The 57,671-nt window shown below is 42.4% G+C and carries 52 protein-coding genes, 2 tRNA genes and 1 riboswitch (1 of these 55 running past the window's edge); of the genes, 27 read left to right on the forward strand and 27 right to left on the reverse strand.

What is annotated here, in order from left to right; translation table 11 throughout:
- Together JMX75_RS00760 and thiC are read left to right on the forward strand one after the other, a co-directional pair.
- A protein-coding gene (locus JMX75_RS00760; protein ID WP_011512469.1) for an oxidative damage protection protein crosses the window boundary here: on the forward strand, positions 1-64 show its final stretch. It extends 227 nt beyond the left edge of the window; 64 of the gene's 291 nt are visible here — the last part of the coding sequence; its start codon lies off the left edge, out of view; its stop codon occupies positions 62-64.
- Positions 65-143: 79 nt separating this feature from the next.
- Positions 144-267: riboswitch (TPP riboswitch) on the forward strand.
- A gap of 241 nt (positions 268-508) precedes the next feature.
- Entirely contained in the window at positions 509-2,395 is a 1,887-nt protein-coding gene (gene thiC, locus JMX75_RS00765) for a phosphomethylpyrimidine synthase ThiC (RefSeq protein WP_133103960.1), read from the forward strand.
- Between the two features lie 171 nt (positions 2,396-2,566).
- Here the strand turns inward: thiC and JMX75_RS00770 are convergent, their stop codons facing one another.
- Together JMX75_RS00770 and JMX75_RS00775 are read right to left on the reverse strand one after the other, a co-directional pair.
- Entirely contained in the window at positions 2,567-3,469 is a 903-nt protein-coding gene (locus JMX75_RS00770; protein WP_133103961.1) for a fructose bisphosphate aldolase, read from the reverse strand.
- Positions 3,470-3,642: 173 nt separating this feature from the next.
- On the reverse strand, positions 3,643-4,491 hold the full coding sequence (locus tag JMX75_RS00775) for an EamA/RhaT family transporter (RefSeq protein WP_201530572.1): 849 nt from the start codon (positions 4,489-4,491) through the stop codon (positions 3,643-3,645).
- 277 nt (positions 4,492-4,768) lie between these two features.
- On the opposite strand from JMX75_RS00775, the gene JMX75_RS00780 reads away from it, so the two are divergent.
- The 3 genes from JMX75_RS00780 to JMX75_RS00790 are packed head-to-tail and all read left to right on the forward strand — an operon-like array spanning position 4,769 to position 8,251.
- Positions 4,769-6,679, forward strand: coding sequence for an ABC transporter ATP-binding protein (locus tag JMX75_RS00780; protein WP_201530668.1), 1,911 nt, complete (start codon positions 4,769-4,771; stop codon positions 6,677-6,679).
- 49 nt (positions 6,680-6,728) lie between these two features.
- A complete protein-coding gene (locus JMX75_RS00785) occupies positions 6,729-7,616 on the forward strand; it encodes an alpha/beta fold hydrolase (RefSeq protein WP_201530573.1) in 888 nt (295 codons plus the stop codon).
- 8 nt (positions 7,617-7,624) lie between these two features.
- Positions 7,625-8,251 (forward strand): alpha-ketoglutarate-dependent dioxygenase AlkB family protein, encoded by a 627-nt coding sequence (locus JMX75_RS00790; protein ID WP_201530574.1) that lies wholly within the window; start codon positions 7,625-7,627, stop codon positions 8,249-8,251.
- Positions 8,252-8,286: 35 nt separating this feature from the next.
- Here JMX75_RS00790 and JMX75_RS00795 read toward each other — a convergent pair whose 3' ends face one another.
- The 3 genes from JMX75_RS00795 to JMX75_RS00805 all read right to left on the reverse strand — a co-directional run bounded on the left by JMX75_RS00795 (position 8,287) and on the right by JMX75_RS00805 (position 11,430).
- On the reverse strand, positions 8,287-9,282 hold the full coding sequence (locus JMX75_RS00795) for an NADP-dependent oxidoreductase (protein ID WP_201530575.1): 996 nt from the start codon (positions 9,280-9,282) through the stop codon (positions 8,287-8,289).
- Between the two features lie 59 nt (positions 9,283-9,341).
- Entirely contained in the window at positions 9,342-10,100 is a 759-nt protein-coding gene (locus JMX75_RS00800; RefSeq protein WP_041752899.1) for an endonuclease/exonuclease/phosphatase family protein, read from the reverse strand.
- 217 nt (positions 10,101-10,317) lie between these two features.
- The gene (locus tag JMX75_RS00805; RefSeq protein ID WP_201530576.1) at positions 10,318-11,430 is read right to left on the reverse strand and encodes a hypothetical protein; all 1,113 of its coding nucleotides are present in this window, start codon (positions 11,428-11,430) and stop codon (positions 10,318-10,320) included.
- Between the two features lie 561 nt (positions 11,431-11,991).
- Here JMX75_RS00805 and JMX75_RS00810 point away from each other — a divergent pair.
- From JMX75_RS00810 to JMX75_RS00825, 4 genes are all read left to right on the forward strand, one after another.
- Entirely contained in the window at positions 11,992-14,187 is a 2,196-nt protein-coding gene (locus JMX75_RS00810; RefSeq protein ID WP_201530577.1) for a M3 family metallopeptidase, read from the forward strand.
- Positions 14,188-14,445, forward strand: coding sequence for a YheV family putative metal-binding protein (locus tag JMX75_RS00815; RefSeq protein ID WP_133103969.1), 258 nt, complete (start codon positions 14,188-14,190; stop codon positions 14,443-14,445). It abuts the gene before it with no gap.
- A 147-nt stretch (positions 14,446-14,592) separates the two neighbouring features.
- Positions 14,593-15,123, forward strand: coding sequence for a hypothetical protein (locus tag JMX75_RS00820; RefSeq protein WP_201530578.1), 531 nt, complete (start codon positions 14,593-14,595; stop codon positions 15,121-15,123).
- Between the two features lie 43 nt (positions 15,124-15,166).
- Positions 15,167-15,739 (forward strand): hypothetical protein, encoded by a 573-nt coding sequence (locus JMX75_RS00825; protein ID WP_201530579.1) that lies wholly within the window; start codon positions 15,167-15,169, stop codon positions 15,737-15,739.
- A gap of 111 nt (positions 15,740-15,850) precedes the next feature.
- Here JMX75_RS00825 and pnp read toward each other — a convergent pair whose 3' ends face one another.
- The 14 genes from pnp to tpiA all read right to left on the reverse strand — a co-directional run bounded on the left by pnp (position 15,851) and on the right by tpiA (position 29,484).
- A complete protein-coding gene (pnp, locus tag JMX75_RS00830) occupies positions 15,851-17,953 on the reverse strand; it encodes a polyribonucleotide nucleotidyltransferase (protein ID WP_201530580.1) in 2,103 nt (700 codons plus the stop codon).
- A gap of 602 nt (positions 17,954-18,555) precedes the next feature.
- On the reverse strand, positions 18,556-18,822 hold the full coding sequence (gene rpsO, locus JMX75_RS00835) for a 30S ribosomal protein S15 (RefSeq protein WP_011512454.1): 267 nt from the start codon (positions 18,820-18,822) through the stop codon (positions 18,556-18,558).
- Positions 18,823-19,179: 357 nt separating this feature from the next.
- Positions 19,180-19,359, reverse strand: coding sequence for a hypothetical protein (locus JMX75_RS00840; protein ID WP_133103973.1), 180 nt, complete (start codon positions 19,357-19,359; stop codon positions 19,180-19,182).
- A gap of 45 nt (positions 19,360-19,404) precedes the next feature.
- The gene (locus tag JMX75_RS00845; protein ID WP_188004066.1) at positions 19,405-19,563 is read right to left on the reverse strand and encodes a hypothetical protein; all 159 of its coding nucleotides are present in this window, start codon (positions 19,561-19,563) and stop codon (positions 19,405-19,407) included.
- Between the two features lie 58 nt (positions 19,564-19,621).
- Positions 19,622-20,146, reverse strand: a complete 525-nt coding sequence (locus JMX75_RS00850; protein WP_201530581.1) for a type 1 glutamine amidotransferase domain-containing protein — start codon at positions 20,144-20,146, stop codon at positions 19,622-19,624.
- Between the two features lie 382 nt (positions 20,147-20,528).
- Complete coding sequence (truB, locus tag JMX75_RS00855; RefSeq protein ID WP_201530582.1) at positions 20,529-21,620, reverse strand: tRNA pseudouridine(55) synthase TruB; 1,092 nt, start codon at positions 21,618-21,620, stop codon at positions 20,529-20,531.
- Positions 21,621-21,636: 16 nt separating this feature from the next.
- Positions 21,637-22,041, reverse strand: a complete 405-nt coding sequence (locus JMX75_RS00860; protein WP_011279383.1) for a ribosome-binding factor A — start codon at positions 22,039-22,041, stop codon at positions 21,637-21,639.
- Between the two features lie 198 nt (positions 22,042-22,239).
- Complete coding sequence (infB, locus tag JMX75_RS00865; protein WP_201530583.1) at positions 22,240-24,966, reverse strand: translation initiation factor IF-2; 2,727 nt, start codon at positions 24,964-24,966, stop codon at positions 22,240-22,242.
- A 149-nt stretch (positions 24,967-25,115) separates the two neighbouring features.
- Complete coding sequence (gene nusA, locus JMX75_RS00870) at positions 25,116-26,600, reverse strand: transcription termination factor NusA (protein ID WP_011512448.1); 1,485 nt, start codon at positions 26,598-26,600, stop codon at positions 25,116-25,118.
- A 133-nt stretch (positions 26,601-26,733) separates the two neighbouring features.
- The gene (gene rimP, locus JMX75_RS00875) at positions 26,734-27,234 is read right to left on the reverse strand and encodes a ribosome maturation factor RimP (RefSeq protein ID WP_201530584.1); all 501 of its coding nucleotides are present in this window, start codon (positions 27,232-27,234) and stop codon (positions 26,734-26,736) included.
- 458 nt (positions 27,235-27,692) lie between these two features.
- Positions 27,693-27,769, reverse strand: a tRNA-Met gene (locus JMX75_RS00880).
- Between the two features lie 124 nt (positions 27,770-27,893).
- Positions 27,894-27,978, reverse strand: a tRNA-Leu gene (locus JMX75_RS00885).
- Positions 27,979-28,137: 159 nt separating this feature from the next.
- A complete protein-coding gene (gene secG / locus JMX75_RS00890) occupies positions 28,138-28,446 on the reverse strand; it encodes a preprotein translocase subunit SecG (protein WP_011512446.1) in 309 nt (102 codons plus the stop codon).
- 228 nt (positions 28,447-28,674) lie between these two features.
- Entirely contained in the window at positions 28,675-29,484 is an 810-nt protein-coding gene (gene tpiA, locus JMX75_RS00895; protein WP_201530585.1) for a triose-phosphate isomerase, read from the reverse strand.
- A 397-nt stretch (positions 29,485-29,881) separates the two neighbouring features.
- Between tpiA and pilB the strand changes: the two genes are divergently transcribed.
- The 4 genes from pilB to coaE all read left to right on the forward strand — a co-directional run bounded on the left by pilB (position 29,882) and on the right by coaE (position 34,756).
- Positions 29,882-31,594: a type IV-A pilus assembly ATPase PilB gene (gene pilB, locus JMX75_RS00900; RefSeq protein ID WP_133103978.1), complete on the forward strand. Its 1,713-nt coding sequence runs from the start codon at positions 29,882-29,884 to the stop codon at positions 31,592-31,594.
- 237 nt (positions 31,595-31,831) lie between these two features.
- Complete coding sequence (locus JMX75_RS00905) at positions 31,832-33,055, forward strand: type II secretion system F family protein (RefSeq protein ID WP_181209343.1); 1,224 nt, start codon at positions 31,832-31,834, stop codon at positions 33,053-33,055.
- 25 nt (positions 33,056-33,080) lie between these two features.
- Positions 33,081-33,980: a prepilin peptidase gene (locus JMX75_RS00910; protein ID WP_201530586.1), complete on the forward strand. Its 900-nt coding sequence runs from the start codon at positions 33,081-33,083 to the stop codon at positions 33,978-33,980.
- 83 nt (positions 33,981-34,063) lie between these two features.
- Positions 34,064-34,756, forward strand: a complete 693-nt coding sequence (gene coaE / locus JMX75_RS00915) for a dephospho-CoA kinase (protein WP_201530587.1) — start codon at positions 34,064-34,066, stop codon at positions 34,754-34,756.
- On the opposite strand, the gene rlmB is transcribed toward coaE, so the two are convergent.
- Together rlmB and JMX75_RS00925 are read right to left on the reverse strand one after the other, a co-directional pair.
- Positions 34,719-35,489: a 23S rRNA (guanosine(2251)-2'-O)-methyltransferase RlmB gene (rlmB, locus tag JMX75_RS00920; RefSeq protein WP_201530588.1), complete on the reverse strand. Its 771-nt coding sequence runs from the start codon at positions 35,487-35,489 to the stop codon at positions 34,719-34,721. The two genes, coaE and rlmB, sit on opposite strands and share 38 nt — an antisense overlap.
- 205 nt (positions 35,490-35,694) lie before the next feature.
- Complete coding sequence (locus JMX75_RS00925) at positions 35,695-36,030, reverse strand: pyrimidine/purine nucleoside phosphorylase (protein WP_201530589.1); 336 nt, start codon at positions 36,028-36,030, stop codon at positions 35,695-35,697.
- A gap of 549 nt (positions 36,031-36,579) precedes the next feature.
- Here JMX75_RS00925 and recN point away from each other — a divergent pair.
- From recN to xerD, 7 genes are all read left to right on the forward strand, one after another.
- Entirely contained in the window at positions 36,580-38,259 is a 1,680-nt protein-coding gene (gene recN, locus JMX75_RS00930; protein ID WP_201530590.1) for a DNA repair protein RecN, read from the forward strand.
- Positions 38,260-38,389: 130 nt separating this feature from the next.
- Positions 38,390-38,953 (forward strand): YqgE/AlgH family protein, encoded by a 564-nt coding sequence (locus JMX75_RS00935; RefSeq protein ID WP_201530591.1) that lies wholly within the window; start codon positions 38,390-38,392, stop codon positions 38,951-38,953.
- A gap of 50 nt (positions 38,954-39,003) precedes the next feature.
- The gene (gene ruvX, locus JMX75_RS00940) at positions 39,004-39,525 is read left to right on the forward strand and encodes a Holliday junction resolvase RuvX (RefSeq protein WP_020442455.1); all 522 of its coding nucleotides are present in this window, start codon (positions 39,004-39,006) and stop codon (positions 39,523-39,525) included.
- Positions 39,526-39,746: 221 nt separating this feature from the next.
- A complete protein-coding gene (locus tag JMX75_RS00945; protein ID WP_201530592.1) occupies positions 39,747-40,286 on the forward strand; it encodes a hypothetical protein in 540 nt (179 codons plus the stop codon).
- Positions 40,287-40,346: 60 nt separating this feature from the next.
- Complete coding sequence (gene tusA, locus JMX75_RS00950) at positions 40,347-40,607, forward strand: sulfurtransferase TusA (RefSeq protein WP_020442453.1); 261 nt, start codon at positions 40,347-40,349, stop codon at positions 40,605-40,607.
- Between the two features lie 70 nt (positions 40,608-40,677).
- Positions 40,678-41,892 (forward strand): methyltransferase, encoded by a 1,215-nt coding sequence (locus tag JMX75_RS00955; RefSeq protein WP_201530593.1) that lies wholly within the window; start codon positions 40,678-40,680, stop codon positions 41,890-41,892.
- Positions 41,893-41,999: 107 nt separating this feature from the next.
- The gene (gene xerD / locus JMX75_RS00960; RefSeq protein ID WP_201530594.1) at positions 42,000-42,938 is read left to right on the forward strand and encodes a site-specific tyrosine recombinase XerD; all 939 of its coding nucleotides are present in this window, start codon (positions 42,000-42,002) and stop codon (positions 42,936-42,938) included.
- A gap of 123 nt (positions 42,939-43,061) precedes the next feature.
- Here the strand turns inward: xerD and JMX75_RS00965 are convergent, their stop codons facing one another.
- Positions 43,062-43,505 carry a hypothetical protein gene (locus tag JMX75_RS00965; RefSeq protein ID WP_011512431.1) on the reverse strand — a complete coding sequence of 148 codons (444 nt, stop codon included), beginning with the start codon at positions 43,503-43,505 and terminating at the stop codon, positions 43,062-43,064.
- Positions 43,506-43,886: 381 nt separating this feature from the next.
- On the opposite strand from JMX75_RS00965, the gene JMX75_RS00970 reads away from it, so the two are divergent.
- The gene (locus JMX75_RS00970; protein ID WP_020442451.1) at positions 43,887-44,495 is read left to right on the forward strand and encodes a class I SAM-dependent methyltransferase; all 609 of its coding nucleotides are present in this window, start codon (positions 43,887-43,889) and stop codon (positions 44,493-44,495) included.
- A gap of 73 nt (positions 44,496-44,568) precedes the next feature.
- On the opposite strand, the gene lptG is transcribed toward JMX75_RS00970, so the two are convergent.
- Together lptG and JMX75_RS00980 are read right to left on the reverse strand one after the other, a co-directional pair.
- Positions 44,569-45,795, reverse strand: a complete 1,227-nt coding sequence (lptG, locus tag JMX75_RS00975; protein WP_201530595.1) for an LPS export ABC transporter permease LptG — start codon at positions 45,793-45,795, stop codon at positions 44,569-44,571.
- Positions 45,795-47,081 (reverse strand): LPS export ABC transporter permease LptF, encoded by a 1,287-nt coding sequence (locus tag JMX75_RS00980; RefSeq protein WP_201530596.1) that lies wholly within the window; start codon positions 47,079-47,081, stop codon positions 45,795-45,797. The genes lptG and JMX75_RS00980 overlap by 1 nt, the downstream gene beginning before the upstream one ends.
- 463 nt (positions 47,082-47,544) lie before the next feature.
- Here JMX75_RS00980 and JMX75_RS00985 point away from each other — a divergent pair, with 463 nt between their 5' ends.
- The 4 genes from JMX75_RS00985 to sstT all read left to right on the forward strand — a co-directional run bounded on the left by JMX75_RS00985 (position 47,545) and on the right by sstT (position 51,969).
- Positions 47,545-48,150: a cysteine hydrolase family protein gene (locus tag JMX75_RS00985; RefSeq protein ID WP_201530597.1), complete on the forward strand. Its 606-nt coding sequence runs from the start codon at positions 47,545-47,547 to the stop codon at positions 48,148-48,150.
- A gap of 251 nt (positions 48,151-48,401) precedes the next feature.
- The gene (locus JMX75_RS00990; RefSeq protein ID WP_201530598.1) at positions 48,402-50,081 is read left to right on the forward strand and encodes a leucyl aminopeptidase; all 1,680 of its coding nucleotides are present in this window, start codon (positions 48,402-48,404) and stop codon (positions 50,079-50,081) included.
- A gap of 35 nt (positions 50,082-50,116) precedes the next feature.
- Positions 50,117-50,572: a DNA polymerase III subunit chi gene (locus tag JMX75_RS00995; protein WP_201530599.1), complete on the forward strand. Its 456-nt coding sequence runs from the start codon at positions 50,117-50,119 to the stop codon at positions 50,570-50,572.
- A 194-nt stretch (positions 50,573-50,766) separates the two neighbouring features.
- Positions 50,767-51,969: a serine/threonine transporter SstT gene (gene sstT, locus JMX75_RS01000; RefSeq protein WP_011512424.1), complete on the forward strand. Its 1,203-nt coding sequence runs from the start codon at positions 50,767-50,769 to the stop codon at positions 51,967-51,969.
- An 87-nt stretch (positions 51,970-52,056) separates the two neighbouring features.
- Here sstT and JMX75_RS01005 read toward each other — a convergent pair whose 3' ends face one another.
- Both JMX75_RS01005 and JMX75_RS01010 read right to left on the reverse strand, forming a co-directional pair.
- Positions 52,057-52,380 (reverse strand): chaperone modulator CbpM, encoded by a 324-nt coding sequence (locus tag JMX75_RS01005; RefSeq protein WP_020442445.1) that lies wholly within the window; start codon positions 52,378-52,380, stop codon positions 52,057-52,059.
- An 85-nt stretch (positions 52,381-52,465) separates the two neighbouring features.
- Entirely contained in the window at positions 52,466-53,446 is a 981-nt protein-coding gene (locus tag JMX75_RS01010) for a DnaJ C-terminal domain-containing protein (protein ID WP_201530600.1), read from the reverse strand.
- Between the two features lie 543 nt (positions 53,447-53,989).
- On the opposite strand from JMX75_RS01010, the gene JMX75_RS01015 reads away from it, so the two are divergent.
- Positions 53,990-54,352, forward strand: a complete 363-nt coding sequence (locus JMX75_RS01015; RefSeq protein WP_011512421.1) for a septal ring lytic transglycosylase RlpA family protein — start codon at positions 53,990-53,992, stop codon at positions 54,350-54,352.
- Between the two features lie 104 nt (positions 54,353-54,456).
- Here JMX75_RS01015 and JMX75_RS01020 read toward each other — a convergent pair whose 3' ends face one another.
- Positions 54,457-56,448 carry an ATP-binding cassette domain-containing protein gene (locus tag JMX75_RS01020; protein ID WP_201530601.1) on the reverse strand — a complete coding sequence of 664 codons (1,992 nt, stop codon included), beginning with the start codon at positions 56,446-56,448 and terminating at the stop codon, positions 54,457-54,459.
- 503 nt (positions 56,449-56,951) lie between these two features.
- On the opposite strand from JMX75_RS01020, the gene erpA reads away from it, so the two are divergent.
- Entirely contained in the window at positions 56,952-57,332 is a 381-nt protein-coding gene (gene erpA / locus JMX75_RS01025; protein WP_011279349.1) for an iron-sulfur cluster insertion protein ErpA, read from the forward strand.
- Positions 57,333-57,671: the final 339 nt, after the last annotated feature.

A 57,671-nucleotide genomic window follows, 5' to 3' on the forward strand; every position in this document is an offset into this window, starting at 1 on the left:
GCGCGATAAATTTTTAGATAATGAAGATTATGAGCGTGCTCAGGGATGGACACCAGAAAGTTAATATTGAAACGGTACTAACAAATCGGTAAATGACTAGGACTTGTCGTCGAAGTTTGATAGTATTAAGAAGATTCACAACACTGACAGACTCGGGGTGCGATATATATTGACTGCTTAATATGCAGTTGACGTATGGTCGCTGAGAAACCACCCGCCGAACCTGATGCGGTTAGTACCGACGCAGGGAAGTCTTAAGCTTATGTTATATCTGTATAAAGGGCGCGCAGAAATGCCTTCTTATTATTGTTCATATCTAGCAGCGCTTTATATTGCTGTATGCCAATAAATAAAATGATGCCCGACCAATCCTTTATAGATAATGCTATTAAAATTTATTTTGATAGCATTATTGTTTCGTGATTGAATTTATCGATATGGGATAGGCTTGCCCCGCAGATACTGGCGGTGTTGATTTTATTCAAAAACCAACACGCTAGGACAGCATATGACTATTTCAGATATTGGCTCGCAAGCCACCACACATACCCCTGTAAAAGCAAGCAAAGCAGACGCACTAAAAACTCCCGCCCATCGCAGCGAAACTGACGCCCGTTTTGAAGAAGACGCACGCGACCTACATCGCATTTTGCCTGCCTCTCGCAAAGTCTATATCGAAGGCTCACGCCCTGATATTCAAGTGCCGATGCGCGAGATTACCCTTGACCCTACTCCTATCCAAGGCGTGTCCGAGTCCGAGTGGGAGCAAAATCCACCGTTTTATGTCTATGACACCTCAGGCGTCTATACCGACCCCAATGCCGCAATTGACTTGACCAAAGGTCTGCCAAAACTACGCGAAGGTTGGATAGATGAGCGCGGTGATACCGAACAGCTAGCTGGTTTATCAAGCTCATACGGTCTGGCGCGCGCACGTGATATCAGTACTGCAAACTTACGCTTTGCTCATATTGACAAGCCTCGCCGTGCTAAAGCTGTTGATGGGAAAGTAGGTAACGTTACTCAATTGCACTATGCTCGCCGTGGCATTATTACCCCAGAAATGGAATATATAGCTATCCGCGAAACCCAAAAACAGCATGAGCTGACTGATATGCGCCAGCACGAAGGCGAGACTTTTGGTGCGCACACGCCAGCGATTATCACCCCAGAATTTGTACGCAGTGAAGTTGCCGCGGGTCGCGCTATTATCCCGAACAATATCAATCATCCTGAATCTGAGCCGATGATCATCGGGCGTAACTTTTTGGTGAAAATTAATGCCAATATCGGTAACTCAGCGCTGGGTTCTTCTATCGATGAAGAAGTCTCGAAAATGACATGGGCGACGCGTTGGGGTGCGGATAACATCATGGATCTGTCTACTGGTAACCATATTCATGAAACCCGTGAATGGCTGATTCGTAATTCACCTGTACCGATTGGTACGGTGCCGATTTATCAAGCATTAGAAAAAGTCGATGGCGTAGCCGAAGATTTAACGTGGGAGATATTTCGCGATACCCTTATCGAGCAAGCCGAGCAAGGCGTTGATTACTTCACTATTCACGCTGGCGTATTGCTTGAATACGTTCCGCTAACTGCTGGACGCTTAACCGGTATCGTCTCGCGTGGTGGCTCTATCATGGCACAGTGGTGCATGTTTCATAATAAAGAAAGCTTTTTATATACTCATTTTGAAGACATCTGCGAGATTATGAAACAGTATGATGTGGCATTTAGTTTGGGCGATGGCTTACGTCCGGGCTGCTTGCAAGATGCCAATGATGAAGCGCAGTTTGGTGAGCTGCGTACCCTTGGCGAGCTGACGCAAGTGGCATGGAAGCATGACGTACAGGTCATGATTGAAGGTCCGGGACACGTAGCGATGAACCGTATTAAAGAGAATATGGATTTGCAGCTTGAAGTTTGTGCTGATGCGCCCTTTTATACACTAGGACCCTTAACCACCGATATCGCACCGGGTTATGACCATATCACTAGTGCGATAGGCGCGGCGATGATTGGCTGGTTTGGCACCGCCATGCTGTGTTATGTCACCCCAAAAGAGCATTTGGGTCTGCCGAATAAAAAGGATGTCAAAGACGGCATCATCACTTATAAAATCGCAGCCCATGCCGCCGACCTTGCCAAAGGTCATCCGGGCGCACAAGCTCGTGATAACGCCTTATCAAAAGCCCGTTTTGAATTCCGCTGGGATGATCAATTTAATCTGGCGCTCGACCCTGATACCGCGCGCGAATTTCATGATGAAACCTTACCCAAAGATGCACACAAGACGGCACACTTTTGCTCCATGTGTGGTCCAAAGTTTTGTTCAATGAAAATCACTCAGAATGTCCGTGAGTATGCCAAAGGACTAAATGCCAAATAAACTGACAGAAAAATCTCACAAAGAAGCTCGGCAGTTATATAAAAAAGTATAGAAATACAACGCTAACAACTATTGTTCAAGTATAAAAAAAGCCCCTGCACATAACAGGGGCTTTTTTTATACTAATAGATGAATGCTTTAAACTTAAAATTTCAAATTAGACTCTAAAAGTTAAATTTTAGAAGCCTGATAAATCTCATCAATCGAAGTATTAATAGTATCAGCAAACTCTTGATCGCTTTGCTGCTTGCTCAAGCCTTCAGTAAAGGCACGCGAGAAGCTAGCAATCATACCCGGATTTTGCTTCAATTTTGCGCAGGCATCCGTGCGACTATAACCACCCGATAATGCCACGACTTTCAATACTTTCGGATGATCAATCAGTTCTTGATAAAATCCGGCTTCTTCAGGTAAGGTTAATTTGAGCATCACTTGTTGCTCATCATTTAAGCGCTCAAGATTATGCAAAATACTGGTTTTAAGAATCAGCTCACAATCATGCTTTTTCTCACTATTGATATCAATTTCTGGCTCAACGATCGGCATTAGACCCTTTGATAGGATTTGCTTTGCTACGTCAAACTGCTGTTGGACAACTAACTCAATGCCATCAACACTTGGCTCATAAATCACGGAGCGCATTTTAGTACCAAATACTGGATAGTTTTTTGCTTTGTCCAATAATAGATCTAGATTTGGCATCGGGCGCATGACTTGCACGCCATTCATACGCTCTGCTAAGCCTTTATCCACCTTTAAAAACGGGACGATTTGCTTGTCTTCCCATAAATAGTTGGCAGTGGGCTTACCATTGACCGCGCGCTCCATAGTATCTTCAAACAAAATCGCGCCAAGTACCCGCTCATTATCAAAGCAGTCGCACGTCATGATACGCGCTCGCATCTCATGCACTTGGTCAAACATGGCTTCGTCATTGTCATAGGCATCGCCCATAACTCCATAATTCTCTAACGCTTTTGGCGTGCTGCCACCACTTTGGTCAAGGGCTGCGATAAATCCTGAACCATTTTTGATACGTTGTAGCTGTTTGTTATATTGGTTTTGATATTCCATGGAAAGAGCATCCTATTTTATTTATTGAGGTCAAGTGTCACAAATGATATTTTTAGCTGATATTAGTTTAACTGTTCGTAGATAACCTTACCATAGGATGCTATATGTGCCTATAACTGAACGGCAAAAGCATTTATAAAATTGTTGTTATACCTATATTACGCCAAAAATATCTACGCCAAAAACAAGACTGCGACACAGAAAATCGCCAATAATAAACCCAATATATTAATACGGTTGAGTGATTCTTTAAATACTCCAACGCCTATAAGAGTAGCAACAGCAATCACACCAACGTTCATCCCAGTAAAGACGATACTTGGCGATTCTGACAATACTTGATGAGCGCGAATATAAGCATAAATATTACCCATATTTAGCGCACCAAGTAATATCCCTGCTGCAAGTGCATTGCCCTGCCAGCGTACGCGCATGATGAGCAGATAAATCAACAATAGCAGACCTGCCAACCCAAAACTGACAAAGAGTGTCAGTGGAAAGGCAGCACCTTGCTTGGCAACTTGTTTAAATAGAATATCAATAACGCCATAGCCTGCCCAGACGCCAAACAACCATAGCGGTGTATGTTTGGCTTGTTTGCTAATCTCACCCTGCTGCGGACGATAAATCAGCGCCCCGAGCGCCAAAAACCCGAGCAATAAGCCAAAAACGCGTATGCCTGTCAATACTTCACCAAATAATAAAAAAGCGGCGACAATAGGAATGATCAAGGACAGTCGCTGAGCGGCATCAGTAGCTACCATACCGATTGCTTCAATCGCGCGCCCGAGTATAATAAATACCGCAGGCAGTAGTACACCAAGGCCGATAATAATTGCCCATGCTCCACCAAGGTTACTCATGCCACTGACGTCTGGCTTGAGTAAAAACCAAGTCAATAAAAAGGCGACCGGATAGCCGGCAACGATGGTTTGACGAATATCAATATCACGTTGGCGCAATATTTTAAGTAACACAGAGACGGCAACGCTACACAGCACTGCTATCGTTAAATACATCATAACGCTTTACCTTAGTCATCCATCATATCGAGGGTATATATCAGTGTTAATTTAAAAGGAGAAAAAACCATAGAATGTAACAATATATTTCTTATGCAGCAAGCTATTTATGCCCATGTATCATCAGATGGTCCTATGAGTGTCTGATGCGTTCAAATTACAATTAGCCTGTAAGCGTGTTGGTCAAGATTTGCTAAAATAGATGCCTACTTACTCACTTATATAATGGCTCAAGATGGCGTCTACTTACGCTTATCTTGACGTATTGCTATTGCCTATGAACACTCTATTTCGCTTTTTTGAAAGTCGCCTACCTGCCTTCCCTGAAACACCGATGCCACTACCCTTACCTCGTGATGGCATGCTGAAATTTTTGTGGGCGTGCACCAATGGTTTACGCGGCTGGCTACTGCTGTTTATGATTTTGTCAGCCGGTATTGGTATTTACGAAGCCATGCTCTTTGCTTGGATTGGAAATATCGTTGACTGGCTTGGGGTTTATACCCCGCAAAATCTGTGGCTAGAAAAAGGCGACATGCTGCTGCTTATGCTGGCGGTGATGATTGTCAGCCCATTATGGATTGCCTTATCCTCATTTATCCATTTTCAAACCTTGCAAGGGGTATTCCCGATGCAGATGCGCTGGCGTTTTCATCAGCGTATGCTTGGTCAATCGATGCAGTTTTATCAAGATGAATTCTCCGGTCGCGTTTCTGCTAAAGTGATGCAAACGGCATTGGCAGTGCGTGATACCGTTATGACAGTTACTGACATGTTTATGTATGTCGCGGTCTATTTTATTACTTCAGGTATCATTCTCTTCAATCTTGATAGCTTGCTACTGATCCCCTTTATCGCGTGGTTTGTATTAGTTTGGCTTGCGATGTGGTATTTCATACCTAAACTCAAACAAACGGCTATCGTACAAGCAGATGCTCGCGCCTTGATGACGGGGCGCATTACTGATGCCTACGCCAATATTATGACCGTCAAGCTGTTTAGTCACTCGCGCCGTGAGCTCAGTTACGCCAAAAACGCCATGGGGCAGTTTTTGGGTACCGTCCATGCACAAATGCGCTGGGTCAGCTATCTTGAGTTTTCAACGCATTTGATTAGTGTTGTTTTGGTCAGTAGTACTGCCGGTATTGGCTTGTATTTATGGCAACAAGAAGCCATTGGTGTCGGTGCTATTGCTGCTGCAACTGCCATGGCGCTACGCTTGAATGGTTTAACGCGCTGGATTATGTGGCAGACGGCAAGTTTGTTTGAAAGTATCGGTACGGTACAGGACGGTATGCGTACCTTATCTGCACCGCAAACCATCATTGACAAACCCGATGCACCAGCTTTAAAAGTGACAGAAGGTCGTATCGTCTTCGATCATGTTGATTTTAGTTATGAGAATGATAACGATGATGCAGACAATAATGATGGTGGAAATTTAAACGACGGCAACCTATCAGCCACGTCTACTATCAAACTTCTCGATAATTTTTACTTGGACATCAAACCCGGCGAAAAAATCGGTCTGGTTGGACGTTCAGGTGCTGGCAAATCCACCTTGGTCAATCTACTCTTACGCTTCTTTGATGTCGATAAAGGTAAAATCCTCATTGATGGTCAAGCGATTGATGAGGTGACCCAAGAGTCCTTACGTCAGCAAATCGGCATGGTGACCCAAGATACCTCTTTATTACATCGTACCGTACGCGAAAATATTGCTTATGGTCGTCCTGATGCTACTGACGAGCAGATTATCATCGCAGCAAAACAAGCTCAGGCATGGGACTTTATCAAAGATTTATATGATGATAAGGGCAACATGGGGCTTGATACTCAAGTTGGCGAACGCGGCGTCAAACTTTCGGGTGGGCAGCGTCAACGTATTGCCATCTCACGCGTTATGCTAAAAAACGCGCCTATTCTACTGTTAGATGAAGCCACCAGTGCGCTCGATTCTGAGATCGAATTTGCAATTACTGAAAGCCTGAACGATATTATGACTGGCAAGACAGTTATTGCCATCGCCCATCGCTTATCAACCATTGCCGCTCTTGATAGACTGGTTGTGATGGATAAAGGTCAAATTATTGAGCAGGGCAGCCATGATGAACTATTGAATCTACATGGTATCTATGCACGATTATGGCATCGCCAAAGCGGCGGCTTCTTAGGTGAAGACAGTTAATTAAAAGCGTTTTACTAAGAGCAACTTCTCACAGGGACGTGTTTATTTTATGGAAGCTTATACAAATCGCATCAACCTTGCTGGCAGACAGGCTCGCTATTATGACTTACAGCAACTAGGCTCAGCCAATCAAACTGATTATAAACGTGCGCCTGCCCATTTTTATGGGGGTAACAGCTTTACCGTTGGTACCTATGCACCATTGTTAAATGAGCTGGCAGCCAGCTTTGAGCTGAGCTCATTGGCATTACGCGGCTATTGGTATGATAAGCCGCAAGCACGCCGCCTAACGCGTGAGCAAGATGCTGAGATGCTGATTGATTTTTTAGAAAAAACCCAAGATAAACCAGTTGTTGGTATTGGACATTCGCAGGGCGCAACTGCTACTGCAATAGCGGCAGCAAAGCGTCCAGAGCTTTTCTCAGAGCTCTACCTTATCGAGCCTGTTACCTTTACCAAAAAACAAGCAAGAATATATAATCTGTTGCCGCGGCAGTTTTTATTAAGCCAAGAACCCTTTAAAAGCACATTAACTAAGCAAACCACTTGGGCAAGTATTCAGGAATACTTCGATTACTTGAGGGAGCAGCGGGCATATCAACGTATTAGTGATATAAACCTAAAAACCTTTGCTACACAAAGCCTGAGCGCTAATAATGACGGTAGCTATACTCTGCTATTCTCACCAGAACAAGAGTTAGCTAATTATTTTGGTGCCCCTCATATTGATGCGGCGCTTAAAAAGCTAAGCTGCCCTTACACTTTGATTACTGGCAAACCCACCTTATTTATCAATCCAAAAGTGCGTAAACAATGGCACAAATTTGTTCCTGATAGCAGTATTATTTCCTTACCAGAGTATGGACATTTATTACCCATGGAGGCGCCAGAAATCTGCGCTCAAATTATCAATGAGCATTATCAGAGCAATAAATAAGCTGACCTATGACTGACCTTTTTGCGCCCAAACCGACTGACAACCTGTTGCCTTATGACGGTCAGGTAAATGACTTAGGAATTGTGATCGATTATCCCAGCCCCTTATTTTATAACTTGGTGACTGAGTTACCTTGGCAAGAAGATATCGTTACTTTATTTGGCAAGACACATGTCACAACGCGTCAAATCGTTTGGATGGGTGATAGCGATATTGACTATCAGTACTCTGGTCATACGCGTCAAACCATACCTTGGACAGAGACTGTGTTTCATGTGAAACATCATATCGAACAGAAATTATTAGATCTTGGCATTGATGCCAATTTTAATTCCTGTTTACTTAACTATTACCCTTCTGGTGAGGATGGTATGGGCTATCATGCCGATGATGAACGAGAGCTTGGTGAGCAACCAGTTATTGCTTCATTATCTCTTGGTGCTACGCGTAAATTTGTCTTTAAGCATAAAAAAACTCAAGATAAAGTTGAGCTTTATCTTGAGTCAGGTCAGCTAATTGTCATGCATGGTGATACTCAGAGCTTTTGGAAGCACAGTATTACCAAGACTAAAAAGGTAACCACAGGACGCATTAGCTTAACTTTTCGGCAAATATATCCAAATAATCGAAGCTAACCATTAGCTAAATCTATTATCCAATCAACCTCGGCTCAACTGACTTTCAATACCAATTTACCAAAAGCATCGCCTTTTTGCAGCTCATGATGGGCGATAACGACTTCTGACAATGGATAAGTCTTTTGCAAACGTAAAGTTAGCTGACCATCTGCCACTAGCTGTAGTACTCGTGCCATATCCTCGCCATTACGCTGAGCCGCATAACCTTCAACGCTTAGATTTTTTTGACTGCCTGCTTCTTTGAGTTTATCTACCCAAATTGTTGGTAGTACATATACACGTCCAGACTCTTTGACAACGTCTAGCGCCCTTACACCCGCTTCATCACCGACCAAATCCAATAAGACGTCGGCTTGCAGCTCAGGAAACGGACCATTTTTGGTGTAATCAATCCAGCCTGTAAGCTGGCTAGTATCTATCAGGCTATCCAGTTTTTTATACTTTTCTGCTGAGCAAATAAGCGTAACTTTGATATTATGTTTAGCGATTTTTTTCATCAAAAGCTGTATCAATAGATGACCAACACCGCCTGCTGGGGCATTCATCACTACATGCTCGCCCTCTTTGATATCAGCAAACTCAACAAATTGTAGCGCCGTTTGTCCGATACAAGGTAATGCGCCTGCCTGCTCTAAGGTGACAGCTTCAGGTACACGTGCCAGCATTTTAGCATCAACAGCGACATATTCAGCATAGCATCCACCGTTAAAAGTTAATGCTGCGACTTTATCACCAACAGCAAATTTCGTACTTTGACTTTCAACTACTGTGCCTGACATATCAAAACCCAAAATCGCTGGTTGATTATGATCAAACTTATCTTTTTGGATATTGGTGGCGCCCCAGCCTTTACCTTGACGAGTTTTATAATCGACTGGATTGATGCCGGCATAAGCAACTTTTACCAGCACTTGATCATCTGTCAAATCAGGTACGGCAATATCATCTTGGTATATCATGACTTCAGGTTCACCAAACTCACGTATGAGTACGGCATTTTGAGTCATTGGTATGCTTTTATCAGACATTGTATATCATCCTTGTTTATTTTAGTTTAGCGTTCTTTATTCTATTAATAATTTTTACTCTATAGCAACGCCAGTTCTGCACTCAAAGGCAGATGATCAGACAGAGTTGACCACGGTTTACCCGTATGTACCCAAGCATCTTTTATTCTGAGATTACGGACATAGATACGGTCTAAACTCAATACAGGTAGCTTTGCTGGAAAGGTAGGCAGCAGCTTGCCGTGACAATGTTTAAAAGCTTCCGTCATACCCAAGCTTGATGCCAATCTATCACAAGACATTTTTTTCCAGTCATTGAAATCGCCCGCCAAAATCAGTGGCTGGTCAGGGGCAATCTCATCTCTGACATAGTTAGAAATCGCTTCATATTGCTTGATACGATCGCGCTCAAATAGGTTTAAATGGGCGCATAAAACCACCACTGGCACCTCCCAACCTACCGGCTGCACTTCACAGTGTAAAACCCCGCGCTGCTCAAGCTTATTGACCGTAATATTGACGTTGTGCTTGGGATCAAGTGGAAATCGGCTCAACACCGCATTGCCATGATGGCCGTTATCGTACTCTGAATTTTTGCCATAACTGTTTTCTAGTTGCAGATATTCACCAAACCATTCGTGCTGAGACTGGTCAGGGTACTCGTTATATTGAATATTGCGCTTAAGGTTTTGCCCCTGTACTTCTTGTAGGCAGAGTATGTCGGAACCTATAATATCAAGTGCTTGGGCGATACCCTGAACTTTGACCTGGCGATTCATCGGCGACATGCCTTTATGAATGTTATAACTTGTGAGTACAAAAGAGGTGGTATTAGTCATAATGGTAGTAGTCATAAACTCAGTATTTATAGAGTAGATATTGGGTTTTGAATATGGTCAGCTCAAAATAAAAAATAATCGTTTGAAATAGAATCGAGGCACTAGAAAACCATACATGTAAAAAGAGCATTGGCCCATACTGAACCAATGCTCTCATACTATACCTATGTGCTATCAATGACCAATGGCTAATTCGTTAATGAGCCTATGTCATCTATTAATAGCGGGTGACAAGAGCAATCGGTTGGTCTGCATTCATAATATCTTGTGGCATAAAGACCGCTTTACCGCCATTATGAATGACATGCTCAATGATTTCACCAATAGCATCATCAGTGATACCTTCTGCACTTGAGTCGTCCGCAAGACTTAGCGTTTGCGCTTTTTCATTAATTTTGGCTGGTTGAATATAGCCACGGCGGACATACAAGGTATCGCCTATACCCTGAAAAGCACTGCGATAGACTTCTTGCAAATCAGTCTGTAGTTTGTTCGCCCCGCGCGCTTTATCAATCTCGCCCAGTGCCGCTTGGTGTAAGGAGGTACGATAACCTTCTACTGCTTCTTGTACACTGTTGATAACATGCTGTGCACCACCCTCATCTAGATTGGTGGCGTTTGATACCGTAGCGATGATATTATCCGGACGGTCACAAACATCTTTATAGTAGCCAATATTTTTGCTATCACCGACTACGACTAGCGGCATTTTATGCTCGCCCCACAGCTCTTGAACACTCTTATCTACTTGGTTAAAGAACTCTTTTAACGCACTACTCTCATTATTCGCTGAGCGATCTGATCCGCCATCGCTTGTCGTATGAAGTCCATTATTGTCGATAGGAAAAGGAATGTTTTCCATATTATTTTGGGCAGTATCGTCTAGATCGAACTCTCGTATCACGCGATCATTAGAGGCTTCAATTAAACGTGCCTTATCACGAGTCAATACCAAAGTATAATAATGCACAGCGCTTGCCATATCACGCACTAAATCACGGGTCGCAAAACGATGTGAGATAACCACGCGCTCAGTGGTATCAATAGGCATACGGATCACTTGCACATCGTCAGTACTAGCAAAAATAGCTAAGGTATCTAGATTAAGATTATGATTCAGCTCTTTGGTCTTAGCATGGATATTGTCTAAGATAGTGGTCGCTGTACGCTTGTCATACTCATTGGTTAGACGTTCTTCGACGACTTTTAATTGGTTTTTTAGGGCAATAGGGTCTTTGTCATTAGCAGGGTGTTCGCGGTGCGTTTTGACAAAAATACTGACTGCTGGATTCGCCTTTGTCTCGCGTAAGCTTTTGAGAGTTGCTTTCATTTAATACTCCTTGTTTTATGACTATAAATTTCCAATACTACTTTTGGTACGCCTTGCCTGTTACTTATTCTAGATTTTTGCGGTCAGGCGACTGCATACTCTTAATAACATAGCATGCTTAACAGGCTATTCATACTACAGCACTATTAACGCCTGTTATCCTATTACACTACCAACTTGACCACACAAGCTATAGGGTTAATTTGCAAGCAAATGATGATGCTTTGTAAATAATATCAACGCTTGCCACAATAACCTTAATAACAGTAGCCTTAATAAAGGTCACTTGATTAACAGCTTAGCAGAGCTCAAGCTTCCAGCTTGTATTTTCATTAATGAAGACCCATTATTTAAATATTACAATGCTGATTATTAACAATGTTTATCAATACACCATAACGATTAGCCTCACATCAAACTATTTAACATTAAGAAACCTTGATCTTAATATATCTTTAAAATATAAACAGTAATGCCTGTTAATCATTTGAACGATTTGAATAATTACGCCAAATTAAACCCTTTTATCTGTCAAACTCATTATTTATAACGGAACCTTTTATGACTTCTATTTCTTCAAAGTTACATCTTGTCGATTTTGCCGATACTGCACCAAGCACTTTGCAACAGCAAGTAATCAGCGCCATTGACACGGCTAATGCGTTTTTAGATGAGTTGAAGGTGTCTACAGATAGCAAGGATACGTCTACCTCGATAGACGCTGAGCAAGCGCTAATTGATATAAAAAACTTTGACCACATCAATTTGGCATTGGATCGCAGTTGGGGCATTTTGTCGCATCTGAATAGTGTCATGAGCAATGATGAGATCCGCCATGTCCATCATGAGCTGTTACCAAAGCTATCAGCTTATGGTACGCGCGTTGGGCAGCATCAGCCGCTATTTAGTCGTTATCAAGCGATTGTCAACGATAAAGCTTTCTTCGCAGCGCTTGAGCCGGCACGAGCACGAGCTATTGAGCTTGCGCTACGTAGCTTTGAGTTATCAGGGGTCGCATTACCAAAAGCTGAGCAAGATAAATTTGCAGTCATTCAAAGTAAGCTGTCTACGTTATCAGCCACTTTCTCAGACCATGTTTTAGACGCCACTCAAGCTTATGCGTTGCCGCTTAAAACAGAGCAGTTAGCAGGTTTGACTGAAAGTGGTTTGGCATTAATAGCCGATGCTGGTGAGCAATATAAAACAAGCCAGCTTGCAAATGGTTCGCTCACGCAAACAGAGATTGATACCTTATCGACGCCTTATTATGTGGCAGGCTTAAATATTCCTGTGTATCTTGCCATTATGACCCATGCCGATGATCGCAACTTACGCGAGACGTTATATCGTGCCTATGTCACTCGCGGCTCTGAGTTTGATGAGCATACTAATGCTAAAGGTCAGTCTCTAAATAACGCAAATATTATGAGTGAGATTTTGCAGTTACGTGAACAAAAAGCCAGACTATTGGGTTTTCATAACTATGCAGAGGTATCGCTATCGACCAAAATGGCAGACAGCGTGGCAGAAGTAGAAACCTTTTTACGTGATTTAGCAGTGCAAGCAACGCCAACTGCTGCGCAAGATTTGGCGCAATTGCAAAAATATGCGCAAGATTACGGTATTGAAGATTTGCAGCCGTGGGACAGTGCTTATATCGCCGAAAAGGTCAAACAAAGCGAGTTCAGCTTATCACAAGAAGAGATTCGCCCGTACTTCCCATTACCAAAAGTGATTAGCGGGTTATTCGCTATCGTTGAGCGTTTATACGGCATCAAAGTACAAGAGCAAAATGAATCCGTATCACGCTGGCATGATGAGGTGCGTTTTTATCAGTTATTTGATGCTGATGATAACTTGCTTGGCGGTTTTTATTTTGATTTATTTGCCCGTAGTGGTAAACGCGGCGGCGCCTGGATGAGTGGCTTTCAGTCACGTTATAGTTATGAAGAGCAAAACCACCAACAGCTACCAGTGTGCTTTATGGTCGGTAACTTCACCCCAGCACTCGATGGTAAGCCAAGCTTATTGACTCATGATGAAGTTGTCACCTTGTTTCATGAGTTTGGTCACGGTTTACATCATCTGTTGACTCAAGTAACGGTAGGTGATGTTGCTGGGGTCAATGGCGTTGAGTGGGATGCGGTCGAGCTGCCAAGCCAGTTTATGGAAAACTGGGCATGGGAGGCGGAAGGTATTGCTCTTATTAGCAGTCATGTCGAAACTGGCACGCCATTACCAAAAGAGAAACTCGATGCGCTATTGGCAGTCAAAAACTTCCAAAGTGGTTTGCAAACGCTCCGTCAAATCGAATTTTCTTTGTTTGATTTGTTGATTCATGCGCACACGCCAGCGCTTAATTATGAAGGTATCTTGACTACGCTTAACAGCGTACGTAATGATATTGCCATTTTACAGACGCCTGATTACAACCGCTTTGCCAATGGCTTTAGTCACATTTTTGCTGGTGGTTATGCCGCTGGTTATTATTCTTATAAATGGGCAGAGCTGTTGTCTGCTGATGCTTTTAGTAAATTTGAAGAAGACGGCATTTTTAATCCCATCACAGGTAAAGCCTTCCGTGAGACTATTTTATCAGTGGGCGGTAGTTTTCCAGCTAAGGTGAATTTTGAAAATTTCCGTGGTCGTAGCGCCAGTATTGATGCTTTGCTACGTCATAGCGGTTTTTCTGATACTGAAGACCAGACTAAAAGTAGTACGGCTGCCAATGCCTTAATAACACGCGAGGTGATTTAAATGCGCTATCAATCAACGCGCCCAAAGCGGCAGTTTTTAGCGGGCGTTCGCTGCCCGAAATGTCAGGTCATGGATGCGGTAGTACAGGTCAATATCGTTGTGCCAGCGCCTGATGAATATATTGAATGTACGCTATGCGGGCATACTGAACATCGCCCTGATCCTGATGAGATCAGCGCAAAGAACCATCTTGAGGACCAATTAACTCGTGACGCTATGATTACCGGAACCAGTGGGACGGTCAAATTCAAAGAATAACTCTTTATATTTGACGATCAGACAGTCATATCTCATGATTGCTATAAACAATGCTGTATTTAATCGCCCTTCTATCAATAGATGGGCTTTTTTATTTCGAGTTTGCTATAGTATGGCAGGATATCTTTAACCTAAATTGAACGTAGTATGAAAAGCAAAAAAATGCGTCCTTTCTCCCATAAAGTCTCAAAAAAATCTACCCATTCTGCTAAGCCACGTCAAAAATGGTGGTTTGGTATTTTATTAATTGTGCTGTTAATCGGTTATTTCGTTTGGAAAGGCACGGCACCTCAATCTAATCAGAGCTCTGCTGAAAATTTGCCGGTGACTTCTGAACAAGATAAGTCTACACAGATTGCTTCTGTACCATTAGAAGATGACGTTAATAATATTATTGATGATGAAAATCAAGGTAGCGCTAGCATGACGGATTCTGATATCCCAGATTCTAAAGCCATCTTAGAAGCCCCATTACCAAAAACGAACAGCTTAGCCAAAGAAGAGATTGATCGTTTAGAAGATGAACGTAAGCGCTTAGCCGAACAAGAAAAGCTCGCTGCTGAACAGATTGCCATGACCAAACAATTAACCGAACTTAAGGCTCAAGAAATCGCATTACTTGAGCAACAAATTGCCCAATTAGAGGCTGATACTGCGGTTAAAACCACCACTAATTAGCAGTTATCGCCAAATAATGTATGCTTTTATTCAGGGGTTGATGATGGCATCTTTGCAACTCACTCATAATCCTATTCTAAATAGCAGCGCTCAGCTGCTCATACTTCCTGTTAATAGCGCTGGTCTCCTTTTAGATCCTATTTTGACTCGCGCAAAAACCCTATATCCTGATAATTATCAACGTTACTATCGTGCGTGCCGTGATGGTAGCTTAATGGTTGGTAGCTGTTTGCTGCATAAACGCATACGTGAACAGGCTGGGCTTAGTATCAGTAGTAATGGCAACCAACCCAGTTATATTGCCAACCTTGTTATATCAGATCACCCTTATCATCCAGTAAGAGTACGCTGGTTGACGGCAGCTTTAGTAGATTTACGACAACAACTGACAACGCTGATACGCTATCAAAGTATCCGTCACATTGCTCTGCTTGCCCGTCCCCTTATTTATAGCCATTCACGCAATGAAGCCAATCCTTCGACCAATGAGTCTCTTATAACAAACGCGCTTCCATTAGATTGGCATATTGATATATTGCCTCTCATAGCCCATTATTTAGCAAATTTACCTAAGCTTCGCATTGATATCCATGTACCTAAAGACGTTGCCATATAGCATATTTTCTAATTTTAGTTATATTTTACGTCCATAAAAAAACCGCCTTGAGCACTCATAATAAGTGATTCAAGGCGGTTTTTAAATATTAACGCTATCAAATATCAAGCATTAGCTCTGCTCAATACCTTTCATAGTCAATTTGATACGACCACGATTATCAACGTCTTGAACCAATACTTTCACGATTTGACCTTCTTTTAGATAGTCAGATACGTTTTCTACGCGCTCATCAGCGATTTGCGAGATATGCACGAGACCATCAGTATTTGGCAATACGTTAATAAAGGCTCCGAAGTCAACGATACGAGCAACCGTACCTTCGTAAGTTTTACCTACTTCAACTTCTGCTGTGATTGCTTCAATTTTAGCAATTGCCGCTTTAGTTGCCGCTTTGTTTTCACCAAAGATACGGATGGTACCAGCATCATCAATGTCGATAACCGCACCAGTTTCTTCCGTTAGCTGACGAATCGTTGCGCCGCCTTTACCGATAACATCACGGATTTTATCCGGATTGATCTCAATTACGGCATAGTTAGGTGCATGAGCATTGATTTCAGTACGGCTTTCAGGCAATACTTTGTTCATCGCGTCTAAGATATGGATACGACCAGCATGAGCTTGCTTTAACGCTTGCTCCATGATATCTGGGGTAATACCTTCGATTTTAATGTCCATTTGTAGAGCAGTAATACCGTCTTTAGAACCAGCGACTTTAAAATCCATATCGCCAAGATGATCTTCATCACCTAAGATGTCAGACAATACCGCGAAACGCTCGCCTTCTTTAACAAGACCCATAGCGATACCAGCAACTGGTGCTTTAATTGGCACACCAGCGTCCATCAATGCCAAGCTTGCGCCGCAAACAGAAGCCATAGACGATGAACCGTTTGATTCAGTGATCTCAGAAACCACACGGATAACATATGGGAAGCGATCGCTATCAGGCAGCATCGCTTGTACACCACGGCGTGCTAGACGACCATGACCGATTTCACGACGTTTAGGAATGCCTTCACGACCTGTTTCGCCTACTGAGAAATGTGGGAAGTTATAATGCAACATGAAATGGTCACGAATGGTACCCGCTAGCGAGTCAATCATATTGACGTCACGAGTATTACCAAGGGTAGTCGTTACCAATGCTTGGGTTTCACCACGTGTAAACAATGCTGAACCATGAGTAAATGGTAATACGCCCACTTGTACATCAAGGGCACGAACGGTTTCTAAATCACGACCGTCAATACGTGGCTTGCCTGACAAGATATTGTCACGAACGGTACGATATTTTAGATCGTTATAGATTTCTTTAAGCTCAGCAACATTATTGCTATACTCTTCTGATTCAGCATCACCAGCAAGAGCCGCGATTGCAGCGTCTTTGATTTCGTCAAGTTTCGCATAACGAGCTTGCTTATCAGTAACGGTATAAGCGTCAGATACTTGCGTACCGAACTGCTCTTTCATGCTGGTCTCTAATGCTTGATCGCGTACAGGAGCGGTATATTGTTGCTTAGCAGTACCAATTTCTTCTGCCATTGAGGCAATGTTATCGATAACGATTTGCTGCTGCTGATGACCGTATAAGACCGCACCTAGCATTTGATCTTCTGATAGCTCTGCAGCTTCAGACTCAACCATCAATACTGCAGACTTGGTACCAGCGACGACCAAGTCAAGATCACTTTCTTTAAGCTCTTCAAGGGTCGGGTTCAGTACGTATTCGCCATTGATAAAACCAACACGCGCCGCAGCAACAGGACCATTGAACGGGGCATCAGAGATAGCTAACGCTGCTGAAGCACCGATTAGTGCTGCGATATCCGCTGATTGAGTTTTATCAGATGACACAACCGTCGCTGTGATTTGAATCTCGTTTACATAGCCTTCAGGGAATAGTGGACGGATTGGGCGGTCAATCAGACGCGAGGTTAAGGTTTCAGACTCGCTCGCGCGACCTTCACGTTTGCCGTAAGCACCTGGAATTTTACCTGCTGCATACATTTTTTCTTGGTAGTTTACGGTCAATGGAAAGAAGTTTTGACCTTCTTTAGCATCAGACTTTACAACCGCTGCTACCAATACAGTAACGCCGCCCATGTGGACTAAAATCGAGTTGGCTTGACGCGCAATACGTCCTGTTTCGATAACAACTTGCTGGTTACCGTATTGGAATTCGCGCTTAATGGTATTAAACATTGTCATATAATTTTCCTAATATTGACTGACGAAATAATATCAGCACAAAAAACACTGATATCTGTCATTAAAATTCTTTGTGTATAGCTTCTAATCGACTGTCTTTACAGTTATAAATCCTGTCTATCGAAACTATTATTATCAAATATTTATCTTATGCTACTGGCTTGTCTAGCTCGCTTAGCCCTGCATATTGGTTGCTGCTAAAATTCGGTTTGCTATAACGATCATTTGGATTTTTATAGCATCAAAACCACTCCATCTATGGAGGCTTTTAACTACTTTACCTATGCATGTTTATCTATCATAAACAGTGCAAAAACCGACTAAGGCATTATTTTACAGTGATTTATGGTCATTGACCAACCTAATGCACTACTATCTATTTCTTAATAATTAGTTAAATATAAGCTTTTGTTTCTGTACTTAAACTCATACCATACTGATAAGCATAAAAAAACGGCGTGAAACTATTCCACACCGTTTTTAGAAAAATCTATTTTATCGATATCAACAAGCAAGTTCCAAATAGCTGCGCAAAAAATCTAAAATACTTCCCAGTTAAGGCATATCTCGTTTTAGCAACCATTTGTACTACTGTCGTCAAATTAACGACGTAGACCTAACTGGCTAATAAGGGTGGTATAGCGACCAAGATCTTTACCTTTTAAGTAATCAAGCAGTTTACGACGGGTATTAACCATACGGATAAGACCACGGCGGCTATGGTGATCCGCTTTATGTGCTTTAAAATGGTTTTGTAGATCGTTGATGCGAGCACTTAACAAAGCTACTTGAACTTCTGGTGAACCAGTGTCACTTTCACCACGTTGGTATTGAGCAATGATTTGTTCGCGATCGGCATTAGTTAGCATAAATCTCTCCGGCAATGCTAAGAGCACCAAGATAACCTTAAAAGTTTAAGTATCGAGGAGCAATAGAATAGTCAATAAAATAGCCTGTACGTCATTCAGGACAACCCTGCATTACTAGAGTTGACCTAGTGTACGACAAGCTCAATGAAATGAGTCATAACTGTCATTTAAAACCATTTAGAATAATCTAAACCGTATTTAAATATGACGCCAATTATAACAAAAAACTGCTGGGCTAACAGCAGTTTTTTGTTATGGTTTTAAGAATATCTGATTATTGGTAAGTAAGATGACGAAATTGTTAGTACCAATCAAAAGTAAATATGAAATGTAGATACCAGCCTTATAATCTAAGACTTATTTATTTTTCTGGATATCTTCTTCGCTAGCCGTACCGCCTAGCTCATCGTCTGCTAAAGGCACAGTCGTAGCTTCTGCTAAACTATCAGGAGAGTTATCAGCACGAGGATTGATATCTTCTACAAGTTGATTAATCTCTTGTTCTTGCTCATCCATATCTTTTACTGAATTGCTCATAGTAACTCCTATTTACATTTAACTCATATATTCATACTTAAGAAGCTATTTATCTTCCTTCGTTTCCAAGTTATCAGCAATACGCTCTGCGGCAGCTTCAGTGTCTTCTGTATGATTATCTTCCGTCTGGCTTTTAAGTGCTGCTTTGGCAGAATCAGAACGTTGTTGCTCAAATTTGGTATCGTTTGGATTAGGCTGTGTCATCGTGTTATATCCTTATAGATAATGAATAAAAATTACTCTAAGTTGAAACGATTGGAACTTATGTTAAAGCTTTGTCAATCGCTGCGACGAAATTATTAATATCATCTGGGTTGCGTGAAGTAATCAGATTACCGTCTATCTGCAAGCTTTCGTCTACGAATTTTGCCCCAGCATTTTCTAAATCAAATTGTAAAGTATGATAAGCCGTTAACGTTTTACCCTTAGCTATACCAGTATTGATTAATATCCAAGGCGCATGGCAGATAACAGCAAGCGGTTTACCAGCTTCATTTATAGCAGTAATAATACTATGTGCATCTTCGTTACCACGCATGGTATCAGCATTAACCGTACCACCCGGCAAAACTAAAGCATCATACTCAGCAGGTTTTGCTTCTTTTGCAAACATGTCAGCAGTAAAGATATCGCCTTTGTTGACGTCTTGATGCATACCTTGGACTTCTTTTTCTTTATTGGTCGTTATTAGAAGTGTGCTGTAACCTTTGGCTTTTAGTTGGCTGTTAACCTCTTCATATTCTACTTGTTCAAAGTTGTTATGAAGTAAAAAAGCAATCGTTTTCATAGTACTTCCTATTATTTATAAATTACATTTATGACTGAATGATTTTCTTATAATTGTAAAAATTAATTTATATGAATTAATGTCTTATTATTTTTATTTAGTTTTACTGCTCAAATTTATCATTATTATTATTTTATTCAACGAAATTTATAGTAAATCCATTTTGTATTATTATCACCCTTTCACATTTTATATTGTGCTTTCTTATTATTCTTTTCATCCATGTCATGCTTTCCCTAGCTGACTTAATCAAGATACAAAAAAAGCAGGTTTCACTATAGGTGAAACCTGCAATAAAATGTGACGATATGTGATTTGTGTGAACTCTTAGTAAGTTTTGCAGTTTTTAAGTTATAAATCTAGCCAGATTTACATGTTGAAATTACAACTGAATCAGCTTTTTAGGTTGCAATCGACCATTTAAGCTCACTGCCCCTAAACCAATAAACGCACCCTGCTCATCCATAAGACGAATATCTATCGGTATTTCATGTACCAATTGCTGCTCGTTATCATCGTTAGTATCTTCTATATTTTGACTATCAGCAGCGCTGTTATTGTTAGCAGCTAAATGCTGATCGATAGCTGTTGCGATATAACTTTGCACATCATCAGTCAACTGATCGATAACATTCAAGCGTTGACCCATTTGTACGCGCTCGCACTGCTCTGACGATAGTGACAGCTCAGCACTAATATCAATGCAGGCATCTACTGGCAATAGATATGTCTGACGTTGTTCTAATGGCAATGCTTCTAAATCTGCAAGCGCAATTGTCTCATCGATTTTAAAATCACCCACTTGTAGACGGCGTAGTGCCGTCAAATGGCCAAGTGTACCCATCGCTTTAGCAATATCTTCTGCCAATACACGCACATAAGTGCCTTTTGAACAAGTTACTGTTAACTGGATTTGCTGCTTATCAATTGCTTTCAACTCAATGGCTTTAAGGACAATGTCTCTTGGCGGGCGGTCTACTTCTATACCAGCACGAGCATATTCATAGAGTTTTTTGCCATCTTTTTTTAAGGCAGAATACATCGGTGGAATTTGCTGCTGGGCACCTAAAAACTGCTGGGCGACTTTGTCTAACAGTGCATCATCAAACGCTGGAATCGGTGCCTCAGCAGTGACTTGCCCATCGGCATCACCGGTATCAGTTTGACTACCAAGTAGAATGGTTGCTTGATAAGATTTATCCGCATCAAGCTGATAGTGACTGAACTTGGTCGCTTCACCCAAACAGATAGGCAATAATCCCGTTGCCATTGGATCAAGTGTGCCAGTATGACCTGCTTTCTTGCTGTCATGGTTAGGCGATTTAAATAAATATTTTACCTTTGAAACCACTTGTTGAGAAGTCATACCTTGAGGCTTATCGACTAAAATCACACCAGAAACTTTAATCTTGTTAGGGTGATTACTAGACTTTTTATCCGCTTGCGTAGAGGCTTTTGTAGAAACAATCGACATAATGACTTTTACCCTTCTACTCTTCGTTTTCTTGCTCGTCAGACTCATTTTCTTCAGTTTTAATAACCGCTTTACTGATTAAATCCATCATGTAATTACCACGGGCAGTCACTTCATCATAATGAAAGCGCAAACGCGGTGTTGTGCGAGTCTTCAAACTATGACTCAGCTCAGTACGCAAGAAGCCTGCCGCTTTGTTTAGCACCTTGATGCTTTCTTCATGATTTGACATGGTCATGGCATCATTGAGCTCAGGCTCCATAATGGTCACATACACATCAGCATAGCCCAAATCTGGGCTGACCTTAACGCTAGAGATAGTGACAAAACCTGTCAGACGCGGATCGTTGACCGCGTCACGGATAAGGACAGCAAGCTCACGCTGAATCTGATCAGCTAAACGTTGTAAACGTTGGTTCATGTTATTACCTTGTTTTTATTGATCAATATAATCATTTATTAATAAGTTTAACGACTAATATTTGTTAAAAAAGGCCTAGCAGGATGTACCTGTTAGGCCTAAGTACAGCTGAATATTTATAAGATAGCTAATCCATCATGCCATGCACAGTTAATAAAGCGGATTGCATGATGCACCATCCTAATTTTACCAGTGACTTCAGATAGTACGTGCGAACTCTTGAATCTCAAAGACTTCAATTTTATCACCAGCTTCTACATCGTAACCGCGAACGGCTAGACCACATTCCATGCCCGTACGTACTTCATTAACGTCTTCTTTGTAGCGACGTAATGACTGTAATTGACCAGTAAAGATAACTTGGTCATTACGTAATACACGGATAGGTTTGTTGCGATAAATCGTACCTTCAACCACCATACAACCAGCAGCTGCACCAAACTTACTAGAGCGGAATACTTCACGAACGTCTGCAACACCTAAGATTTTCTCGCGATGTTCTGGCGCAAGCATACCGCTCATTGCCGCTTTCACATCATCAATCAAGCCATAAATAACACTGTAATAGCGAATATCCATGTTGGCAGAATCTGATTTACGACGTGCGGTAGCATCTGCACGAACGTTGAAGCCTAACAATACCGCTTCACTAGATTCTGCTAGCGTCACATCTGACTCAGAGATAGGACCAACGCCTGAGCTGATCACACGAACTTTAACTTCATCCGTCGATAACTCATTCAATGCGGCAAGTAGTGCTTCAAGCGAACCACGAACATCGGTTTTTAGAACGATATTTAGGTATGAAACATTACCCTGTTCCATCTGATCAAACATGCTCTCTAGACGCATCGCGTTTTGACGCTCAAGCTGACGCTCGCGCTCACGGTTGGTTCTAAAGTCTGCGACTTCACGGGCTTTTTTCTCGTCCGTTAAGACTAAGAATTCACTACCAGCTGCTGGCGTTTCAGGTAAGCCTAATATCTCTACAGGGATAGAAGGTCCAGCTGATTGAATACGTTTACCATGTTCATCAGTCATCGCACGAACTTTACCGTAATATTCACCAGCTAAGACTAAATCGCCTTGTTTTAATGTACCTTTTTTGACAAGGACACTAACGACAGGACCACGACCTTTTTCGAGTCTTGACTCAATAACCACACCTTGAGCAGGACCATCTAATGGTGCTTCTAATTCCATTAGCTCAGCTTGTAAGCTAATAAGCTCTAGCAGCTCATCAATACCATCACCTGTCTTGGCTGAGATACGAGCCATAGGAGTATCGCCACCCCAATCTTCCGATACCACTTCTTTTGCAGTCAACTCGTTTAGAACACGATCAGGATCAGCACTTGGCTTATCCATTTTGTTGATAGCAACAATCAGCGGCGTACCAGCAGCACGAGCATGATCAATCGCTTCTTCAGTTTGTGGCATCATGCCGTCATCAGCAGCAACGACCAATACAACGATATCTGTCGCTTGAGCACCACGTGAGCGCATTGCACTAAAGGCGGCGTGACCTGGAGTATCAAGGAAAGTAATAACACCACGTGCTGTTTTCACATGATAAGCACCGATATGCTGAGTAATACCGCCTGCTTCGCCCGTAGCCACTTTCGTTTCACGGATTTTATCTAGTAATGACGTCTTACCATGATCAACGTGACCCATGATAGTGACTACTGGTGGACGCGTTTGTACGTTACTGCTGCGCTCATCAACAGCATCTTGTAGATCGTCTTCAACTTTAGTATCACTGACGGGTACTGGATTGTGACCCATCTCTTCTACGATTAGACTAGCGGTTGCTTGATCAATCATGTCTGATTCGCGAGCAATTTCACCCATTTTCATGAGTAACTTAGTCACTTCACGAGCTTTCACTGCCATGCGCTGGGCAAGATCAGAAACCGTGATTTGCTCACTGATTTCTACATCATAAACAATTTTTTCGACAGGTTTTTCAAATTTATGCTGTGAAGACTGGCTTGAACGTAGACCGTTTTTGCGGTTCTTAATTTCACGCTCGTCTTGATTTTTACGACGACCACGGCCACGGGCACTAGTGGTACTGGTGCCACGCTTAATTTCACGACGTTCTTTCTCAAACGATTCTTCTAATGCGTCACCGACCAAACCTTCTGCCAATGGCTCATCTTTACGAACTTCACTTGCGGGCTGATCAGTATACTGACCGGCCATTTTACGCATTTGCTCAAGCGTACGCTTTTGCGCTTCTTCAGCTTGGGTACGGCGTGTTTCAGTTTCGATCTCGCGTAAACGAGCTTCTTCCTTTTCCCGCACTTCACGAGCTTTACGCTCAACTGCCGTCTCAACTTTTGGTTTCGTCGCTGTAACTTTCTTCTTAGGTTGTTCTTTCGGCTTAACTTCAACAGTAGTCTTGCCGCCTTTCTTCACAACCACTGACGTTGAAATATCGTCATTCTTGTCGTCTGACTTTTTGCTAGAGCCAAGGCTTGCACGCATCGCAGCTAAAGTAGCAGCTTGACGCTCCTCAGATTTTTTCTTAGTAGCAGCACGGTCTTCGGCATCTTTAGCAGCACGCGCTTGCGACTCAATCATCGCTTGCTCACGTGCAGCCAATTCTTCAGCCATCTTTTCTGGATCAGGCTTCTCGAACACTTTCTTTTTACGCACTTCAACATTGACGCTCTTAGATTTGCCCGAAGAGCCAGTCACACGCGCAGTACTAGTCGTTTTAGACTTCAGACTAATGCGACGCTTTTCTTCCTGACCATGACTTTGCTTTAAATACGTCACCAACTTTTCCTGCTCAAGCTCGGTGACTAAGTCACCTTCTGCACGCGCAGGCAGTCCAGCATCTACCAATTGCTGTTGTACAGCACTTGCGGTTTTGCTTACCATATCTGCCAGTTCTTTGACGGTCTTATCTGCCATTTATTATCACCTACTGTCTATTATTTGCTATATGTTCAATTCAGTTGTTGGCTACAAATGATTGGGGTAAGGCTGATATAAATTTTGCTCATACCAGCACTTTATTATCGATAGCATATCACCAAAAGACAGCGATATGCAGTTACCGCTTATTCATTGAACCAAGATTCCCGAGCTTTCATGATGAGTTTTCCTGCGGTTTCAGTATCTAAGTCTTCGATATCTTCTAAGTCGAAAACGGCTTGTTCTGCTAAGTCATCAACCGTAATGATGTCCTTTTGAGCCATTTTATAAGCCCAGCTGACCGTCATTCCTTCAAGATCTTGTAGTTCCTGACTTGGCTCTTTCATGTTCTGTTGTTTGACCAATTCGTCTGCGATAACGACTTCTTTCGCACGCTCTTGGATCATATCAATCGCTTCATCATCTAATCCTTCAATATCGTAGAAGGTTTCGACAGGTACATAAGCCACTTCTTCAATACTGGTAAAACCAATATCGACAAGCGCTTGTGCTAAGTCTTTATCCACTTCTAGGCGTTCATAGAATAGTTCGATGAATGCTTTAGATTCGTTTGCTTGACGCTGCTGATACTCTTCTTCTAGCATCATATTTAGCTTATAGCCGGTCAGCTCAGAAGCTAAGCGTACGTTTTGACCTTGTGAGCCAATCGCACGTGCTAGCTGATCATTGGTACTAAAGATAATATCAGCCGTTTGCGTATCTTCATCTAAGATGATACTGCTTACGTCTGCAGGCTCTAAAGCGCTGATGATAAATTGGGCAGGATCATCTGACCAAACCACTACATCAATACGCTCGCCATCAAGCTCTTGCTGTACTGCTTGGATACGTGTACCACGCATACCAATACAAGCACCAACCGGATCGATACGATGATCATTGGTTTTCACCGCTATTTTAGCACGAGTACCCGGTAAGCGCGCGACGTTACGAATTTCGATAATTTGTTCTGCAATCTCAGGCACTTCTTTTTGCATCAATGCCGAGAGCATTTCAGGATGAGTACGTGATAGAAGCAACTGAGCGCCACGGTTTTCACGGTTTACATGATATAAGATGGCATTGATACGCGATTTTGCGCGCAATTGCTCACGTGGTAGCATCTGATCACGTGACAGATAACCCTCAGCATTATCACCTAAGTCAATGATGTAACCATCACGGGTTTGTTTTTTGACTTCGCCATACATCATCTCGCCAACACGTGGCTCAAAAGCATCTGCTACTAAATTACGCTCAGCTTCACGAATCTTTTGGATGATAACTTGTTTGGCTTGAGTGGCAGCAATACGACCAAACTCGATTGACTCAATTTGCTCTTCTTTAATATCACCGATTGACCATTCTTCTTGATCAAGGTCAGTAATCGCAAGCTGACAAGCAGGCATTTCATGGTCTTCATCTGCAACCACTGTCCAATAACGATAAGTATCATAATCGCCTGTTGTACGGTCAATTGAGACCCGCACTTCTACTTCCGGCTGATCGGTATATACTTTTTTCTTAGTCGAGACGACCAAAGCATCTTCGATTGCTTCAAAGATATCTTCAGGATTTAAGCCCTTCTCGTTACTGACAGTTTCTACTACCGTTAAGATTTCACGACTCATACTATGCCTGTCCTATCATTTTTTAATTGACTTAAATTTTATAATTTTTGACTTACTCTATATTTTCACCATCAGTCATCTAAGCTATTAGACTAACTGCGTTTATACACTAAAAGGTCTAATAGCGAATAGATTAAGCATCTTCATAAATTAAATTGGCTTTATCAATATTGCTCAATGCAATCTCAAACTGATCACCATCAGTGGCAGTCAGCTTTAAAGAGGTGGCATCGATACTGTTTAAAGTACCAGTTGCTTTACGGCGTTTTTTATCACCTTCACCAATCGCTTGTATCAAACGCAAGCTCACTGTCTGACCGACATAAGCATGCATTTGCTCATCTGAAAAGAACGCACGGTCAAAACCAGGTGAAGAGACTTCTAAAATAAACTCACCGGAAATCGGGTCATGAACTTCAAGAATACCGCTCACTTGGTGATTCACTGCTGCACAGTTTTCAATCGTTACTTGTTTATTTTGAGCTTGCTCTTCTGGCAATGCCTCAATATAAATGCGTAACAAAGAGCGATTACCTTGCGGTGCAAACTCGATACCCCATAGTGCCACATCGCAAGCCGCGACGGCAGGGGCAATGATATTAGTCAATTCTGTAACTTTGGTCGAAAGCTTCATAATCTATTTATATTTTCCTATTCACTTATCTATCTTACTTAATAAATCCTGCTGAAGTTTTTCTTCACCATTATTTAATAAGAACCTATCGTTATTTAAACCACAGTGCTTGTCTTATGCTTAAAGCATAAACACAAATGATATCTACCGGGTATTTATATCAGGGTAAGCTTAACAAATATCAAGCTCAGCCGCGCTATGCTTTTATTACTTATAAAGCAGTACTATCGATAAAAGAGTGAGGAATAAAAGATAGTGTGCTTAAGTATCATCGCGCCATGAATGACATGTGATGACAAGCTTCTATAAATGGTATCGCACTCTATAGACATAGAGCTTAGCATAAGTAGGATAGATATCGCGATTACACAGACCGCCAGATACAAAAAAACCCACAAGCATAATGGTGGGCTAATTGTTACTGACAAATTTAGTGTGCAAAACATCAGTATAAAAAGTGGTAGCGGGGGCTGGATTTGAACCAACGACCTTCGGGTTATGAGCCCGACGAGCTACCAGACTGCTCCACCCCGCATCAATCTAGAACGCGTATTATAGGGAGGTTTTATAGTAGTGTCAATCTTTATTTAAAAATAATTTAAATTAAAAATCTTAGCTATTTATGAACGACTCACTTAATACGATACAACTTTAAAACTTGGTGCGATTGGGGGGACTTGAACCCCCACAGCTTGCGCCACCACCCCCTCAAGATGGCGTGTCTACCAATTCCACCACAATCGCATTACTCTAACTGTTCTCTCTATATTCTCAATACCCATTATAGTTGACGCGTAAGGTAAGCATCAAAGGTCTAAGACTTGTAAAAACAGAAAAAGCATTGTAAATGTAACGCTTTCAAATAGCAAGGGCTGCCTACTTAAAAAAGTAGAGTAACAGCAGCTACTGAGGATTTTGTGTCAAAGGCCGCGGTGTTTGTGGTGCTGAAACCGGTGCATCTAGACGAAACTGATCTTCTGCCTGCTTACGAGCATGGACCGCAAGGGTCATACTCGTGATAAAAAAGATGGCGGTCAATACGGCTGTCGCGCGTGTTAAGAAGTTGGCAGTGCCCGCTGCACCAAATACTGTACCTGATGAGCCGGCACCAAAAGAAGCCCCTGCATCTGCCCCTTTACCATGCTGTATCAAAATCAAGCCAATCATGGCAATCGCCACGATAATATGCAGGGCTAATATAAACGTAAACATGGTGGCCTCTTTTGCCGCGTAATGACGACTGATAACGAAAAACAAATCGTATGGTGTAATAGTGATAAAGATTGGCGGTAAATGTTGCCATATCGATGATATAAATAGGGCGTATTGTACACGATTGCAAGGGCACTGTTAAACCCACTTTTGCCAACTGATAAAGACATTTTGTGAATAACAATTACGATAAAGACTCACGTTTCTATCATATCTATCAAGAATCTACTAGATACTGGCTTGGCTAAAAGCGGTGGCAATCGTCAGAAAGCTGTCAGCTTTCAATGAAGCACCGCCAACTAAAGCGCCATCAATCATAGGATCAGCAGCAAAGCTATTGGCATTATCAGCATTGACACTACCGCCATACAAAACCGTCATGTTAGACAATGAGTCGGCAAATCCTGCCAACGTTCGCTTGATATGCTTATGAGTGGCGCTGACTTCTGCTACTGTTGGCACTTTACCTGTACCTATTGCCCATACTGGCTCATAAGCAATAATGAGACGAGTCGGTAATGCCTCAATAAGTTCTGGCTGCTGTGCAATGAATTCTTTGATAACCGCTAACTGATTATCAATGACTTTAAGAGTTTGCTTAGTATCATATTGCGCTTGGCTTTCACCAATGCAAAATACCACGCCTAAATCTTGTGACAATGCGTGAATCATTTTTTGCAATAAAGCATCGTTAGATTCTTGATGATACTGACGGCGCTCTGAGTGACCAAGGATTGTCCAAGTCGCTCCAGCATCGACTATCTGCTGCGCTGAACATTCACCTGTATAGGCACCAACACTGGCACTATGCCCACTAACGTCTTGAGCTGCACACAGTATTGAGGTGTCTTTTAGGCGACCATTCACTGCTGCTAAATGTATCAAGCTTGGTGCTACCATTATTTGACAACGCGCGGAGTTATCGTGGCTCATTTGCTTGGTTGTACTAATAGCAGCGCATAAGTCGTCCAGTAGTGCGTTTACGTCATGGCTCGTTGCTGGATTCTGCTTCCAATTTCCAATTACCCAAGCTTGCATTCTTCTCTACCTTGTCTTATATATGGCTGCCAATATGGCTAATATGCGCGCAAGTATAACAAATATTTCACAAGTGCTATAGTATAGTGCGCCCCAAATCAAAACTGACCTTTCAACCGTTGCTTTAGTAACTATTGCTAAATAATTATTTTTGATGAGCCAATCGAGCCTTACACTCTATAAAACCTTTGCGCTCACGCAAATCCCTATATGATTTTCTCAATATAGGATAAAGTGCAGACAATCGATTTTTTTATCTCAAACCCGTATTTAAAATAACTATTTTAATAATTAGCTCAACTATCAACGATAAAATGGCAATAAGTAAAACATGGTGAATAGCCTGCTATTTAGGTAAATATATCGCCTACCAGATGTCGAGCAAGGAGAAGTCTTAATGTCTATCACAACCAGTAAATACGGTGGCTTAGCACAGCAGCTGATTAGCGAAGGTATCGTAAGCGAAGCGCATATGAAAGCGGCGCAGACTGATTCGCAGCAGCAGCAAGTAGGACTGGTCTCTTATCTGGTAGAGCATAAGCTTGCCAATGCCTATCAATTGGCTCAAATGCTATCGCAAGCATTCGGCGATCCTTTATTTGATCTCGATGCGCTCAGCTCAGAGGTCATCCCAAAAGACTTGGTCGACGAAAAAATCGTCCGTAAGTTTAATGCCTTACCGATGTTTAAGCGTGGGCAGCGCTTATTTGTGGCACTGAGCGATCCGACCCGTATCGATGCGATTGATGCGATTGCCTTTAACTCTCGCTTGTCAATTGAAACCGTTGTAGTCGAAGAAGATAAGCTTAAAAGGCGTATTGAAAGCTTCTATGCTGATAGCATGCAAAATTTTGATAGCTTTTCTAATAGTGATTTGCATATTGGCTTTGATGAGAGTCAAGAAGAAGATGATGGCGAGACCAAAATCTCTGATAGCGTCGAGGAAGCACCGGTCGTCAAGTTTGTTAATAAAATGCTAGTAGATGCCATTCGTATGGGGGCGTCCGACTTACATTTTGAGCCCTATGAAAAAAGCTATCGAGTGCGCTTTCGAGTCGACGGTGTGATGCAAAAAATGGCCAACCCGCCCGTACAACTCGCGGGGAAAATTGCTGCGCGTTTAAAAGTGATGTCACAAATGGATATCTCAGAGCGCCGGGTGCCACAAGATGGTCGTATTAAGCTTAAGATATCTAAAGATAAGGCCATCGACTTTCGGGTAAGCTGCCTACCTACCTTGTTTGGTGAAAAACTGGTTTTGCGTATTCTAGATCCCTCATCAGCCATGCTTGGTATTGAAGCGTTGGGCTATGAGCCCGACCAACAAGATATGTTCTTGGAGGCGTTACATAAACCGCAAGGCATGCTCTTAATTACCGGTCCCACTGGTTCTGGTAAAACCGTCTCACTCTATACTGGTATTAATATCTTGAACACTGGTTCGACCAATATTTCGACTGCTGAAGATCCTGTCGAAATTAACCTTGAAGGTATTAATCAGGTCAACGTCAATCCAAAAGTGGGACTGACTTTCTCCACCGCTCTGAAGTCTTTTTTACGCCAAGACCCTGATATTGTGATGGTTGGTGAAATTCGTGATCTTGAAACCGCTGAAATTGCGATTAAAGCAGCACAGACAGGGCACATGGTACTTTCAACCTTACATACCAATTCAGCGCCCGAAACATTGACGCGACTACGCAATATGGGTGTCGCTTCCTTTAATATTGCCACTTCCGTGAACTTGGTCATTGCCCAACGATTGGCACGACGCTTATGTAAAAACTGTAAAAAACCCATTAGTATCCCACGTCAAAGTCTGCTTGAGCTTGGTTTTACAGATGCAGATTTGGACAATACAGACAATGTCATCTACGAACCAGTCGGTTGTAATGAGTGCCGTGAAGGCTACAAAGGACGTGTGGGCATTTATGAGGTGATGAAAGTCACTCCAGATATTTCACGTATTATCATGGAAGATGGTAACGCGATAGACATCAAAGATGCGGCGCTAAAAAACGGTTTTAGAGACTTACGTCGCTCTGGTGTTTTAAAGGTTTTACAAGGTGTCACCAGTATTCAAGAAATGATGCGCGTAACTTCTGAATAGCATATTTGGCTGAAAAGTTTGGTACAGATATTGCTCTGAGTAAATTTCATTATGTCCGTAAAACTTGTTGTTTAATTACTATTAAACAATAATAGCCAGTAGGAAAAATAAAACAGATAAACACTGGTTTTTTGCGCTAAAATAAAGTATATCCGCTTAAAACAATGGGTTAACTACGTTTTATAGCAGGCATTATCTATATTGGACTATATCAGACCATTTTTTCAAGGAACGGACATGGCAAAAGCTAAGACCGACATGCTGTTAGACTTTGTATATGATGGCGTCAACCGTCGCGGGCAAAAGGTAAAAGGTGAGACGACCAGTCGTAGCTTAGAGCTTGCCAAAGCCACGTTGCGCAAACAAGGTATTACGGTTAAAGGTATCAAGAAAAAGCCAAAACCCTTATACACCTTTAAAAAGTCTATCAAGCCTATCGATATTGCTATTTTTGCACGTCAATTGGCAACCATGATGAAAGCTGGGGTGCCATTGACTCAATCCTTTGAGATTGTCGCGGACTCTCTAGATAATCCGAGTATGAAAGACTTGGTGTTACAAATTAAAGCCGATATCGAAGCTGGTGGTACTTTTGCATCGGCATTACGTCGCCATCCCCGCTATTTTGACGATCTTTTTTGCTCGCTTGTTGATTCTGGCGAGCAGTCAGGTGCGTTAGAAACCATGCTAGAGCGAGTTGCGACTTATAAAGAGAAAAGCGAGCTGTTAAAAGCTAAGATTAAAAAAGCCATGAAATATCCTATCGCGGTCGTTGTAGTTGCTATTATTGTCACCATTATTCTGCTTGTTAAAGTCGTTCCAGTGTTTGCTGATTTATTTGGCTCTTTTGGTGCAGAATTACCTGCTTTTACCCAAATGGTCGTAGGTATGTCTGAGTGGATGCAAGCATGGTGGTTCATCTTAATTGTATTTATTGGTGGCGCAATTATTGGCTTTTCAGAAGCTAAGAAGCGTTCAAAGAAATTTCGTGATGTCCTAGACCGTGCGGTATTAAAAGCCCCAATATTTGGCAATATCGCTTACCAAGCAGTGATTGCGCGTTTTGCTCGTACGCTGTCCACGACTTTTGCTGCCGGCGTACCGCTTATTGATGCGCTAGACTCTACTGCCGGTGCAGCAAATAATGTCGTATTTTATAACGCTATTCAACAAATCAAAAATGACGTCTCTACGGGACAACAATTACAGTTCTCGATACGTTCAACCAATTTATTTCCAAGTCTTGCTATTCAAATGGTAGGTATCGGCGAAGAATCTGGTAGCTTAGAAGAGATGCTCGATAAAGTAGCAGTCTATTATGAAAACGAAGTTGATAACGCTGTTGATGGTTTGACCAGCTTGATGGAGCCGCTTATTATGGCGGTACTTGGCGTATTAGTCGGTGGCTTGGTCATTGCCATGTACTTGCCAATCTTCCAGATGGGCTCAGTGGTAGGCTAAAAGCTAATTAAAGGGTAGTTCGTTCATGCAATTTATACAGTTATTACAAGAGAACATGACAATCGCTTTAGTCGTATTTGGTCTACTAGGGCTGTGCGTCGGTAGCTTCTTAAACGTGGTAATTCATCGCACTCCGCTGATGATGGTATCGGCTTGGCGACAAGAGTGTAGCCAGTTTATGTATGAGCAAGCAGATATGCCGCGTGAGCATACGATGCCACTAGTTAATATTGTTGCCACTGATACACCTATTACCTTAAGTAAACCAGCATCGCGCTGCCCGCACTGTGCCCACAAAATTAAGTGGTGTGAAAACATACCTTTAATCAGCTGGATATTACTACGCGGACGTTGCTCAGATTGCAAAGCGGCTATCGGGCTTCGATATCCTATCGTTGAGCTAGTCACTGCTCTGCTATCTGTACTAGTCATTTATCATTTTGGCGTTGGCATGGTAGGGCTATCGGCATTAGTTTTAGTCTGGACACTGATCGCCTTAACTGGTATCGACTTTGATACACAGTTATTGCCTGACCGCTTAACTTTTCCATTAGCAGGGCTAGGATTGGCGGTCAATTCACAAGGTTGGTTTGTGCCCCCTACTCAGTCGATATGGGGCTTGTTATTGGGATTTTTATCGTTATGGGTAGTGGTCAAGATATTTTATTTAATCACCAAAAAGCATGGCATGGGACAAGGCGACTTTAAATTATTGGCAGTACTGGGTGCGTGGCTTGGACCTATGATGTTACCCTTGATTATTTTATTATCATCATTGCTAGGCTCTATCGTTGGGCTTATCTTGATGAAAAAACAAGGTGAGAGCAAGCCTTTTGCCTTTGGTCCTTATATTGCTATTGCCGGTATTGTGGCATTGTTATACGGCTCAGATATCGTTAATTGGTATTTAGGTATGTATACTTAAGCAATAGCCATTTCCCGATAGTTATGTTTAACCTTTCATTGATTACAGTCATTATCCTTCTATCAGTCAGATAAGTCATCATTATGTCAAAATACGCAGCAGCACCTTCACCTTATTCGCATCAGCCGCAAACGCCTGAGCATAAAAGTAAAATATTGGTAGTGGGTTTAACGGGTGGTATCGGCAGTGGCAAATCAGCCGCCAGCGACTGGTTCGCACAGCAGGGAATCGATATTATTGATGCAGATGTCATTGCACATCAAGTAGTGGTCAAAGGCAGCTCAACGTTGCGCAAAATCCAGAGGAAATTTGGTGATTGGGTGCTAAACGCCAATGGTGATATGGATCGCGCCGCTGTACGGACCCATGTGTTTACTTACCCTGATGCCCTAATTGAGCTTGAAGCGATTACCCATCCCGCGATACGCGAAGCTGCAAAAAAGCAATTGGCAGAGAGTACCTCGCCGTATGTGGTGTTGTCAGCGCCGTTATTGATTGAAGCGGCAGAAGCTGGGCTTGCCAATTTATGTCAACGTATTTTGGTGATGGATGCCACAGAAAATACCCAACTTGCACGAGCCAGTCAACGTGATGCGCTAAGTGTGCAAAAAATTAAAGCCATTATGGTCAATCAGCTAAGCCGTGAAGAGCGCAATCGTCATGCGGATGATGTGGTATTAAATGAGAGTGATCTTGCGGCGCTATATGTACAATTAGAGCCGCTCCATCAAGACTATCTTAAACTTGCCCAGCAGCTAAAGTTCGCTGCCGATTAATCTCATACAAAGCCATACCTGTCGCCACACTGACATTTAAGCTTTGTAAGTTGCCATGCTCGTTGCCTGACATCGGAATATAAACCAGCTCATCGCAGCTTTCTGTTGTCAGGCGACGCATCCCCTCACCTTCTGAACCCATGATAATAGCCGTCTTACCAGTCAGATCTGCAGCATGGATTGGTTTGGCATCGGCATTAAGAGCGGTACCAAACACAAAAACGCCGGCATTTTTAATTTTTGTCAGCGTGCGTGCTAGATTGGTCACGCTAACAATAGGCATCATTTCAGCTGCACCGACAGATACTTTAGCAACCGTTGGCGTCAAGCTAGCTGCATGATGTTTCGGACAAATGACTGCATCGACACCCATGGCTACTGCTGTACGCAAACAAGCGCCAAAATTATGGGCGTCCGTAATTTGGTCTAGTACCAGTAACAAACAATCATCTCGACCAGCAAGCGTATCTAGCAAACCTTCATCAGCGAAGCCTAATGGACGGGCGTTCAGCACTACGCCTTGATGTTGCGGGCTACCACACAGCTGAGTAAGTTTGTCTTTTTGCGTTGGTTGAATACTGATGCCATTATCACGTGCTTGCGCCATAATAGCCTGTACATGACTGTCAGTCTCGCGCCCTTGCTGTACAAATAAGCTCAGTCCATCAAGAGGACGGTATTCGAGCAAAGCATCAATGGCATGAATGCCATAAAAATAGGTAGGTTTTGCCATAATAGGCCTATTGATTATAAAGTGGGTATTGCACAGTGTTATAAAAAACATGCAATAAAAATAGAGATGTGTAATTGTAGCAATTAATGACCAGCTTCATCTAAATAATGTCAGCAAAAAAAAGAAATAAACCTGATAAGATTTATTTCTTTGGAATCATTGGCTTTTTGGCGTTATCAATTATCTAAGCGCACTTTGAAGCATATTAGCCTTCTAAGTGGCAGATATACTGGACAATCTCTTCTGTGCGTAAATTGAAACCACTATTACCTTCAACCACGAATGACTGTCCTGCGCGGTAGTAGCTGAACTCCTCTTCCCCATTTATTTTGACTTCACACTCACCGCTAGTGATTTCAATACGTTCAGATGTATTGGTACTAAAGTGATAATGCTCGACCAAATTATCACAAGGCAAGATAACACCTAATGTTTTATGACGACCGTCCTCAAACATAATGGTATGGCTTGAGCAACGACCATCATAGGATATCGTGGCTTGAGCATTGACTGTTACATTAGTAAATTGCGCCGCTGTCATAGTGGCTTCCTTATCAAATAATTATTGCCAACTAAAAAACCAAATTGAATGTGTAGATAAGCAAATGCTTAGATAAGCGTTGTTATATCTACCTTTTACCATCGACTCTAAATCATTTTTACTTTGCTGTGCGCTGATTATAGAATTGATTTATCTTATAGGTTTAAAAATAACCATTTATTACTGATAGTTACTGACACACAGGTTTGTATCATGTTCTACAAGCTAACTGCTCTGTCGTAGAATGCACGAAAATCTGGTGGTAAGAGTTTATCATTATGTGAGATTATGCTACCACATTATATCTATAAAGTTTGTTACAGCGGCAAGAAAGTTCCGCTTATTATGATGGCTTTAAGTGATGTTATTGATTACCTTTAATATTTGTATTTAAGATTATTTGCCACCATACTATTTGCCAATTGCATTTATCTATGTTGCAGTATGAACTGAACCGATTCATTCCTTTATTTAACCTATTGTAGAGATAACCTCCTTGTACGACATTACATCGTATTTGAGGTTTGTTGTCTGTCATGAGAGGCGTTGATGCTAGTATCATTAACTTTAAATCAGTTTGCGTTAATTGCTCAGCATGAGCTGAGTGTGGCTGAAGGCTTCAATGTCATCACTGGTGAAACAGGCGCTGGCAAATCACTATTACTCGATGCGCTGTCTTTATGTATCGGCGAGCGCGCAGACAGTGCAATGGTCCGGCATGGCGCGGCGCACGCGGATATCTACGCGCAATTTGATGTAGAAAACAATAGTATCATTGCTGAATGGTTTGCCAAAAATGAGCGGGCTTTAGAAGAGCCAGATGTATTGATTCGTCGACAACTTAGTAATACAGGGCGCTCAAAAGCATGGTTAAATGGCACACCTGTCAGTTTGGCTGAGCTTAAGAGTTTGGGTGCATTGCTGGTCAATATTCATAGTCAACATGCTCAGCAGGCGCTACTCAAGCCACAATTTGTAGTGCAATGGCTAGATGAAATGGCACAGATAACTTCTCTTGCTACGCAGACCTCAAGTAGCTATCAAACTTATCAGCAACTTAAACGCCGCGCTGACGATCTCGCTAGCCGTGAAGCTCAGCGCCAAGATCGTATTCAACTGTTGCAAAGCCAGTTAGCAGATATCGCACCGTTATTGGTCGTTGATTATGCAGAAGTAGAAGCAGAACACGAAGAATTATCTAATATTGAAGCACTAATGATTGAGGCCAGTCATGGCTTGCATTTACTCGATAATGATACCGATGAGCCCGATGTAATGACCTTGCTCGGGCAAGCAATTAAACTATGTGACAATCAAATGAGCGTGAGCCAAACCTTTGAGCAAGCCTCAGAACAGCTGCATTTGGCGCAGCAGCAAATCACTGAAGTGACAGGATTGCTATCAGATTATGCTGAGCAGCAATTGCCTGACCCTGAGCGTTTGCAGTCATTAGACAGTTTAATCAGTTTAGGTCATCGCCTATCACGTAAGCATAACTTGCCAGCTAGCGACTTGATTCATGAAGCAAAAGGCTGGGAAGCGCAATTAGAACAATTAGAAAACGAGCCAAGCAGTGATGCAATGGCGGCACAAATTGAGCAAGCATGGCAAGAGTATATAGCACTAGCAACTGAGCTAAATAAAAAACGCGCTAAAGCTGCCCCGATTGTCAGTAAACAGCTGATTAAGCAACTACAGCCGCTTGCCCTACCTAATGCACGTTGTGAATTCGTTTTTACCAAAAAGACCGATGTCAGCCAATATAATGGACAAGGCTGTTATGATATAGACTTATTATTCAGCGCCAACGTCGGTATGCCGATGCAGCCGCTACACAAAATCGCTTCAGGCGGTGAGCTATCACGTATGGCGCTAGTGATGCAGGTCTTGCAAGCGACCAATGCAGATAATAATGCGGCAAAACCTATGCTAGTCTTTGACGAAGTCGATGTTGGTATCAGTGGTGGTACGGCACAAGTGGTGGGTGAGCTGTTGCGCGCCCTTGGGCAAACGCAGCAATTACTCGCCATTACCCACCAAGCCCAAGTCGCTGCGCAAGCGCATCAGCATATCTTGGTACAAAAACACCATGACGAGCAAACTGAAAGTGAGCTTGTCATCTTAACCGAGAGTGCGCAAGTAGATGAGCTGGCACGTATGTCTGGTGGTGTTATTATCACCGATGTCACTCGTGACCATGCGCGCAGTCTATTGAGCGATGTTAAATGATCATTGATTGACCACCATAAACACCTTCTGACGGCTAAATCCTTGCTTTAGTTGATTTTTTATTCATTATCGCCATATAGTGGTGTCAGCTCTGTTATTTTACCTTTATTAGTAGGTTGCATTTGTCTCTATGTCCAAAGCCAATTTGACCCATCATTTTTTAATCGCGGCGCCTGAACTGTCAGACCCACGGTTTGAGCAGGCGCTGATTTATATCTGTCGTCATGATAAACACGGTGCCCTCGGTCTGATGGTCAATCGTCCATTAGAGCAGGCACGCGTGGGAAAACTGCTAGAAGATCTGGATATTGAGGTTACAAACGCACAGGTGATGGAAGATCTGGCATTAGAAGGTGGACCTATGTACCCTGAGGTTGGCTTTGTACTGCATACAGGGCAGCCAGAATGGGCATCCTCATTTGCCATCTCAGAAAATGTCTGCATCACTACCAGCCAAGATATCCTCAAACGTATTGCAGCCGGTCAAGGCGTTGGTCATTATCAGCTCTGTTTAGGTCATGCCAGCTGGGGTAAAAAACAGCTCGATCGTGAGCTTGCCAACGGCGATTGGCTGGTATGCCCTGCTGATTTAAACTTATTGTTTGATACGCCTTTTGAGGAACGGTGGCAAATGGCCGCTGATAAGATTGGGGTTAATTTTGATTATTTAAGCAGTGACATCGGTCATGCTTAATTTCATACGCTGAACGAATACAGAACTAAAAATAGGAAACACCCCTTATTATGGTAGATAGCACTCTTATAAAAGACAGTACTGACACTAGCGTTGCTGAGCCAGCGATTAAGCCACACCTTATCTTAGCCTTAGATTATGGGGTTAAAAAAATGGGCATGGCACTCGGTAATAGCTTGACAGAAACGGCGCGTGCCTTTGATATTTTAGCGATGAATAATGGGCAACCTGATTGGGATAATCTACTCGGTATTATCAAGGTTTGGGGCGTGGCAAAGGTAGTAGTCGGACTGCCGTTAAATATGGACGGTAGCAGCTCTATGCTGTCAAAACGCGCACATAAATTTGCCCGTCGTCTGGCACATAGAATCATGGAGCAGCATTTACCTGTCATCGTATCTCTATGCGATGAGCGCCTAACATCGGTCGCCGCGCGTGAGATAGCATGGGAAAATGGCTGGATTAAACATGAGCGCGCTCCGATTGATGATATCTCTGCCTGTATTTTAATGTCGACCTACTTTGCTGATCCTCATAGCAGTATCGCCATCGACGCCATCAAAGCAGATTAATTGAGCATTAGCTTTCTTTTTAATGTCCCATCAATACCTGATATAGTCCGTTCTACATAAAAGAAATACAAATGTTATCAATCACTACTGGGGTTAATTTTCCTTGCTTGCTGTGCCTACGCAGACAGAGGCTGCGAATAATTAACCCCATTAGTTCTGTACCCTTTTAAAAGTGAATTAACTGTACCTCCTCAATCCAAACGAATAAATGACTGATTATTATGACCTCTGTCTCAGACCACTCTTTGCACAATTCTTTGCACAATAGCTCGCGACATGGTTTTGCACCGCTTGCTATTGCGCGTATCAAAGGCGCCCAACGTGTCAACCAAATAGCCGTCTATCTCATTTATGCCGCTATTATCGCTTTTATGGTTTTTGGCACCATTGCTAGTATCAAAGCTTTTCATGACAATCAGCTCCTGTATCAACTATTCTACAACTTACCTTATGCTTTGGTGGCACTGACTATTCCATTGACGCTATATAATGCCTTTATCATCTATCGCTATCGTCTCAATCAAACCTCGATGGTTATCATGACCATTGGTGTCTCAAGTATTATCCTGATCGGCGGACTGTTATTTGCCGATACGGCTTGGTTAGGATTGGCATCGTGGCTCGGTGTGGCTTTTTTATTTAAGGTGAGCTTTAAGCGCTTCTTTAATTTCTTAGCCCTATCCGACTTACCTGAGAATAATAACAGCACTGAAAACAATAAAGATATTATCGCTATTGACGCAGAAAATAGGCCTTTATAAAATCATTAGAAAACAAGTATTCAGCTACCAAACTTATCTATTAGGTTTATATAACAAAATATGACGACTTCAATATTAGACACGACTATTCACCATCATCTAGATACCCAAGGACTGATTTGTCCTGAGCCGGTCATGATGCTACATAAGACGATTCGTAAAGCGGATGGCGGCGATGTGATTGAGATATTAGCCACTGATCCTGCCACTACGCGTGACATTCCTAATTTCTGCCGGCACTTGGGACATACCCTTGTCCATCAAGAAACGCTAAACGATGCGCCAACCTATCGTTATTTAGTCAAGAAAAAGAGCGCTTAGCGCAATATATAATGCAGAAATATCTTTGCGTTATAAAAAATACATCATTCATATCTGAAAGGTAGGTCGCGTGTTAGCAACAGAAATACAGTACGTGCAATGGCACGAAAATGAAACCTTACGTCAGGCTCGCTGGTTGTCTCAAAGCAATCATGTGCCGCCTGCACGTATTGTTGTGGTCGACGACAAAACGACAGCCGATGAGGCTTATCGCTTGGCTTGTGCTGGAACGTCAATGCTGTGGCGCGGTGACTTTAATAATGCAAGGCAACTGCTGCAAGCCATCACTCGACGCATTGACCGTGCGAATGAGCGTTCTGAGCAGCGCAAAATTAACAAAGCGACCAACAAATCCGCTAAGTCCGCTAAATCTACAGATGAGGCTTCAGTATCCTCTAAAGACATCCCTAATCTTTTTCATCAGCAACGCCAAGTCCAATCTCAGCGTTCGCGCCTATTAAGCCGTTTATTATTAGAGCTTGATGCCGGTTATGTCAGCCAGTTACGCCGCGCCCCTGATGTCGGTGCTGCTTGTACCGCTGCTTTTGGTGAGTTGAATGAGTCATGTCTAATTTCATTTCGTGACCTGCAAGGTGCCTTAGGTGCGACAGGGTGGCGCGTAAAAGGTGTGGCAATCGAAAATTTGGGTTTATCAATTTTCCCACATTATGGCGTCTTTGCACCGACTCGTCATGAGTATGTACAGTTGTTGCTCGATGCACCGTTGCCAGCCGTTTATGATGTCGCCTTTGATATCGGTACCGGAACCGGTTTGCTTGCTATTATTCTGGCGCAGCGCGGTGTGAAGCAAGTGATTGCGACGGACTTAAATCCGCGTGCATTAGCCTGCGCTAGTGACAACCTTACACGTTTAGATTTACCTGCAGTGCAATTGCAGCAAGCGGACTTGTATCCGACTGATGCGCCATTGGCTAATTTGCTGGTCTGTAATCCACCTTGGTTGCCTGCCAAGCCAACCTCGCCCTTAGAATTCGCCGTCTATGATGCCAATAGCACGATGTTACGTGGGTTTTTGCAAGGCGCAAAGCAACATTTAGCTGAGCAAGGAGAGGTCTGGTTGATTCTGTCAGATTTGGCAGAACATTTGCAGTTGCGCAGCCGCGATGAATTATTGGGCTGGTTTGCTAATGCTGGTTTAGAAGTAAAATACCGTCTCGATACCCAACCTAAACACGGTCGAAGCCAAGACGATACTGATCCACTATTTGCAGCGCGTAATGCGGAAGTCACCTCGCTATGGTGTTTGGTAGCTGTTAATACTTAAAGGGTAAAAATGACTTTGCCAAATTTTATTAATTGATAATCAGTTTAAAATAAAAAATATCGTCTATATTAACTCGGATTTTCTTATACCACTACTGAGTATGTCTTATGAGCCGCGACCGTGCCGTACAGCAGCGCCAACCAAAAGCGCTGGCCGTAGATGATGAACCGGCTTATATAACCGAATTTCGTCAAGCAATGCTGGCTCGTGGTTTGGCCACACGTACCCGTAACGCCTATGTGCGTGATTTGCGCTCCTGCGAATTAACCAATCACGCGGCATTAACGCGTTGGCAGCCCGAAGACGTGCTCCACTGCCTGTCTATTCTCACTCAAGATGGCAAAACGCCGCGTACGCAAGCGCGCATGCTTTCAAGTTTGCGTCAGTTTTATCTGTGGATGATTGCCAGCAACCTACGTGAAGACAATCCTTGTGAGCGTGTTAAAAGCCCAAAACTTGGTCGTCCACTGCCAAAAGATTTGGCAGAAGCTGACGTTGATAATCTCCTTGCCGCGCCCGATAGTAGTACTGCGCTAGGGCTACGTGATAAAGCCATGTTAGAGGTACTTTACGCTTGCGGTTTGCGCGTCAGTGAGTTGGTTAACTTGTCTCTTGAACAAGTGAATCTAAACTCAGGCTGGCTGCAAATCACGGGGAAAGGCAATAAAACCCGCTTAGTGCCTTTAGGGGAATATGCATCAGATGCGCTTGAAGATTATTTGACGCATGGACGTGGTGATTTGATAGCCCATTTAAAAGCAGGAAATTGCCAAGCAGTGTTTTTGACCGCCCAAGGTGGCTATATGACCCGGCAAAACTTTTGGTATCTGCTAAAGAAATACGCCAAAGTTGCCAGTATTGATAAAGACCTATCACCGCATACCTTACGTCATGCTTTTGCTACCCATTTACTCAATCACGGTGCGGATTTACGGAGCGTGCAGTTATTGCTGGGACATAGTGATTTATCGACGACGCAGATATATACCCATGTGGCGACGGCTAGATTGCAAAAACTTCATGCTGAACATCATCCAAGGGGTTAGATTACTGATTTACGAGATATTATTAACAATATAAAAATTTATAAATTAAAGCAAAAAAACGGCAATATTATAATAATACTGCCGTTTTTTCATACTTAATAGAAACGTAATCTTGCTTATATGCTATAGCGATAATGAGGACAAGCCTGCATATTCTGTGCCTTTTGATAGTACATAACGCTTACTGGTTTCCCCATCCGTTAAGAAGCCACCAAACGTCTGTGATACAGCGCTAAACAGAATAATACTGACAGCAGACAATGCTTCTTCAGCCAACTCTGTGGTATTTAATAGCTCTTTGGCTTTGGCCACACTAATCACAGCACAGCTTTCATTTTCACTAAGACGAGGCTTGGTCTCTTCATTATAGTTTTTATAACAAAAAGCGATAGACACATATTCATCACAACCAGATAGCTCAGCCAGATAAGCTTTATCGATAGTTTTTACTGCTTCCACACATTTGACACCCGGCTGTTTTTTGAGAGGCTTAATACGCTTACTATGCACGATATGAATAAATGTTTCTTGCGCTGGGTTTATTTTCGTTTTGATTTTAGACTTCATATTTAAGCATCCTTTCTAATTAAGTAAAGCTTGGTGAGTTTAATCTTAGTAAGCTGGTACAACTCCTAGTATGACCGTAATTCTTCATATCAAGAAGACACTACAATAAATAGTTGACCAATTAGTTAGCTTTATTAGTATTCCATAGCTTCAATAAGGATGCTATAGCATTTACGATATAAATGCGTAAACGGGTAACTTCAACCTGACATAAATCTGACAATCGTTCCTGTCAAATACCCCTCCTTTAGTGCCCATCACAATTTCCACTAATACGTAGCTGCAAATCTTCCCTTTTATCGTTACAATACTCATCATAATGTGCACCCTGTTCATTTGAGCAATGCACCACCTTTTACTTATCTATAATCCGAGAATTCCATGAGCCATAGACCACCTAGCGATCTATTAGAAAAAGCAAAATACTGGCGCGAAGATATTAATTTTCGCGAAGACGTACTCGGCAAGCCGTTTGATTTTGCGACCACGTGGGGTATTTTTTCACCACAAAAGCTCGATGACGGTAGCTTGATGTTACTTGATTATGTGGATTTTCAGGCGGATGATGACTCGATAGATTTGGGCTGTGGCTACGGCGTTCTGGGTATGGCAGCAGCGCGCGAATGTCCTAATGGTCAGCATACTTTGATTGATAAAGACTTTATGGCAGTAGAATATGCACGCCTTAATTGTGAAAAGAATGGTCTAAAAAATGTCGATGTACATTTATCAAATGGCTTTAATCACGTGGCAAAAGACAAAGACTTTAGCCTTGTGATGTCAAACTTACCAGCCAAAGTAGGCAAAGAGCAGCATTACCTTTATTTCCTAGATGCTCATGCGCGTATGCGTAAAGGTGGACGCTTTTACGTGGTGACGATTAATGGCTTACGTCAATTTATGAAACGCTCATTTACCGAAGTCTTTGGTAATAGCGAAAAGGTAAAACAGGGCAAGACTTATACGATTACCATGGCAACCAAAGATTAAATCCTAGAATCAGACAAATAAAAAGCACGCTAAATCATATGGCTAAACTTTTAGATTTACCTCATTTTGAGAGTTACATCTGCCGTTTCAGTAAATATCCACCCAACAATGCACTGGCAATAATCGGTAATATCACCATCAGTAGCGGCGAAAAGCCCGTTGCTAGTGAAACAAAACCGACCAAATCCTGCACATAACTAAATAGCAGCCCAAATAATAATGCCACGACGATACGCAAGCCGAGACTGTGCGTACGCAATGAGCCAAAGACAAACGAGCAGGCGACAATCACTAATGACAAGATAGACAAGGGTGATAATAGCTTTTGCCAAAACGCCAGCTCATGACTTAAAGAGCGAGTGCCTTGCTGACGCATAAATTGACGATGCTCATAAAGTTGCGTAAGAGATAAATCTTCGGCTTGACGCGTGAGCAAATACACAGACTCAGGGGCAAACGGTAAACTCAATGTGTCTGTGGGCGATATGGCTTGGCTACTTTCAAAGCCTTGATTAATCATCAGCTTGGTCATATTGTTCAGCTGCCACTCATAACGATATTGCTCGCTCGGTTTGCTGCTAGCGGTAGCAAGCGCCTCGCGCCCGATATATTTACCACCTTCAGCATGAATGGCAGTTTGCAAGTTGCCGTTATTATCTAAGTGCCAACGCTTTACCTGACCGATATTCCCTTTGACATCAGCATAATCGATATACAAGATATCACTACCACTCGGCTTAGCACTGCCGTCTTTTGTATTCTCAAAGCGTGGTTGCACTGTCCAGTAACCACGTACTGAAGTCACTAGCGAGCTGTTATCCTCACTATTAATCTCATTTGCCAATTGATTGGAATACGGCAACACAAACTGGTTAATGAATAATGCTAATACTACAAAAATCATAGCTGGCTGCAATACCCAACTGACGATTCGATAAACGCTAATACCAGCAGCTCGCATGACGACCAGTTCACTGTTATTGGCCAGCAAGCCCAAACCAACGACCGCACCCAATAATGCCCCTGTTGGGATAAATTGTTCTAAAAAATAAGGCGAGCGATAAAAGATATATCTGATTGCCTCTCCCATCGTATAGCTATCATCTAGCGAATCAAGCTCAGATAAATAAGAGAATACCAGCTGTAATGCCCATAGCCCTATGACCGCCGCGATAATCGCTAGCAAGGCATTTAGTTTCACATAGCGGCTAAGCACTTTGAGGTTAGTCGGTTTTGGGCTAAGTAGCGATTGAGCATTTGGCGAATTCGGCTTCGATGATTTAGAGAATAGAGCACTCATTAGGATTGCCCTCCTTGTGAGCTACTATTTTGATTGTCGGTAACCGTCAAAAGCTCATTTTCTGGCTTGCGAAAGCGCAATCGGTGCTGCACGCGGCTACCCCAATTCATATACAGTGCCAATGCCATAAACCCTAAGATGAGCCATGCATAAGCCCACACGCTTACACTGCCTTTACCGACAGCATTTTTGAGTGAGATGATACCGAGTGCGCAGCTGACAAACAGTAAAATAGAGGGAAATAGGCGTAACCAACGACCTTGACGTGGACGAACTTGCGCCAGTGGTACGGCGAGCATCGGCGCAATAATCATCAGCCATGGTAACGATAAACGATAACCAAGCTCGCCTTGGGCCGCACGCATGGCATTATTACTGCCCACTTGCGCATTGCCTGTTGCCGCCTGCCATAACGGTCCAATCGCTTGCGTCTCGATATTGTCTTCAGTGATGACTTCTTTCGACGACTCCGTCAAGGTAATACGATAGCGATCAAAACCTACTTGATTGTATTTCAAGCTACCAGCCCCGACTTCATAACGGCGACCTTGGAACAAATCCAATTGGGTCACGCCACTATTGCCCGTATCTACTTGTTCAGCACGTTTGGCAAGCGTAATCGTGTCTTTGCTAATATTATTATTGGCAAGCGCTGTGGGCAATTCTGGAATATTAAGCTGTTCGGCAGTTTCGACATCGATGTTATTTTCAAGATCCATGGTACTATTTTTAGCAGTATTATTTTTAGCCCCACTGCCCTTTTTTTCAGGCTCAGACTGAATCAATATCACATCTTGTAATTGTTTTTTATCATCACTTAAACTGCCCACATACAGATGATAATTGCCACTGCTGATAAATTGATTGGGGCGAATTAAGTCAAAGGCACTGGTCAACGCTTGCTGTTGCCAGACATTCTCAGATGAACGCACGCCCCATGGCTTACCAACGATGGATAATGCTGCCTCACCCACAAACAATGCCAAAATCAATGGCGTCATCAAGCGCCCAAGCCGACCGCGCGACACGCCACTGGCATTAATCACCGCCATTTCTTGGTCAACATACAGGCGCCCAAATACCAGCATTAACGCAATAAAAAACGCTAATGGTAGGATAAGCTCTAAGAAATACGGTAGGTTATAACCAATGATGGTAAACAGCAAACCGATGTCTAAATTACCTTCAGCTGCGATACCAAAATAGCGTATCAAACGTCCGCCCAGCATCATCACCACTAAAAACCCCAAGACTAATGCGGTCGTTGAGGCAACTTGTTGGGTCATATAGCGGCGTAATATCACAGTAGGCACTCTTAGCGGTTGTAGAAGTTGGCGTTCGTGCGGTTCATCGCGACTGTATTGATAAGGACAGTTAAGCTTGACCAGAGACGATAGGCATAACCGCTAATGCTAGCATATTTCTAGAAAAAATAGCGTGGAAATGTGTTTGGAAACATTACCTAGCCGTTATCAATAACGCATTTATTACTCACTCATCAACAGGGTTAAATAGGGACGTAACTGCGTTATTTAAAACCTAATCGCATTATATAAGATATAAGCGCTTTAACTCAGACATCACGAGTAAGTCTCTCATACATGCTTTCTAACTGAATTTGTGTACTGTACGTATCACGTACTGAATACTATCAGCATTAGTTGTTAGTATTTAACGTTAGTTAACATTCAAAATTATTTAAGATTTAGCATCTACACTTATATCGTTTACTAATTAACGGAGCATAAAATGTCTATTCCCTCTACTTTACTTGGATTAGCTGGTGGTCAATTTAATGAGATTGATTGGTCAAATTGCGCTATCGTCATGATTGATTTTCAGAATGAATATGTTGACGGCGCGATGCCGTTAGGTGATGCCGGTAGTAAAGCTACTGCGAACGCGTGCCTGCTACTCGATAGAGCTAGAAGCGAAGCTATCCCGATATTTCATGTTACTCATCACGGGCAGGATAATGACAAAATTTTCAATCCATTATCATCAAAAGTAGATATTATTAATAGCCTGCAGCCCATTAATGACGAAAAAACCATTGTTAAAATGCACCCTAATGCATTTTATGATACCGAGCTGCAAGCGCTAATAAAATCGGCTGGTAAGCAACAAATTATTTTTGCAGGCTTTATGAGCCATATGTGCGTCAGCTCAAGCGTCAGAGCAGCCTTTGATTTGGGTTTTGAAAATTTTGTTTGCCATGATGCTTGTGCCACGCGCGATCTGCCTAGTGTTGCAGGACAAGTCATAACGGCTAGTACTGTGCATGACAGTGCGATGGCTGCACTTCAAGATAGATTTGCCGCTCTAGTAGCGACTGATAAGTTGACTAACAGCTAACGACAGACCCTAGAATAATGCAAGAAATAGCTCCAGAAACATTACCTAACCCTTGCTAACTGCGTACTGTATGCCGATATGCTACACTACTATGCTTGCTTGATAGGTGTGCTATTTAAGATAAGTAGCAGTTAGAATACACTATCGACTCAAATGCGTTAGCAGGTAAAATTTGATATCTTTTTAAATTTGACACCTTACTGTATTCACGCTTTTAAAAAAATGCATTCATCTAATAAGGATAACAATATATGAATATTAAATTAACGCAAAGTTTACCGAAAACCCATACACAAAAAATTCTTAAAAAAGAAGCCAAAAGCAAAGATGCCGCTTGCCTCGTCGTCTTAATCGATGATAAGAAAAACATCTTAGCAGAGTCGGTATTGAGCGATTATCACACCCGTATTGAGCAATTGATTGAAGTATCGCACTTTAACGGCAAAGCTTGTGAAACCGTTGCTGACTATGCTTTAGCTGGTGATAAGAAAACCACCAAAGAAAATCCAGTACAGCTGTTATTGGTCGGTGTGGGTAATGTTGATAAATTACGTCATAGCGTTCTAGAAAAAATTGCCAATACCATTTATAAGAGCACGCAAAAGCGTGTTGACTCTATCACTGTTGCGCTGGGCGATAGCTTAGAAGAAAACCATTTTAGTCAATTCGCGCTGAGCCTACTGGCAGCAAGCTATCGTTTTGACAAGTACAAATCTGAGCAGCAAACGCCTGTTTTAACGGATATTTACTTACTGGCAGAGCCATCTTTAGAGGAATCGTTAAACTTTGCACAAGCGGTCTTCACTGGTCAAAGCTTAACCCGTGATGTCGCCAATGAGCCGGGTAATATCTGTTTCCCAGCGTATATGGCTGAGCAAGCACAGGAATTGGCAGCCACTTATCCTGACCTATTAAAAGTCACTGTATTAGGTGAAAAAGAGATGTCAGCATTAGGTATGAACTGCTTTCTATCGGTCGCGCAAGGCTCTACCAAAGAAGGTAAACTTGTACTAATAGAATATCGTGGCAAGTCTAATTTTAGCGTCAATGCTGATGGCGATACTAGCAAAGCCACTACCAACAGCGCAAAAGTAGCTGGTGGTTTAAAAGCGTTAGCTGATAAGTTACCAACCAAAGCTGCTAGCAAAAAAGCCGCTAAAAACGCGAAACAAGATAGTAATGATGATGTGCAAGTTGCAAATGACGACTCGCCTATCGTATTGGTCGGTAAAGGAGTCACCTTCGATTCAGGTGGCATCTCAATCAAACCGGGTGCGGCGATGGATGAGATGAAATTTGATATGGGCGGTTCTGCTGCGGTACTAGGTACTATCAAAGCTTTGTGTGAAGCGCGTCTACCTATCAACGTCGTCGGTGCGCTAGCTTGTGCTGAAAATATGCCATCGGGAGAGGCAACGCGCCCTGGCGATATCATCATAGCAATGAACGGTAAGTCAGTTGAGATATTAAATACCGATGCTGAAGGTCGTTTAGTATTGTGCGATACCTTGTGCTACGTACAGAAGTATTATCAACCAAAAGCCATCATCGATGTCGCAACCTTGACTGGTGCTTGTGTGGTTGCGCTAGGTCACGTCCGCTCAGCGGTCTTTAGTAATGACGAAGATGTGTTGTTCGACTTAGAAAACGCGAGTCATTTATCAGGTGATCTTATCTGGCACATGCCAATGGATGACGAGTATCAAGCGCAGATTGACTCGCCTATCGCTGATATTCAAAATATCGGTGGTAAAGGTGCTGGTGCTGTTACTGCCGCATGTTTCTTATCGCGCTTTATAGAAGAAGGCCAAGCATGGGCGCATTTAGACATCGCTGGTACGGCATGGATTTCAGGTCAAGACAAAGCTGCGACTGGTCGTCCTGTACCGTTATTTATGCAATATCTGAGAAATAGTGCAAACATGGCATAACTTATTAATGAAAACCAATTAATGAAAATCAGTTTATGAACGTTAGCTTCTATGTATTAACTGAGAATAAAGCCCAAGATTTCTTGGGCTTTATTTGTCAGCTGACCCAAACCGCGCTTAATAAAAGCAATCAATCATTGTTAATTCTTATCGACGATGATGAATTGCTATCGACGCTTGATAAGGCGCTATGGGAACAAGAGGCTACTAGCTTTATCCCCCATCAACGCCTTTTGAATGCTGATACTGATATCAACCATAAAGCGTTAGCGCCTGTACTTCTTAGCAATTATATACCTGCTAACTTTAAAGGTATGGTTCTTAATACCACTATACATCCAGTAAGCACTTTTATGACAGCTACTATCAATGCGAAACCTACTCGCGTCCTTGAGCTGATAAAACCTGATGCAGCTAGTGTGCAAGAAGGTCGTCATAAATATAAAAGCTATCAACAACTCGGCTATGAGCTAACCCACTTTACAGTTTAATTCCTCAAACCGCTTTATTTGTTATGGTAAAATCATTCTTTTTGCCACATATAATGCCTTTTCTTTAGCTCTATCATCCCAGTCAGATGCGGGTTAAAGGTAGGCGCTTATCCCAAAAAATGCTACCATCCTCCGATTATTTTTCTGTTTTCGCTATAAATATCTTATTTATTGACAAGGTTGAGGGTGTATAGATGCGTTCATTGATTGCGATGTACCAGCGTATAGGACTGGTACCGCTTATTATTATCGGTTTAGTATTAGGGGTATTAATAGGTTGGTTGGCACCAAATGTTGGTATTGCATTAGGATTATTGGGTACTTTATTTGTAGGGGCACTAAAAGCTGTCGCGCCGATACTGGTATTCGTTTTGGTCATGGCAGCCATTAGCCAACATCGTAGTGGCAATGAGGTCTATGTTAAACCCGTGCTGATCATGTATATGTTTGGCACTTTTTTAGCAGCGCTGACTGCTGTAGGGGCAAGCTTCTTATTTCCAACCGAGCTGGTTTTAGTCAATGCGGTAATTGAGCAAGTACCGCCAGCAAATTTAAAAGAAGTGTTGACCAACTTGCTGATGAATTTGGTCGCCAACCCCGTTCAGGCTATCGCTGAAGCCAACTATATTGGTATTTTGGCATGGGCAATTATCATTGGTTTTGCTTTACGTCAGGCGAGTGATACTGCTCGTACCGTGGTTGGTGATTTTTCTGATGCCATCTCACAAGTGGTCAAATGGGTCATTGCCTTAGCGCCTTTTGGTATTTTGGGTTTGGTTGCCAATACCGTCGCTGAGACAGGCTTTGAAGCTTTAGCTGGCTATGCACGCATCTTGATGGTATTGGTCGGTTGTATGCTATTTATCGCGCTAGTCGTCAATCCGCTCATTATCTTAGTTAAGACAGGAAAAAATCCTTATCCGCTCGTGTTTATCTGCTTACGTGAGTCTGGTATCACTGCGTTCTTTACACGCTCATCAGCGGCAAATATCCCCGTTAATATGAACCTTGCCCGTAAATTGGGTCTACATGAAGACACCTATTCAGTGACTATTCCACTGGGTGCTACCATCAATATGGCAGGCGCTGCAATCACTATTAACGTTTTAACGCTTGCTGCTGCTCATACGCTCGGTATCGAAGTGACGTTTGCCTCAGCACTGCTATTAAGCTTGGTCGCGACGATTAGTGCCTGCGGCGCATCTGGTGTTGCTGGTGGTTCATTGCTACTGATTCCATTAGCGGCAAGCCTATTTAGTATTCCAAATGACATTGCTATGCAAGTGGTCGCTATTGGCTTCATCATCGGCGTCATACAAGATTCGGCAGAAACTGCTTTGAACTCATCAACAGATGTCTTATTTACTGCTGCTGCTGATCCAAAATATGCTCGTTAATTTGCTATAAAATCGTATGCTTAAATGCTAAAGAGTCCAATCAATGATTGGGCTCTTTTTTATGATCGGCTTTTACTGTTCATTTAACTATTTTAATTGGTCAATCGTGACTTCAATAACAGGTGCTTGCATATTCAATTGACGTTTTAATTGGCGCAGTTGCTCGATTTCATCTAGCAGCTCAAGTATCAGACCAATTGCTGGCACGCTGGCTTCAAAGTCGCGACTTAGGCGGGACGCACGGCGCACAGTCGTCAGCTGATAGCCAGTAAACTGCTCGCGCTCTGGTACATCATATTCGATGATGTTCTCTTCAATCAGCTCGATCACCCACTGGCGCTCTTGACCACAGGCAGATATCAGCTCATCTAAGCTCATGATAATGTCATTAAATTCAGGCGAGTGTTTCATAGCGATTATCCTCGTTTTTCTTTATTTTATCGTTATCGTCTACATCTCTATTAAGGTATTAAACGGCTTTTATAAATCTATTTGTTTATCGTTCAATGGTTGTGTCAGTGAAGGCTTGTTTTAGTGCTTCATAAGCGTTGATTTCCGCTTCACTATTGATATCTGGATTGACAATATTTAGGGTTAAGTATAAATCGCCTGCTTCTTTAGCAGGAATACCTTTGCCTTTTAGACGTAAATTGCTGCCTGATTTGCTATTTTTAGGAATTGTCACACCTAGTGTGCCCGCTGGCGTATTAACATTAATTTTTTCACCCAGTGCTGCCTCCCATGGGGCGATGTTTACAGTTTGGTAAATATCTGCGCCTTCGATACGGATATTTGAAGCATGACTGATTTTAACCTTTAAAAATAAATCACCATTTTTACCATTACCGCTGCCAGCCGCTCCTTGTCCAGCTAATCGAATTTGCTTGCCATCCGTAATGCCTTTAGGGATTTTAATTTTAAGGGTCTTATTATCGTAGCCCACACTGCCATTTGGCTGACGCACCGGAACATTTAACTTAATACTATAGTCATCACCGTTATAGACCGAAGCCAAATCAACCGTAATCTCGGCATGTTGATCTTGACCTTTACTATCTTGGTTGCCAAAGCCGCCATATTGCGACTGACCACTATTTTGTCCGCGTGCGCCGCGTCCAAATGCCGAAAAAATATCATCGAAGCGGAAACCTCCATCGCCGTAAGCCTCACCTTCCCCAAACTGATCTTTGATATCTTCCCAACGGAAGCCACCCTGACCAGCACCTGCTTGCCCGCCAAAACCGCCACCTTGACCAGCAAAAGGATTGTTTAGCATCGCATCATATTCAGCACGCTTGTCCTTATCTCTGATGGTTTCATAAGCATTATTAATCTCAGCAATCTTATTATCGGCATCTGGCGCATCGCTGACATCTGGATGATATTGACGGACGAGCTTACGATATCTTTTTTTAATATCGGCGTCTGAGGCGTCTTTGTTGACCCCTAAAATGTCATAGTAGTTTTTTTCTGCCATGTTATGTTCCTCAAAATAAGATCTATTAATAATAATGAAATGCCAATTGTAAACGCTAGTAATCGAAATTAGGTTGGCGATATAACAGATTGTGACCCTAGTCTACTTATAATGATAGCGCTAAAAAAACCAAATACCATTGTAGAAATATTACCAATATAGGGGATTCAACTTAAAAGCGATACCGTGCACTTGCTATACATTATTATCGTCTCTGCTAGGCAGATAGTAGTATGCAAGGGATATTTTTCTTTGAAACATACTGTTTACTATGAAGGATTTTTACTTTCAACTGATTTTATAATGAGAGAATCGACCAATAAATTGTTTATATTAACAGCAATCTAAATATAGCAAAATAGGTATATATATCATAACTTACTGTTAAAACAGCATTTTTGACCTAAAGAGTTTTTTTACAGAGCTGTAAGAATGTGAAAAGTTATTTCTTGTATGATGTTTTATATTATTTGTACTCATAGGGAGTATGCATAACATAGGCAAGAGTATCTGTCTATTTCTTCAATAGCCAAAAGGTTTTAAATGTCTTATTTAATCAAGTCTTTAGTCATCACTTTATCAATACTATTGAGCGCCACTGCTTTCGCCGGCAATACCAGCTACTACGGTAGCAAGTTCCACGGTAAGCGTACGGCAAGTGGTAGTATCTTCAATATGAACTCCCTGACAGCCGCACATAGAACGCTGCCGTTTGGTACGAAGGTACAAGTGACCAACAAAAAGACAAAGCAGAGTGTGATTGTGAAAATTACAGATAGAGGGCCTTTTATACGAGGTCGCATCCTTGATTTATCTAAAGCTGCTGCTGGTCAAATAAACTGTCAGCTTTGTACTACTACGATGGAAATCCTATCTTATGGTGATGGTCGATATCGTAGAGAGTAAGGCAATAAAGTAAAAAAAGGGAAGGCGTAAGCCTTCCCTTTTTTAATGACTGAGTTTTATCGCTTGGTTTCGATTAAAAACCAATTGATAAAAACCTCACGGTATTAGCCGATATTGGCTTCCATTTCTTCCAAGGTTGTCATTGCCAGTAGCAATTTTTCTTCATGTTGACTATGTTGTTGCTGTAGCACGGTTTGCTCATTCAGCAATACCATCAAATCAGCCTTACGACTTTCTTCATAAAGATCCGTATTCGCCAGCTTTTCTTCTAACACCAGCAGCTTTCCATCAATTGTTGCCAAGGTCTTTTCTGTATTTTCAATATCACGGCGAATAGGCGCGGTTAATTTGCGTTGTTCAGCGGCCAGCTTGCGCTGCGCATCTTTACCCACTTGCTTGCTTGCTTGGCTACCTACTGAATTGGCATCTGTTTCACGTGAAACAAACTTCTTACTCTCTTTTTTGCTTTTCTTCTTACTGGTATTTTTGTCTTGCGAATTTTCTTGTTTACGTTTTTCAGCAAGCCATTTACCATAATCACTGATGTCACCATCGAACTCATCGATTTGACCATCATGTACCAAAAATAGCTCATCACAGACATTGGCAATCAACTCGCGGTCATGCGAGACTAGTACCACTGCCCCTTCAAAACCTTGCAAAGCAATCGTCAACGCCTGACGCATTTGTAGGTCTAAATGGTTGGTTGGTTCATCGAGTACCAGCACGTTCGGACGTTGCCAAACAATCAAAGCCAATGTTAAGCGCGCACGCTCACCACCAGAAAATAGCTCGCTTATGGTATCGATACGGTCGCCACGGAAATCAAAGCTACCCAAAAACGAGCGTAACATCGCATCAGACGTTTTGCCTGCCAAACGACGCAACATCTCTATCGGCGTTGCCTTCGGATCAAGGATATCCATTTGATGCTGGTTAAAGTAGCCAAGCTTTAGCGTATCAGAAACGTTATAGCTGCCCTTTAATACGCCAAGCTCACCGACCAAGGCTTTAATCAAGGTCGACTTACCAGCGCCATTCATTCCAAGCAGCCCAATACGAGTATCAGGGGTAACTTGTACGTTTGCATTATAAAGAAGTGGCGTGTCGCTATAACCAATATCCGCATCGGTCAACTCAATCAATGGCGAGCTCATATTAGCCGGCTCATAAAAGCGAAACGAGAACGGGTTGTCTGCCATCATCGGCGACAGCTCTGCCATGCGCTCAAGCTGCTTGATACGGCTCTGCGCTTGCTTTGCTTTACTGGCTTTAGCACGGAAACGACGAATAAAGTCATCCAAATGTGCTTTGGTCGCTTCTTGCTTCTCAAACGCTTGCTGCTGCTGCGCCATACGCTCATGACGGGTTCGAATAAACTGCTGATAGTTACCGGTATAAAGGGTGATTTTTTGTTGCTCAACGTGCAAGATATGACCAACGGTGTTATCTAAGAACGTTTGATCATGCGAAATCACGATGACCAAACCAGTAAAAGCATTAATCCACGTCTCAAGCCACAAGATAGCATCCAAATCCAAATGGTTGGTTGGTTCATCGAGTAGCATCAAGTCAGCGCGGCTCATCAAGGTCTTAGCAAGGTTTAAGCGCATACGCCAACCCCCTGAAAACCCTTCTACTGGTAGTTCGTGCTGGTTGGTATTAAAACCAAGACCCGCCATAATTTGCGCGGCTTTGGTTGGCGTACGATAGCCATCAATCTCATCAAACTGCTGATGCAGCACACCAATCTGCTCATCACTGACACTGCTTAAGTCATTCAAAGTAGCATTAATCTCGTACCACTGCTCATCACCGCTTAGCACATAATCAATCGCCGTCTGTGTGGTCGCGCCAACTTCCTGCGCCATGTGCGCTACGTGCCAGCTATCAGGGATACTCACTTCACCCCTATCAAGGGTCACTTCGGTATCGCCGGTACCCATTCGTGTCAATAACAAGGCAAATAAGGTCGATTTTCCGGTCCCGTTATTGCCCGTTAAGCCAACTTTGTGGCCCGGATGTAGCTGGAAGCTTGCCCCTGCAAACAACTCACGACCATCACGGCGAACACCAACGTCTTTAAATTCGATCATATAATTTCTTCATCTCAGCGGTAATATAAAACATAAGGCAATAGGAAAAACACTTCTCTGGCGTGTTTACTGGCGGCTATTATTTCAAACGCCTAACCGATAGGCAAACAATTAAATAAGTATTTTAAATTCAAACCTTTATACTGCTACTAATTCCCTTGTATTAACAAACAACAAAGGGCATATATAAGTACGTTATAATAGCAAACGCTACTGTTACCCTTGACAAATTAATCATTAGCCCAACTATGTTATACTAGCAAAACACTATTGACATCAGGCAGTTAAGTGCTGATATTCTCAATTAAAGCCTAGTTACTATGCTGTCTATATCGCAGTGGGTGTCCAAAAATAGCGATACCTTGCATAAAGAATAGTGCAGTTGCCGGTAGGTCATGAATAGCAGCTATGAAAAGCTACTGGCAAGTCATCTTAGCCTGTATCAATAGACGACCTCGCATACGTAAAAATAATAACATCTGATTTTAGCAATTGAGGTAGATATGAACCAACCAGCCAACCAATTTAATCCAAGCTCAAGCCAACCTGTCGATCCAACGGTTCTGAACCTGACTGACAGTGCGGCGCAAAAAGTCCGTCGCCTGCGTGAAGAAGAAGGTGATAGCAACTTGATGCTACGCGTCTATGTGACGGGCGGCGGCTGCTCAGGCTTTTCTTATGGCTTTAACTTCGCCAATGAGCTCAATGAAGATGATGCCAACTTCGATAATAACGATGTGACCTTGGTCGTTGACTCATTAAGCTATCAATACCTGCAAGGCTCTACCGTTGATTATACCGAAGGCTTGGAAGGCGCACGCTTTATCGTGACCAACCCTAATGCCACGACCACTTGTGGCTGCGGCTCGTCATTCTCGATCTAAATACTTGCTTTGGTATATCTTAATATCCAATGATTGGATAAAGAATTGTTTTGCTATGGCACTTACCCGATTGGTAGGTGCTTTTTATTTCAGATATTTTTCCTGTAAAAATTTGGGTGCATGGGCTATTGATAAAAATAGAGTTGCCCTCCATAAAAGCTTTCAAGAAAATAAGCACAAACGATCAATTAAAGTCACAACTTTCTTAGGGCTTTACTGCTATTTTATGGCTAGATTTTCTGCCAAACAATGTGGAATTCACCTTCAGTAAAACTGACCGTATTTGTAATCGTGCGTGGTTTTTAGCCTGTCTTTGGGCTAAACTGAAGTCACTATTCT

This window comes from Psychrobacter sp. LFX-11D (assembly GCF_904846475.1).
Lineage (GTDB): Bacteria > Pseudomonadota > Gammaproteobacteria > Pseudomonadales > Moraxellaceae > Psychrobacter > Psychrobacter cryohalolentis.

Coding starts and splice junctions, on each gene's coding strand:
- thiC (WP_133103960.1), top strand. CDS start 509: ATGACTATTTCAGATATTGGCTCGCAAGCCACCACACATACCCCTGTA.
- JMX75_RS00805 (WP_201530576.1), bottom strand. CDS start 11,430: ATGAAAGCAACTCTCAAAAGCTTACGCGAGACAAAGGCGAATCCAGCA.
- xerD (WP_201530594.1), top strand. CDS start 42,000: ATGAGCCGCGACCGTGCCGTACAGCAGCGCCAACCAAAAGCGCTGGCC.
- JMX75_RS00945 (WP_201530592.1), top strand. CDS start 39,747: ATGACCTCTGTCTCAGACCACTCTTTGCACAATTCTTTGCACAATAGC.
- JMX75_RS00980 (WP_201530596.1), bottom strand. CDS start 47,081: ATGACCCAACAAGTTGCCTCAACGACCGCATTAGTCTTGGGGTTTTTA.
- JMX75_RS00995 (WP_201530599.1), top strand. CDS start 50,117: ATGAACGTTAGCTTCTATGTATTAACTGAGAATAAAGCCCAAGATTTC.
- JMX75_RS00775 (WP_201530572.1), bottom strand. CDS start 4,491: ATGATGTATTTAACGATAGCAGTGCTGTGTAGCGTTGCCGTCTCTGTG.
- ruvX (WP_020442455.1), top strand. CDS start 39,004: ATGGTAGATAGCACTCTTATAAAAGACAGTACTGACACTAGCGTTGCT.
- tusA (WP_020442453.1), top strand. CDS start 40,347: ATGACGACTTCAATATTAGACACGACTATTCACCATCATCTAGATACC.
- coaE (WP_201530587.1), top strand. CDS start 34,064: ATGTCAAAATACGCAGCAGCACCTTCACCTTATTCGCATCAGCCGCAA.
- JMX75_RS00785 (WP_201530573.1), top strand. CDS start 6,729: ATGGAAGCTTATACAAATCGCATCAACCTTGCTGGCAGACAGGCTCGC.
- JMX75_RS00770 (WP_133103961.1), bottom strand. CDS start 3,469: ATGGAATATCAAAACCAATATAACAAACAGCTACAACGTATCAAAAAT.
- JMX75_RS00815 (WP_133103969.1), top strand. CDS start 14,188: ATGCGCTATCAATCAACGCGCCCAAAGCGGCAGTTTTTAGCGGGCGTT.
- JMX75_RS01010 (WP_201530600.1), bottom strand. CDS start 53,446: ATGGCAGAAAAAAACTACTATGACATTTTAGGGGTCAACAAAGACGCC.
- JMX75_RS00810 (WP_201530577.1), top strand. CDS start 11,992: ATGACTTCTATTTCTTCAAAGTTACATCTTGTCGATTTTGCCGATACT.
- JMX75_RS00800 (WP_041752899.1), bottom strand. CDS start 10,100: ATGACTAATACCACCTCTTTTGTACTCACAAGTTATAACATTCATAAA.
- JMX75_RS00795 (WP_201530575.1), bottom strand. CDS start 9,282: ATGTCTGATAAAAGCATACCAATGACTCAAAATGCCGTACTCATACGT.
- infB (WP_201530583.1), bottom strand. CDS start 24,966: ATGGCAGATAAGACCGTCAAAGAACTGGCAGATATGGTAAGCAAAACC.
- JMX75_RS01020 (WP_201530601.1), bottom strand. CDS start 56,448: ATGATCGAATTTAAAGACGTTGGTGTTCGCCGTGATGGTCGTGAGTTG.
- erpA (WP_011279349.1), top strand. CDS start 56,952: ATGAACCAACCAGCCAACCAATTTAATCCAAGCTCAAGCCAACCTGTC.
- JMX75_RS00990 (WP_201530598.1), top strand. CDS start 48,402: ATGAATATTAAATTAACGCAAAGTTTACCGAAAACCCATACACAAAAA.
- JMX75_RS01005 (WP_020442445.1), bottom strand. CDS start 52,380: ATGAAACACTCGCCTGAATTTAATGACATTATCATGAGCTTAGATGAG.
- JMX75_RS00905 (WP_181209343.1), top strand. CDS start 31,832: ATGGCAAAAGCTAAGACCGACATGCTGTTAGACTTTGTATATGATGGC.
- JMX75_RS00845 (WP_188004066.1), bottom strand. CDS start 19,563: ATGACACAGCCTAATCCAAACGATACCAAATTTGAGCAACAACGTTCT.
- JMX75_RS00840 (WP_133103973.1), bottom strand. CDS start 19,359: ATGAGCAATTCAGTAAAAGATATGGATGAGCAAGAACAAGAGATTAAT.
- nusA (WP_011512448.1), bottom strand. CDS start 26,600: ATGAGTCGTGAAATCTTAACGGTAGTAGAAACTGTCAGTAACGAGAAG.
- JMX75_RS00965 (WP_011512431.1), bottom strand. CDS start 43,505: ATGAAGTCTAAAATCAAAACGAAAATAAACCCAGCGCAAGAAACATTT.
- rimP (WP_201530584.1), bottom strand. CDS start 27,234: ATGAAGCTTTCGACCAAAGTTACAGAATTGACTAATATCATTGCCCCT.
- JMX75_RS00850 (WP_201530581.1), bottom strand. CDS start 20,146: ATGAAAACGATTGCTTTTTTACTTCATAACAACTTTGAACAAGTAGAA.
- JMX75_RS00935 (WP_201530591.1), top strand. CDS start 38,390: ATGTCCAAAGCCAATTTGACCCATCATTTTTTAATCGCGGCGCCTGAA.
- JMX75_RS00970 (WP_020442451.1), top strand. CDS start 43,887: ATGAGCCATAGACCACCTAGCGATCTATTAGAAAAAGCAAAATACTGG.
- recN (WP_201530590.1), top strand. CDS start 36,580: ATGCTAGTATCATTAACTTTAAATCAGTTTGCGTTAATTGCTCAGCAT.
- rpsO (WP_011512454.1), bottom strand. CDS start 18,822: ATGCTAACTAATGCCGATCGCGAACAAATCATTGCTCAATACCAACGT.
- JMX75_RS00820 (WP_201530578.1), top strand. CDS start 14,593: ATGAAAAGCAAAAAAATGCGTCCTTTCTCCCATAAAGTCTCAAAAAAA.
- pnp (WP_201530580.1), bottom strand. CDS start 17,953: ATGACAATGTTTAATACCATTAAGCGCGAATTCCAATACGGTAACCAG.
- JMX75_RS00860 (WP_011279383.1), bottom strand. CDS start 22,041: ATGAACCAACGTTTACAACGTTTAGCTGATCAGATTCAGCGTGAGCTT.
- secG (WP_011512446.1), bottom strand. CDS start 28,446: ATGTTTACGTTTATATTAGCCCTGCATATTATCGTGGCGATTGCCATG.
- JMX75_RS00910 (WP_201530586.1), top strand. CDS start 33,081: ATGCAATTTATACAGTTATTACAAGAGAACATGACAATCGCTTTAGTC.
- JMX75_RS00925 (WP_201530589.1), bottom strand. CDS start 36,030: ATGACAGCGGCGCAATTTACTAATGTAACAGTCAATGCTCAAGCCACG.
- JMX75_RS00825 (WP_201530579.1), top strand. CDS start 15,167: ATGGCATCTTTGCAACTCACTCATAATCCTATTCTAAATAGCAGCGCT.
- JMX75_RS01015 (WP_011512421.1), top strand. CDS start 53,990: ATGTCTTATTTAATCAAGTCTTTAGTCATCACTTTATCAATACTATTG.
- truB (WP_201530582.1), bottom strand. CDS start 21,620: ATGTCGATTGTTTCTACAAAAGCCTCTACGCAAGCGGATAAAAAGTCT.
- tpiA (WP_201530585.1), bottom strand. CDS start 29,484: ATGCAAGCTTGGGTAATTGGAAATTGGAAGCAGAATCCAGCAACGAGC.
- rlmB (WP_201530588.1), bottom strand. CDS start 35,489: ATGGCAAAACCTACCTATTTTTATGGCATTCATGCCATTGATGCTTTG.
- lptG (WP_201530595.1), bottom strand. CDS start 45,795: ATGAGTGCTCTATTCTCTAAATCATCGAAGCCGAATTCGCCAAATGCT.
- sstT (WP_011512424.1), top strand. CDS start 50,767: ATGCGTTCATTGATTGCGATGTACCAGCGTATAGGACTGGTACCGCTT.
- JMX75_RS00985 (WP_201530597.1), top strand. CDS start 47,545: ATGTCTATTCCCTCTACTTTACTTGGATTAGCTGGTGGTCAATTTAAT.
- JMX75_RS00780 (WP_201530668.1), top strand. CDS start 4,769: ATGAACACTCTATTTCGCTTTTTTGAAAGTCGCCTACCTGCCTTCCCT.
- JMX75_RS00790 (WP_201530574.1), top strand. CDS start 7,625: ATGACTGACCTTTTTGCGCCCAAACCGACTGACAACCTGTTGCCTTAT.
- pilB (WP_133103978.1), top strand. CDS start 29,882: ATGTCTATCACAACCAGTAAATACGGTGGCTTAGCACAGCAGCTGATT.